The sequence below is a fragment of the Enterobacter soli ATCC BAA-2102 genome, assembly GCF_001654845.1.
GTDB lineage: Bacteria > Pseudomonadota > Gammaproteobacteria > Enterobacterales > Enterobacteriaceae > Enterobacter > Enterobacter soli.
This window is the reverse complement of record NZ_LXES01000040.1, coordinates 283,242-340,704: the sequence shown is the minus strand read 5'-3', so window position 1 is coordinate 340,704 and position 57,463 is coordinate 283,242. Positions and strand designations below refer to the sequence as shown.

Annotated in this window: 55 protein-coding genes (2 of these 55 only partly in view); 30 read left to right on the top strand and 25 right to left on the bottom strand. The window is 53.7% G+C overall.

Translation table 11 applies throughout. From position 1 onward, the window contains the following. Window positions 1-194: the 3' end of an osmoprotectant ABC transporter ATP-binding protein OsmV gene (gene osmV / locus M987_RS15560; RefSeq protein ID WP_014070054.1), read on the top strand. It extends 955 nt beyond the left edge of the window; only the last 194 of its 1,149 coding nucleotides appear in the window; the start codon falls outside the window, past its left edge; its stop codon occupies window positions 192-194. 102 nt (window positions 195-296) lie between these two features. After that, entirely contained in the window at window positions 297-1,607 is a 1,311-nt protein-coding gene (clcB, locus tag M987_RS15555) for a voltage-gated ClC-type chloride channel ClcB (protein WP_014070053.1), read from the top strand. On the opposite strand, the gene bioD is transcribed toward clcB, so the two are convergent. From bioD to M987_RS15540, 3 genes are all read right to left on the bottom strand, one after another. Then, the gene (gene bioD / locus M987_RS15550) at window positions 1,542-2,237 is read right to left on the bottom strand and encodes a dethiobiotin synthase (protein ID WP_014070052.1); all 696 of its coding nucleotides are present in this window, start codon (window positions 2,235-2,237) and stop codon (window positions 1,542-1,544) included. The genes clcB and bioD overlap by 66 nt on opposite strands. A 131-nt stretch (window positions 2,238-2,368) precedes the next feature. Then, window positions 2,369-3,589 (bottom strand): sugar metabolism global transcriptional regulator Mlc, encoded by a 1,221-nt coding sequence (mlc, locus tag M987_RS15545; protein WP_014070051.1) that lies wholly within the window; start codon window positions 3,587-3,589, stop codon window positions 2,369-2,371. Between the two features lie 120 nt (window positions 3,590-3,709). Further along, complete coding sequence (locus M987_RS15540) at window positions 3,710-4,615, bottom strand: LysR family transcriptional regulator (RefSeq protein WP_014070050.1); 906 nt, start codon at window positions 4,613-4,615, stop codon at window positions 3,710-3,712. A gap of 122 nt (window positions 4,616-4,737) precedes the next feature. Between M987_RS15540 and M987_RS15535 the strand changes: the two genes are divergently transcribed. From M987_RS15535 to M987_RS15500, 9 genes are all read left to right on the top strand, one after another. Continuing rightward, window positions 4,738-5,991 (top strand): MFS transporter, encoded by a 1,254-nt coding sequence (locus M987_RS15535; protein WP_014070049.1) that lies wholly within the window; start codon window positions 4,738-4,740, stop codon window positions 5,989-5,991. Between the two features lie 173 nt (window positions 5,992-6,164). After that, window positions 6,165-6,647 carry an Hcp family type VI secretion system effector gene (locus tag M987_RS15530; protein ID WP_014070048.1) on the top strand — a complete coding sequence of 161 codons (483 nt, stop codon included), beginning with the start codon at window positions 6,165-6,167 and terminating at the stop codon, window positions 6,645-6,647. A 13-nt stretch (window positions 6,648-6,660) separates the two neighbouring features. Next, complete coding sequence (locus M987_RS15525) at window positions 6,661-7,110, top strand: STM2901 family protein (protein WP_041162053.1); 450 nt, start codon at window positions 6,661-6,663, stop codon at window positions 7,108-7,110. Then, on the top strand, window positions 7,095-7,439 hold the full coding sequence (locus M987_RS15520) for a DUF1493 family protein (RefSeq protein WP_088201834.1): 345 nt from the start codon (window positions 7,095-7,097) through the stop codon (window positions 7,437-7,439). Before M987_RS15525 ends, M987_RS15520 begins: the two co-directional genes overlap by 16 nt. A gap of 101 nt (window positions 7,440-7,540) precedes the next feature. After that, window positions 7,541-9,028 (top strand): carboxypeptidase M32, encoded by a 1,488-nt coding sequence (locus tag M987_RS15515; protein ID WP_014070045.1) that lies wholly within the window; start codon window positions 7,541-7,543, stop codon window positions 9,026-9,028. A 161-nt stretch (window positions 9,029-9,189) separates the two neighbouring features. Next, a complete protein-coding gene (locus M987_RS15510; protein ID WP_014070044.1) occupies window positions 9,190-9,732 on the top strand; it encodes a thioredoxin fold domain-containing protein in 543 nt (180 codons plus the stop codon). 178 nt (window positions 9,733-9,910) lie between these two features. Continuing rightward, window positions 9,911-10,375, top strand: a complete 465-nt coding sequence (gene asr, locus M987_RS15505; protein ID WP_014070043.1) for an acid resistance repetitive basic protein Asr — start codon at window positions 9,911-9,913, stop codon at window positions 10,373-10,375. 91 nt (window positions 10,376-10,466) lie between these two features. Then, the gene (gene ydgU, locus M987_RS25365; protein WP_021241182.1) at window positions 10,467-10,550 is read left to right on the top strand and encodes a small membrane protein YdgU; all 84 of its coding nucleotides are present in this window, start codon (window positions 10,467-10,469) and stop codon (window positions 10,548-10,550) included. A gap of 102 nt (window positions 10,551-10,652) precedes the next feature. Next, window positions 10,653-11,474, top strand: a complete 822-nt coding sequence (locus M987_RS15500) for a trypsin-like serine peptidase (RefSeq protein ID WP_014070042.1) — start codon at window positions 10,653-10,655, stop codon at window positions 11,472-11,474. Window position 11,475: 1 nt separating this feature from the next. Here M987_RS15500 and M987_RS15495 read toward each other — a convergent pair whose 3' ends face one another. The 4 genes from M987_RS15495 to M987_RS25290 form a co-directional block, all read right to left on the bottom strand. After that, the gene (locus tag M987_RS15495) at window positions 11,476-13,638 is read right to left on the bottom strand and encodes a bifunctional diguanylate cyclase/phosphodiesterase (protein ID WP_014070041.1); all 2,163 of its coding nucleotides are present in this window, start codon (window positions 13,636-13,638) and stop codon (window positions 11,476-11,478) included. 82 nt (window positions 13,639-13,720) lie between these two features. Beyond that, window positions 13,721-14,050: a multidrug/spermidine efflux SMR transporter subunit MdtI gene (mdtI, locus tag M987_RS15490; RefSeq protein ID WP_014070040.1), complete on the bottom strand. Its 330-nt coding sequence runs from the start codon at window positions 14,048-14,050 to the stop codon at window positions 13,721-13,723. Then, the gene (gene mdtJ, locus M987_RS15485) at window positions 14,037-14,399 is read right to left on the bottom strand and encodes a multidrug/spermidine efflux SMR transporter subunit MdtJ (RefSeq protein WP_041162051.1); all 363 of its coding nucleotides are present in this window, start codon (window positions 14,397-14,399) and stop codon (window positions 14,037-14,039) included. Before mdtJ ends, mdtI begins: the two co-directional genes overlap by 14 nt. A 118-nt stretch (window positions 14,400-14,517) precedes the next feature. Next, on the bottom strand, window positions 14,518-14,688 hold the full coding sequence (locus M987_RS25290; RefSeq protein WP_014070038.1) for a protein YdgV: 171 nt from the start codon (window positions 14,686-14,688) through the stop codon (window positions 14,518-14,520). A 134-nt stretch (window positions 14,689-14,822) separates the two neighbouring features. Here M987_RS25290 and M987_RS15480 point away from each other — a divergent pair, with 134 nt between their 5' ends. After that, entirely contained in the window at window positions 14,823-15,857 is a 1,035-nt protein-coding gene (locus M987_RS15480) for an AI-2E family transporter (protein ID WP_014070037.1), read from the top strand. Between the two features lie 24 nt (window positions 15,858-15,881). On the opposite strand, the gene M987_RS15475 is transcribed toward M987_RS15480, so the two are convergent. The 8 genes from M987_RS15475 to M987_RS15440 form a co-directional block, all read right to left on the bottom strand. Continuing rightward, window positions 15,882-16,829, bottom strand: coding sequence for a zinc-dependent alcohol dehydrogenase family protein (locus M987_RS15475; RefSeq protein ID WP_014070036.1), 948 nt, complete (start codon window positions 16,827-16,829; stop codon window positions 15,882-15,884). Between the two features lie 125 nt (window positions 16,830-16,954). Beyond that, entirely contained in the window at window positions 16,955-18,217 is a 1,263-nt protein-coding gene (gene umuC / locus M987_RS15470) for a translesion error-prone DNA polymerase V subunit UmuC (RefSeq protein WP_014070035.1), read from the bottom strand. Then, on the bottom strand, window positions 18,201-18,686 hold the full coding sequence (gene umuD / locus M987_RS15465; protein WP_014070034.1) for a translesion error-prone DNA polymerase V autoproteolytic subunit: 486 nt from the start codon (window positions 18,684-18,686) through the stop codon (window positions 18,201-18,203). Before umuD ends, umuC begins: the two co-directional genes overlap by 17 nt. A gap of 134 nt (window positions 18,687-18,820) precedes the next feature. After that, window positions 18,821-20,344 (bottom strand): cyclic diguanylate phosphodiesterase, encoded by a 1,524-nt coding sequence (locus tag M987_RS15460; protein ID WP_014070033.1) that lies wholly within the window; start codon window positions 20,342-20,344, stop codon window positions 18,821-18,823. A 132-nt stretch (window positions 20,345-20,476) separates the two neighbouring features. Continuing rightward, the gene (locus M987_RS15455) at window positions 20,477-21,865 is read right to left on the bottom strand and encodes a M24 family metallopeptidase (RefSeq protein WP_014070032.1); all 1,389 of its coding nucleotides are present in this window, start codon (window positions 21,863-21,865) and stop codon (window positions 20,477-20,479) included. 42 nt (window positions 21,866-21,907) lie between these two features. Next, window positions 21,908-22,924, bottom strand: a complete 1,017-nt coding sequence (locus M987_RS15450; RefSeq protein ID WP_014070031.1) for an ROK family protein — start codon at window positions 22,922-22,924, stop codon at window positions 21,908-21,910. Further along, window positions 22,914-24,302 (bottom strand): MFS transporter, encoded by a 1,389-nt coding sequence (locus M987_RS15445; protein WP_014070030.1) that lies wholly within the window; start codon window positions 24,300-24,302, stop codon window positions 22,914-22,916. The genes M987_RS15450 and M987_RS15445 overlap by 11 nt, the downstream gene beginning before the upstream one ends. Before the next feature lie 72 nt (window positions 24,303-24,374). After that, on the bottom strand, window positions 24,375-25,919 hold the full coding sequence (locus M987_RS15440) for a DUF1593 domain-containing protein (RefSeq protein ID WP_014070029.1): 1,545 nt from the start codon (window positions 25,917-25,919) through the stop codon (window positions 24,375-24,377). Window positions 25,920-26,208: 289 nt separating this feature from the next. Here M987_RS15440 and M987_RS15435 point away from each other — a divergent pair, with 289 nt between their 5' ends. Next, window positions 26,209-26,424, top strand: a complete 216-nt coding sequence (locus M987_RS15435) for a hypothetical protein (RefSeq protein WP_014070028.1) — start codon at window positions 26,209-26,211, stop codon at window positions 26,422-26,424. Between the two features lie 58 nt (window positions 26,425-26,482). On the opposite strand, the gene M987_RS15430 is transcribed toward M987_RS15435, so the two are convergent. Continuing rightward, on the bottom strand, window positions 26,483-27,349 hold the full coding sequence (locus M987_RS15430; protein ID WP_014070027.1) for an aldo/keto reductase family oxidoreductase: 867 nt from the start codon (window positions 27,347-27,349) through the stop codon (window positions 26,483-26,485). A 142-nt stretch (window positions 27,350-27,491) separates the two neighbouring features. On the opposite strand from M987_RS15430, the gene tcp reads away from it, so the two are divergent. Then, entirely contained in the window at window positions 27,492-29,156 is a 1,665-nt protein-coding gene (tcp, locus tag M987_RS15425; RefSeq protein WP_014070026.1) for a methyl-accepting chemotaxis citrate transducer, read from the top strand. A gap of 27 nt (window positions 29,157-29,183) precedes the next feature. Here the strand turns inward: tcp and M987_RS15420 are convergent, their stop codons facing one another. Further along, on the bottom strand, window positions 29,184-30,083 hold the full coding sequence (locus M987_RS15420; RefSeq protein WP_014070025.1) for a LysR family transcriptional regulator: 900 nt from the start codon (window positions 30,081-30,083) through the stop codon (window positions 29,184-29,186). Between the two features lie 111 nt (window positions 30,084-30,194). Between M987_RS15420 and M987_RS15415 the strand changes: the two genes are divergently transcribed. Beyond that, window positions 30,195-30,815 (top strand): LysE family translocator, encoded by a 621-nt coding sequence (locus M987_RS15415; protein ID WP_014070024.1) that lies wholly within the window; start codon window positions 30,195-30,197, stop codon window positions 30,813-30,815. Here M987_RS15415 and smrA read toward each other — a convergent pair. Then, window positions 30,812-31,375, bottom strand: coding sequence for a DNA endonuclease SmrA (gene smrA, locus M987_RS15410; RefSeq protein ID WP_014070023.1), 564 nt, complete (start codon window positions 31,373-31,375; stop codon window positions 30,812-30,814). The two genes, M987_RS15415 and smrA, sit on opposite strands and share 4 nt — an antisense overlap. 351 nt (window positions 31,376-31,726) lie before the next feature. After that, window positions 31,727-32,638: a LysR family transcriptional regulator gene (locus M987_RS15405; RefSeq protein ID WP_014070022.1), complete on the bottom strand. Its 912-nt coding sequence runs from the start codon at window positions 32,636-32,638 to the stop codon at window positions 31,727-31,729. Window positions 32,639-32,813: 175 nt separating this feature from the next. Here M987_RS15405 and M987_RS15400 point away from each other — a divergent pair, with 175 nt between their 5' ends. The 5 genes from M987_RS15400 (at window position 32,814) to fnr (ending at window position 38,599) form a co-directional block, all read left to right on the top strand. Next, entirely contained in the window at window positions 32,814-34,124 is a 1,311-nt protein-coding gene (locus tag M987_RS15400) for a M20 family metallo-hydrolase (protein ID WP_014070021.1), read from the top strand. Beyond that, complete coding sequence (locus M987_RS15395) at window positions 34,124-35,569, top strand: M20 family metallopeptidase (RefSeq protein WP_014070020.1); 1,446 nt, start codon at window positions 34,124-34,126, stop codon at window positions 35,567-35,569. The genes M987_RS15400 and M987_RS15395 overlap by 1 nt, the downstream gene beginning before the upstream one ends. Before the next feature lie 41 nt (window positions 35,570-35,610). After that, complete coding sequence (abgT, locus tag M987_RS15390; protein WP_014070019.1) at window positions 35,611-37,137, top strand: p-aminobenzoyl-glutamate transporter; 1,527 nt, start codon at window positions 35,611-35,613, stop codon at window positions 37,135-37,137. Between the two features lie 10 nt (window positions 37,138-37,147). Beyond that, complete coding sequence (ogt, locus tag M987_RS15385; RefSeq protein ID WP_014070018.1) at window positions 37,148-37,663, top strand: methylated-DNA--[protein]-cysteine S-methyltransferase; 516 nt, start codon at window positions 37,148-37,150, stop codon at window positions 37,661-37,663. A 183-nt stretch (window positions 37,664-37,846) separates the two neighbouring features. After that, entirely contained in the window at window positions 37,847-38,599 is a 753-nt protein-coding gene (gene fnr, locus M987_RS15380; RefSeq protein ID WP_014070017.1) for a fumarate/nitrate reduction transcriptional regulator Fnr, read from the top strand. A 62-nt stretch (window positions 38,600-38,661) separates the two neighbouring features. On the opposite strand, the gene M987_RS15375 is transcribed toward fnr, so the two are convergent. Further along, on the bottom strand, window positions 38,662-39,843 hold the full coding sequence (locus M987_RS15375) for a C1 family peptidase (RefSeq protein WP_014070016.1): 1,182 nt from the start codon (window positions 39,841-39,843) through the stop codon (window positions 38,662-38,664). Window positions 39,844-40,092: 249 nt separating this feature from the next. On the opposite strand from M987_RS15375, the gene uspE reads away from it, so the two are divergent. Then, complete coding sequence (gene uspE / locus M987_RS15370; RefSeq protein ID WP_014070015.1) at window positions 40,093-41,043, top strand: universal stress protein UspE; 951 nt, start codon at window positions 40,093-40,095, stop codon at window positions 41,041-41,043. A 122-nt stretch (window positions 41,044-41,165) separates the two neighbouring features. Here uspE and pntB read toward each other — a convergent pair whose 3' ends face one another. After that, window positions 41,166-42,554 carry a Re/Si-specific NAD(P)(+) transhydrogenase subunit beta gene (pntB, locus tag M987_RS15365; RefSeq protein ID WP_014070013.1) on the bottom strand — a complete coding sequence of 463 codons (1,389 nt, stop codon included), beginning with the start codon at window positions 42,552-42,554 and terminating at the stop codon, window positions 41,166-41,168. Window positions 42,555-42,564: 10 nt separating this feature from the next. Beyond that, the gene (pntA, locus tag M987_RS15360) at window positions 42,565-44,094 is read right to left on the bottom strand and encodes a Re/Si-specific NAD(P)(+) transhydrogenase subunit alpha (RefSeq protein ID WP_014070012.1); all 1,530 of its coding nucleotides are present in this window, start codon (window positions 44,092-44,094) and stop codon (window positions 42,565-42,567) included. A gap of 534 nt (window positions 44,095-44,628) precedes the next feature. Here pntA and ydgH point away from each other — a divergent pair. From ydgH to folM, 3 genes are all read left to right on the top strand, one after another. After that, window positions 44,629-45,573 carry a DUF1471 family protein YdgH gene (ydgH, locus tag M987_RS15355; protein ID WP_014070011.1) on the top strand — a complete coding sequence of 315 codons (945 nt, stop codon included), beginning with the start codon at window positions 44,629-44,631 and terminating at the stop codon, window positions 45,571-45,573. Window positions 45,574-45,758: 185 nt separating this feature from the next. Continuing rightward, window positions 45,759-47,141 carry an amino acid permease gene (locus M987_RS15350; protein ID WP_014070010.1) on the top strand — a complete coding sequence of 461 codons (1,383 nt, stop codon included), beginning with the start codon at window positions 45,759-45,761 and terminating at the stop codon, window positions 47,139-47,141. Window positions 47,142-47,179: 38 nt separating this feature from the next. After that, window positions 47,180-47,902, top strand: a complete 723-nt coding sequence (folM, locus tag M987_RS15345) for a dihydromonapterin reductase (RefSeq protein WP_014070009.1) — start codon at window positions 47,180-47,182, stop codon at window positions 47,900-47,902. Here folM and M987_RS15340 read toward each other — a convergent pair. Beyond that, on the bottom strand, window positions 47,899-48,234 hold the full coding sequence (locus M987_RS15340; protein ID WP_014070008.1) for a GlpM family protein: 336 nt from the start codon (window positions 48,232-48,234) through the stop codon (window positions 47,899-47,901). The two genes, folM and M987_RS15340, sit on opposite strands and share 4 nt — an antisense overlap. A gap of 128 nt (window positions 48,235-48,362) precedes the next feature. Between M987_RS15340 and rstA the strand changes: the two genes are divergently transcribed. The 5 genes from rstA (at window position 48,363) to tus (ending at window position 52,921) form a co-directional block, all read left to right on the top strand. Beyond that, window positions 48,363-49,079, top strand: a complete 717-nt coding sequence (gene rstA, locus M987_RS15335; protein ID WP_041162223.1) for a two-component system response regulator RstA — start codon at window positions 48,363-48,365, stop codon at window positions 49,077-49,079. A 394-nt stretch (window positions 49,080-49,473) separates the two neighbouring features. Then, on the top strand, window positions 49,474-49,731 hold the full coding sequence (locus M987_RS15330; protein WP_014070006.1) for a YjhX family toxin: 258 nt from the start codon (window positions 49,474-49,476) through the stop codon (window positions 49,729-49,731). Between the two features lie 20 nt (window positions 49,732-49,751). Next, window positions 49,752-50,498, top strand: coding sequence for a methyltransferase domain-containing protein (locus tag M987_RS15325; RefSeq protein WP_041162222.1), 747 nt, complete (start codon window positions 49,752-49,754; stop codon window positions 50,496-50,498). Window positions 50,499-50,617: 119 nt separating this feature from the next. Continuing rightward, window positions 50,618-51,916, top strand: coding sequence for a two-component system sensor histidine kinase RstB (rstB, locus tag M987_RS15320; protein WP_014070004.1), 1,299 nt, complete (start codon window positions 50,618-50,620; stop codon window positions 51,914-51,916). A gap of 75 nt (window positions 51,917-51,991) precedes the next feature. Further along, on the top strand, window positions 51,992-52,921 hold the full coding sequence (gene tus, locus M987_RS15315) for a DNA replication terminus site-binding protein (protein ID WP_014070003.1): 930 nt from the start codon (window positions 51,992-51,994) through the stop codon (window positions 52,919-52,921). On the opposite strand, the gene fumC is transcribed toward tus, so the two are convergent. After that, complete coding sequence (gene fumC / locus M987_RS15310; RefSeq protein ID WP_014070002.1) at window positions 52,922-54,316, bottom strand: class II fumarate hydratase; 1,395 nt, start codon at window positions 54,314-54,316, stop codon at window positions 52,922-52,924. Between the two features lie 139 nt (window positions 54,317-54,455). After that, on the bottom strand, window positions 54,456-56,102 hold the full coding sequence (gene fumA / locus M987_RS15305; protein WP_014070001.1) for a class I fumarate hydratase FumA: 1,647 nt from the start codon (window positions 56,100-56,102) through the stop codon (window positions 54,456-54,458). Window positions 56,103-56,300: 198 nt separating this feature from the next. Between fumA and manA the strand changes: the two genes are divergently transcribed. Then, a protein-coding gene (gene manA / locus M987_RS15300) for a mannose-6-phosphate isomerase (protein WP_014070000.1) crosses the window boundary here: on the top strand, window positions 56,301-57,463 show its 5' portion. Its footprint extends 13 nt past the window's final position; 1,163 of the gene's 1,176 nt are visible here — the first part of the coding sequence; the start codon lies at window positions 56,301-56,303; its stop codon lies beyond the right edge, outside the window.

Below are 57,463 nucleotides of genomic sequence, written 5' to 3'. Positions count from 1 at the left end.
CGTTCCGCATGACCGGCAAAGCCGAAGATAACCTGCGCGTGGTGTTGTCCCGTCTGTACGAGAGCAACGCCAGCTGGATGCCGATCGTCGATGAAGATGGGCGCTATAACGGCGAAATTTCTCAGGATTACATTGCGGAATATCTGAGCTCAGGCCGCACACGTCGGGCGCTGAATATTTCTAGCGAGAGCTAATACCAGGCCGGGCAATGCCCGGCTTTTTTTCGCACGCATACCTTTTGCTAACCTCGCGATTTCCCATCACAATATTGTATCTATCCCGTTTACGCGTGCCCCATGCAACGTCTTCATACTTATCCCGACATTCGCGCCATGTTTCGCCGGCTCCTGATTGCCACCCTGACAGGCGTGCTGGCCGCGCTGGCCGTGGCCGTTTTTCGCCACGCGATGTTCCTGCTCGAATGGCTGTTTCTGGGTAATCAGAGCGGCAGCCTGGTGAATGCTGCGGGCGAACTTTCCCCCTGGCGACGGGCACTCACGCCGGCACTGGGTGGGCTGGCGGCAGGATTACTGCTCTGGGGATGGCAACGGCTGACCGCGCAACGTCCTCAGGCGCCTACCGATTACATGGAAGCCCTCGAAACGGGTGACGGGCAATTCGACTACGGCGCCAGCCTTGTTAAATCGCTGGCATCATTGCTGGTGGTATCCAGCGGCAGCGCCATCGGCCGTGAAGGCGCGATGATCCTGCTCGCGGCGCTTGCCGCATCGTTTTTTGCCCAACGCTTCACCCCGAAATCAGAATGGAAATTGTGGATTGCCTGCGGTGCCGCCGCCGGGATGGCCAGCGCCTACCACGCGCCACTGGCCGGAAGCCTGTTCATCGCCGAGATTTTGTTTGGCACGCTGATGCTGGCCTCGCTTGGCCCGGTGGTGATTGCGGCCGTGGTAGCGTTGCTCACCACACGCCTGCTCAGCCCGGGCGCCAGCACGCTCTATGAGGTGCATCTTAGCGACACGCTGACCGCCGTTGATTATGCGCTCATGCTGGGGATGGGGCTGCTGGCCGGTGTGTGTGGCCCGTTGCTGATGTGGCTGATGGACGCAAGCCACGCTCTTTTTCTGCGGCTCAAGCTCTCGCCGCCGTTCCAGCTTGCGCTTGGCGGCCTGATTGTCGGGTTGTTGTCGCTCCTGACACCAAAAGTCTGGGGCAATGGCTACAGCGTGGTACAGGCGTTTCTGCTCTCCCCGCCGTTGCTGACGGTGATTGCCGGGGTCTTTATCTGTAAATTGCTGGCGGTGCTGGCAAGCAGCGGTTCGGGCGCGCCGGGCGGGGTGTTCACCCCGACGCTGTTCGTCGGTATGGCGACAGGAATGCTGTTTGCGCAGATCTTCGCGCTGTGGTTCCCTGGTTCGGAAACCGCTATTTTGCTGGGGCTGGCGGGAATGGCAACGCTGCTGGCGGCCACCACACATGCGCCGATCATGTCGGCGCTGATGGTCTGTGAAATGACCGGGCAGTATTCGCTGTTGCCCGGTTTACTGGTTGCGTGTGTGATTGCCTCGGTGCTGTCGAGGACGTTACGCCACGACTCTATCTACGGACAACACGCTACCGAGCGCGGAGAGATTGATATACTGCGATAGCTCGCGCTGTTCGGCACGGGGCAGATAAGGCAGCTCGCCAACTAATGGCCCCGGCAGTTTTTTGCTCAGCACATCGATAATTTCAGCGTAATGCGCCAGCCCCGGGTTGATGCGGTTTGCCACCCACCCCACTAATGGCAGGCCGTCATTGGCAATCGCCTGCGCTGTCAACAACGCATGGTTGATGCACCCTTCCTGAATGCCCACCACCATAATGACCGGCAGTTGTTCCTGAACAACCCATTCTGACAGCGGACGCAAATCGTTCATCAGGCTGCGCCAGCCGCCCGTCCCCTCGACAACAACGTGGTCAACCTTTTCGCTCAGGTTTGCCAGGCCGTCTGACAACAGGGTGTAATTGATAAGGCCGCTGTGCGCCACGCTGCTTTCATCTTCGCTTAACGCGATAGGATTTACGGCGTGATACGGCAATTCCAGCGTTGAGACACTTTGCAGGACCAGCGCATCTTTATTACGCAGTCCTTCAGGCGTCTCTTTACTGCCTTTTGCGACCGGTTTGTACCCTGCAACACATTTACCGTTTGCCGCCAGGGCTTGCAGCAAAGCGCGGGACACAACGGTCTTTCCGACAGAGGTATCAGTACCCGTTACAAAGAAACGCTTAAGCATGACTCATCCCACCTCTTGGTGATGCTTCTAAAATATAAACCAGGTAAATAATTCAGTGGGGGGAAGTCTACGGGATGCATACGCTATCCGGCTTGAGATAGCGCAATTTTTCTTACATCTGTGGAAATGAGTTAGCCCTGGAGCAAGCGAATCAGTAACGAACCGTTGTACATGGCATCTTTTACCAGCGCCGCACCGGCCATGGTTCCCTGATTAGAGAACTGGGTGCTTTCAACCACGATATTCTTACTGTACGCCGGGAGCGACTGCTGACGAATGCAATCGGAGATAGCCGGGAAAAGGATTTCCGCCGCCTGGCTGAGCGGTGAGCCAATCAATATCTTTTGCGGATTAAACAAATTCACCATGATGGCGAGAATACGGCCGACGTTATTGCCGACACCGGTGATGATATCTTTTGCCAGCAGATCGCCCTGCCTCGCCGCCGCACACAGGGCATCCACCGTTAACGGCTGACCATGCAGCGTTGAACTCATCGACTGGCTCAGCCGCACCTGCGCCAGCTCCAGCACGCTTTCAACGCTGGCGATGGTTTCCAGGCACCCGTGGTTACCGCAGTAGCAGCGCTTACCATAAGGGTCGACCTGGGTATGGCCAATTTCCACCAGGCTGCTGCTTCCGGCATGAAGCAGGCGGCCGTCGGTGATAACCCCGGCGCCCACGTTATGATCGATAACCACCTGAATAACATCGCGTGCGCCGCGGGATGCACCAAACAGCGCCTCTGCCATCGTCCAGGCACTGATATCGTGCTGAATGTAGACCGGCACGCCGGTGTGGTTTTCCAGTACTTCGCCAAGCGGCATCTCTTTGACACCATCGTAAAACGGCATCCGGTGCACAATGCCGTTTTCCGTATCGATAATACCTGGCATGGTAATGGCAATCGCCGTCAGACGCTCAAGGCGCTGCTGATGGCGAATAAAGAACTGATCAATATGCGTGAGAATAGCGTCCAGGAGGGACTGATCGATATCGAGCGGCAACTCCAGACGGTCTTCAACCACCAGCTTGCTGCTCAGATCGCGCAGAGCGAGGAAAATTTCGCCGCGGCTGATTCGCAGCGACAGGTAGTGCCACGCCTCAGTTTCCACCACCAGCCCTACCGCAGGGCGGCCACGGCTGCCCGGCTCCTGAATTTCGGTCTCCTGAACCAGGTGTGCTTCCAGCATTTCACGAACAATTTTGGTAATACTGGCAGGTGCCAGTTGTGCCAGGCGCGAGAGATCGATACGCGAAACCGGACCAAGCTGATCAATCAGGCGATAAACCGCGCCAGCGTTGGTCTGCTTAATCTGATCAATATGCCCTGGCTGACTATCAGCAACCACCTCGTACTCCCTTATTTTCGAGCTTCGAAATAAACTGTGGGCTATGGTGAAGCACTTCAATGGTGCTCGTCAAATATTTACTTAGCCATGTGATTTACTGCACATTTTTACCCACTTTCCCTATACATTTCGCCCCCGTGACGCCGTCATCAGCTGCGTTTTGAAACGCTGTGCCGCATGACTGAGTTCCCGGTGTTTCGACCATACCAGCCACATCTCAGAAATGGCATCTTTTTCCTCAATGGCCACCCAGCGCATTTCACGCAACTGTACCCGCTTAAATGAGGCCGGAAGGATTGAAACGCCAAGCCCGGCGGCCACCAGGCCAATAATAGTCATTGCCTCGCCCACTTCTTGCGTCATTGTCGGGGTAAGACCGTAACGACGCATCAGCCCCAGGATGTCGTCATACAGCCCGGTGCCCACCTGCGGGTCGAAAAAGACGAACGGCTCTTTTGCCAGTTCCGCTAGCGAAACCGTGGGGCGTGAGGCCAGCGGGTGGTCATGCGGGATCATCGCCATCAACGGCTCGCGCAGGATAACCTGCCACTCAAGCGAGTCCGGCAACTGAGTATTTCGCATCAGGCCCAGATCGAGCGAGCCTTCATTTAGCGGGGCAATTTGTTCGCGGGTGTTGATTTCACGGGTCTGGAGATGGACATCCGGAAAATGACGGCGAAACGACGACAGCGTGGCCGATACCGCGCTGATAAACGGGGCCGATGAGGTAAAACCGATACGCAGTTCGCCGGCCTCCCCCAGGTAGAGCCGTTCTGCTCTGGCGGCAGCGTCATCGACCATGCTCAGGATTTGACGGCTGTCGACAAGAAACTGTTTCCCCGCCGCCGTCAGGCTCACGCTGCGGTTAGTCCGTGCCAGTAAACGTGCCCCCACCTGCTGCTCCAGGATCTGAATTTGCTGGCTTAACGGTGGCTGAGAGATGTTCAGACGGGCGGCAGCACGACCAAAATGCAGCTCTTCTGCCACGGCAATAAAGTAGCGCAGGTGACGCAGTTCGATATTCATATCTTTAAAGTATCATTTGAGATTATTAATATATTAGACAGAATATTTACATTTTCCTACCCTGAACATGTGGTCATACCCGTCACCAGCCAATCACGGGGATGTTTAAGCAAGGAAACTGTGTGAGTCGTACAACAACCATTGATATCGCGCCGGCAAGCGACATCGATGATTTACCCCCAGCATCACAGCCGGTTCAGTTCATTAAACGTGGTACTCCTCAATTTATGCGCGTCACGCTGGCGCTCTTCTCAGCAGGATTGGCAACCTTTGCTCTGCTGTATTGCGTTCAGCCTATTCTGCCGGTTTTGTCCCATGAATTTGGCGTATCCCCTGCCAGCAGCAGTATTTCACTCTCTATTTCTACCGGAATGCTGGCGATCGGTTTGTTGTTTACCGGGCCACTTTCAGATGCCATTGGCCGCAAGCAGGTCATGGTAACGGCATTAATGCTGGCCTCCGTCTGTACGCTGCTCTCAACTATGATGACAAGCTGGCACGGCATCCTGGTGATGCGCGCCCTGATTGGGTTATCGCTTAGCGGAGTCGCTGCGGTCGGGATGACTTACCTTAGCGAAGAGATCCACCCCAGTTTTGTCGCCTTCTCAATGGGGCTGTATATCAGCGGGAACTCGATCGGGGGAATGAGCGGACGCCTGCTGAGCGGGGTGTTCACGGACATCTTTAACTGGCGTATTGCGCTGGCGGTCATTGGCTGCTTTGCCCTGGCCTCTGCGCTGATGTTCTGGAAAATTCTGCCGGAATCACGCCATTTCCGCCCGACATCCCTGCGCCCGAAAACGCTGTTTATCAACTTCCGTCTGCACTGGCGCGATAAAGGGCTTCCGCGGCTGTTCCTGACCGGCTTCCTGTTGATGGGTTCGTTCGTGACCCTGTTCAACTACATTGGTTATCGGTTGATGCTCTCTCCGTGGCATCTTAGCCAGGCGGTGGTCGGCCTGCTCTCTGTTGCCTATCTCACCGGTACCTGGAGCTCACCGAAAGCCGGGGCGATGACCGCACGCTTTGGCCGTGGCCCGGTCATGCTGGTCTCAACAGGCGTGATGCTGCTCGGGCTGCTGATGACGCTGTTCTCTTCGCTGTGGCTGATTTTCGCCGGGATGTTGCTCTTCTCCGCAGGCTTTTTCGCCGCGCATTCGGTTGCCAGCAGCTGGATTGGTCCACGCGCTCGTCGCGCCAAAGGGCAGGCCTCTTCGCTGTACTTGTTCAGCTATTATCTGGGATCCAGTATCGCCGGGACGCTCGGTGGCGTATTCTGGCATAACTACGGCTGGAACGGCGTGGGCGGGTTTATTGCGCTAATGCTGTGTATGGCGTTGCTGGTGGGGAATAGCCTTCATCGGCGTTTGAAGTAATTTTCCTCAATGACCCCGTATAACCGATTATGCGGGGTTTATCTTTTCCAGATAAATTTTACTTAATTCAAAGTTAAGTATAATCAACGCATTATAGCCATTCCGTGCATATACCCTTCATATCCTCTTTCCTTAATCTTATCTTCTTTAATGGCATAAAGAAGGATTTTGAAATGGCTATTCCAGGCAATATGTGGCTGTACGATGATGGCGGTGCGCTTATCAAAGGCGGTTGTGATGTGCAGCATAGGGAATACAGCATTGAGTTCAAAGGGTTTCACCATAATCTTTCGACGCCAACCGATAACCTGACAGGTAAACCTACTGGTAAACGTATCCACTCTCCGATGATGATTGTAAAGGAGTTCGATTACGCATCTCCCTATCTCTATAAAGCCGTCGCCACTGGTCAGGCTCTACAAAAAGCCGAACTCAAGTTCTACAAGATTAATGACGCGGGTCAGGAAGCTGAATACTTCAATATTCTTCTGGAAGGCGTGCGGATAGTTTCGGTTTCACCCGCCATGGCCGCTCCCGGCGACAACAATAATAATCACCTCGAAACGGTTGAATTGCGTTACGAGAAAATTACTTGGAAGCATAACGACGGCAATATTATTTTCTCTGACGCATGGAATGAACGGGCGACGGCTTAACTGGGGTATTGGTATGGATACGACCGAAGAGATTAACGGAACCTACTTCTACAGAGGCCATTCAAACGTCACTCCGGGTGAGTTACTCGAGATCATTTTTCTGGAGGAATTCTGTATGGAATTAGGGATAGATGCCGTTTCAGGTGCGGCAATTTTGGGTGGGCAACCGTGGCTAGGTACTCGGGCAAAACCTGAAGGAGCGACCCTGGGGACAAGTGTTGTTTCAAAGTACGCTCGGATAATTTTACGCGACGCACGTCTCCCCTTCGGGATTAAAGTTACAACTCCAGTCGGGATCAGGATGCAGCCAACCAACAAACTTGCAGCAGTCATTGGCCGCTACATCCCCTGGCTGGGATGGGCCACACTTGCACTGACTCTTCGTCGAGTTTCAACACGAACGCAAGAAAAATACAATTTGATCGCACGACCAAAAGATCGCATACAGTGGACATCTTTCTAATGACCATCATAGATGACGTATTAGTAATGTTTCGCGAAGAAATTCCAGGCTATCTGGATAACGACTGGAAAGAAGTTCCTCTGGAACTAGATTCTGATTTATTTGGCTCTCCAGGTGATGACTTCGAGGATGCATTAAACCGGTATGAGAAAGAGTTTAATGTGGATTTGTCCGGTGTGAATTGGTCTCGTTATTTCCCCTGGCAGAATACACCTTTATTAAAGCGCTGGTTCAAGTTGAAGCGGGAAGAAGTAGAAGCAACGCGCATCCCGTTGACCGTAAGAATGTTTGCAGAGTCCGCAAAAGCAGGCAAATGGCTTTACGACTGAACTGACGAGGGGCTTCACGCCCCTCGTATCAAAAATGCATTAATCATCTAAAAATCACGTTAAACTCCCAGGACACATCCAACCGAACGAGAACAATAACTATGCAAAAAAATGTTGCTTATCAGGAACTCACCCGCACTTTCCAGCGTCTCTCCCGCTTCTCACATCTCTCCTCCATCGCCAGTTGGGATATGTTTACCATGATGCCGCCAGGCGGTAGCGCTGCCCGGGGTGAAGCCCTGGCTGAAATGAGCGTCTTGCAGCACCAGATCCTGACAGACAAGAAAGTGGGTGACTGGCTGGCCGCAGCGCAAAGCGAAGATTTGAATGACGTAGAACAGGCAAACCTGCGTGAAATGACGCGCCACTATCAGCAGGCGTCCCTGCTGCCTGAATCGCTGGTGGAAGCGAAGTCTCTGGCGGGCAGCAAATGTGAGCACGCCTGGCGTTCGCAACGTCCAGCAAATGACTGGCAGGGTTTTTCTGCAAACCTTAAGGACGTGGTCAGGCTGAGCCGGGAAGAAGCCCGCCTGCGTGCAGAGGAAAAAGGCTGCTCACCTTACGATGCCCTGCTGGATATTTTTGAGCCGGATATGACCAGCGCCCGCCTGGACGTGCTGTTTGCTGACATGAAATCCTGGCTGCCAGACCTGCTGGCGAAGGTGGTGGAAAAACAGTCCCAACAATCGTTTGTCCCGCCGCAAGGCCCCTTCGCGACCGCCGACCAACGTGAACTGGGTCTGGAAGCCATGAAAATGCTCGGCTTCGATTTTAACGCCGGTCGTCTGGACGTTAGCGCTCACCCGTTCTGCGGCGGCGTGCCAGAAGATGTACGTATCACCACTCGCTATGACGAAGACGAACTGCTGAGCGCGCTGTTTGGCGTGGTTCACGAAACCGGTCATGCCCGCTATGAGCAAAACCTGCCGCGTGCCTGGGCGGGCCAACCCATCGCGCAAGCTCGCTCCACGGCAATCCACGAATCCCAGAGTCTGTTCTTTGAAATGCAGCTTGGACGCAGTAACGCGTTTCTGAAACATCTGCTCCCTGCCGTACATGCCCGTTTTGGCAGCCAGGCCGCCTTTAGCGAAGAGAACTTTATTGCCTGGAACCAGCGCGTGAAACCTGGCTACATTCGTGTCGATGCCGATGAAGTGAGTTATCCGGCGCATGTTGTGCTGCGCTATGAGATTGAACGCGCACTGATTAATGGTGAGATTGAAGTTGATGATATCCCGGCCCTGTGGGATGAGAAAATGCAGGCCTGGCTTGGGTTGTCCACCAAAGACAACTACCGCAATGGCTGTATGCAGGACATCCACTGGACCGACGGTGGCTTTGGTTACTTCCCGTCTTACACCCTCGGGGCAATGTACGCCGCACAGCTCTTCCACGCCGCGAAAACCGCGCTGCCAGGGCTTCAGGCGTCTGTTGCAGACGGCGATTTTTCTGCCCTGTTTGACTGGCTGCGCCAGAATATCTGGCAGCATGGCAGCCGCTTTAGCACCTCGCAGTTAATTACCCAGGCGACCGGGGAAGATCTGAATATCCGTTATTTCCGTGAACACCTGACCGCGCGTTATCTGTAATGCATTCTGCCGGAGTTCACTCCGGCAATTTCCTATCCCTTTACGCACTAAGAATATGATTTTGTGCATATCCTGACGCTTGCGCTTAATGCCATAATTCTTTTTCTGGCTCAGAAATAAACCGTTATCAGGCCAGGCATAAAAAATAAATAAAGGGATGAATGATGAAAGGCAAAATGAAAACGATGGCCTTAGCCATGCTGTGTGCGACGAGTCTGAGTGCCTTCGCCGCCACGGATAACACGCCAAAAGAAGCGTACGACGATATTACACACTCTCTGGCTGACCTCCAGCCCATCACGTTTCAGGCTCCCGCCGAAAAGTACAAGCTGCTGGTGTTTATTGATAACCAGTGCATCTACTGTAGCAATGTGGTGAAAAACGTTAAGCAATATACGGATGCCGGTTTGACGATGTCGTTTGTGACCGTCGCCCCCGACTCTATTCGTGATTCTGTGATTGAAGATATGGGGCGCGTCTGGTGTTCCGCCGATAAGGTGAAAAGCCTGCAAAAAGCGATGACCGGTTTTTTACCCGATAACGACGCGACTCCGGCCTGTTCTGCGCTGGTCGAGCGGCAATCAGCGCTGGCCGCAAGACTGGGTATCCGCATCACGCCAATCATGGTGGTGATCGAACCTGAATCACGTTCAATTATAGGCAGCCAGCCACCTGCGGCCATTCTTGCCGCCCTGAAGAAATAAGCCTCGGGGTGTACGAACAGGCGCGCGCTGCCTTGTTCGTACACCTTGTACCTGCCGTTGTACATTACGTTACACGCCGATACCAATCACTCACGGAAACCTCGGGTTTACAGGGATATAGTTCTTTCAACGGCCCCGCAGTGGGGTTAAATGAAAAACCAAATTCGAGGGTATGAGAATGAATAAAGTATTAGCTCTGGTTGTTGCCGCTGCTATGGGTCTGTCTTCTGCTGCATTTGCTGCTGAAACTACTGCAACTCCTGCACCAGCTGCTGCTCCGGCTGCAACTACCACCGCAGCGCCAGCTAAAGCGGTTCACCACAAGAAACATCATAAAGCCGCTGTGAAAAAAGAAGCAGCAGCTCCAGCAACCGCAGCGCCAACTGAACAGAAAGCGCAGGCTGCTAAAAAACACCACAAAAAAGCCGCTAAACCAGCGGTAGAGCAGAAAGCTCAGGCTGCTAAAAAGCATCACAAAAAAGCCGCTAAACCAGCGGTAGAGCAGAAAGCTCAGGCTGCTAAAAAGCACCACAAAAAAGCCGCTAAACCGGCTGTAGAGCAGAAAGCTCAGGCTGCTAAAAAGCATCACAAAAAAGCAGTAAAACACGAAGCTGCTAAACCAGCTGCACAGCCAGCTGCGTAAGAGTACAAGCTTAACCGTGCCCTTCGGGGCACGTTGGTAAACCGGCGCTGAACCGGAAAGGTCCAGCGCCGTTTTTTTATCCGGAGGGCGTATGCTGCGACGCTATCGGTTTGAGCTCATTCTTATTCTGCTTATTTTATGCGCGCTCATCGCAAGCCACTTTTATCTTTCCTGAATGTAGCACGCTGATTTTACTCCCACTTTAACGCCGTCCCGTCTATAGTATTTTCATAGGGTTCACTTTTAATAATCATAATTACCCCCACCAGAGTGTGATATGCGTAAATCTGTAGTGTTGTTACTGGGAACGTTTACTCTTTTTTCTGGCTTTTCACATGCGGATGATGGTGGCGATGACACCATGAGCGCCAAAGATGTAAAGACGCTTTTTTTTGGTCATGACGATCGTACGCGTGTTGCCAACCCTACTCAGCCCCCGTGGGATGCTATTGGCCAGCTGGAAACCGCCAGCGGCAACTTATGTACTGCCACCTTAATTACCCCTCAGCTTGCATTGACCGCAGGCCACTGTCTGTTAACACCGCCAAACGGCAAACCGGATAAAGCCGTTGCGCTGCGCTTTGTGTCGCAAAAAGGAGTGTGGCGCTATGAGATCCACGGAATTGAAGGCCGGGTCGACCCGTCGCTGGGCAAGCGCCTGAAACCGGATGGTGATGGCTGGATTGTGCCACCAGCTGCGGCGTCCTGGGATTTTGGTCTGGTGGTGTTACGTTATCCGCCGTCTGGCATTACGCCCCTGCCGCTGTTTGACGGTGATAAAGCTGCACTGACTGCCGCGCTGAAGGCCGCCGACCGCAAAGTGACACAATCGGGTTACCCTGTTGATCACCTGGATTCGCTGTACACCCATTCAGACTGCATTGTCACGGGCTGGGCGCAAAACAGCGTCTTGTCGCATCAGTGCGATACCTTACCGGGCGATAGCGGTTCGCCGCTGATGCTGAAAACAGACAACGGCTGGCAGCTGATTGGCGTTCAAAGCTCTGCGCCTGCCGCTAAAGACAGATGGCGTGCCGATAACCGCGCGTTGTCCGTTACCGGTTTTCGCGACAGACTCGAAGCGCTGGCGCAGCAGTAAGTCAGCACTGTCTGACCTGACGTAATTCAATAATTGCCTCAATCGGCATCGGCTGGCTGAACCAGAATCCCTGCAACTGATCGCAGCCAGCCAGCCGTAAGAGTTTCATCTGTTTTTCGTTTTCCACACCTTCCGCCACCACCGCCATCCCCAGAGCGTTAGCGATTCGCACCGTACCACTCACCAGCGCGGCGGCCTGTTCGTCGTTATCCACCAGCCCGGCCAGCGATTTGTCTATTTTGATGGTGTCAAAATTGAAACGGCGCAGATAGCCGATACTTGAATACCCCGTGCCAAAATCATCCAGTGCAACCGCCGTACCCAGCGCTTTCAGGTTAACTATTGCTGAACGCGCACGCTCCGGGTTTTCCAGGACGTAGGTTTCCGTCACTTCAAGCTGGAGTCGGTTCGCCGGGAAATGGGTGATATCCAGCACGTTGGCAACCTTATCTTCAAACTCAGGATCGCGGAACTGCGCCGGAGAGATATTGACGGATAATTTTAAATCACCAAAAGGCTCCAGATCGCTACAGGCCCGGTGCAGGACAAACTGGCCGAGCTTATAAATCAGGCCACTGGTTTCAGCAATCGTAATAAAGGCATCCGGGCCAAGTTCCCCTTGCGGGCGGCGTGGCCAGCGCACCAGCGCTTCGACGCTGGTCATTTTCTGGCTCCGCGCATCAATAATCGGCTGATACCAGACATCAAATTCATCGCGTTCAAGCCCGCCACGGATCTGGTCTTCAAGTGCCAGCTGCCGTTCCCGCGCGCTGTTGAGCTCTGCATCGTAGTGGGTGACCCGCCCTTTTCCAGTCATTTTGGCGTGATACATGGCAATATCGGCCCGACGGAACAGCTCGGAGCTGGTGCACTCAATCAGGGTTCCACTGGCGATCCCGATGCTGGCGCTGATATGGATGGTGCGATCCCCCAGGCGAATCGGGGCATTCAGGAAGTCGAGCACCGCCCCGGCAAACGCTGACGCCTGCGCCTCTGAGCGATCGCCGCCAATGGTCATGGCAAACTCATCGCCTCCCATACGCGCCAGCATCCCGCCAGGCGGGACTCGTTCACGCAGGGTTTTTGCAATGGCGATGATGAGATCATCACCCACGCTGTGGCCATAGATATCGTTCACATCTTTAAAGCCATCAAGATCGATAAACACCACGCTTTTCACGTCAATATCACCGCGCAGGCTGACCTGCTCCAGCGCTTCTATCAACGCGCGTCGGTTGGGTAAGTGGCTCAGCCAGTCCGTTCGTGCCACCAGCCGGGCCTGACTTTCCCCCCGGGCAAGCTTATACAGCCCCACACTACTCACCAGAATAAACAGTAAAATCAGGGCGGCGGCCAGAATGACGATTTGCGTGATGTCTGACGAGGCCGCCCTCGCCGCCTGCGCCCCCGGCAACCTCGCCTGCCAGTTGAGATAGCCCAAAAGCTCCCCGGCCGAACTGTTAAGCGGCATACTCATATCGTTGATTTTATTGGGCGTATAGTTGAGGCGGTCTATCTGAAACGTTGCCCCCAGATCGGACAAAATCTGGGGATTAAGATGACGGGTAATGACCAGATAACGCCGCATATCACCACTGACCTGGAGCGGCCCTACCATCGGGCGCACAAGCCCGATACCGATAAACGCCACGCCGTTGCGGGTACGGGTGATCCCGGCGTAAATATTCTTGTCTGAGGGTAATGCGCTGCGGTGCTCATCAATCAGCGCTTTCAGGCCTGAGCCAAAAAATGAGAGATCCTTTTCCGTAAAAGGCTGGCTCCGAAATGACCCCCACAGCACATTGAAATGTTCATCCAGTACAAATGTGCCGTCGTAGAGATTATTGATTTTAAACCCCGCGCCCCAGGTGCTATACAGCCATTCGGTATCCAGCTTAGGGCTATAAAGCTCACGCACGGCATCGTCCCAGACGGCATTATCGATCACCAGCGATGAGACACGATTAACGGAGGTCTGGATCGCCCCCTGAACCGAAAGCACGGTGCGGTGTTCATCAATTTCATTGGTTTTGGTGCTGATAAGATGAAGAGACAGGTAAAGCAACGCGACGACAGACACGATTAAGCCGATCCCCGCCATGAATATCATGACGAACAGCGTTTTTGCGGTGGGGATATTGCGCCAGCTTAAGGTGAGATGCATCAGCCATCCTCTTCAAAGTCATGCTTTTATAAGAGTAATACAGGCAGCGGATTTCGCTGCCTGTAAACGCTGGCTGTATTCGTCAGGCGAGTTTGATCATCACCATGCCTGCCAGCAATAGTGCCAACCCTATCCAGCCTTTGTTATTTAAACGCTGGCCGAAAAGGATCCAGCCGGCAGCAAGCGTTGCGGCGATACCAAACCCGCCCCACAACGCATAGGCCACAGACAAATCGATGCCTTTTACCGCCTGCGACAGCGCACTGAACGCGCCCAGTACGGCGGCAATGGACATCAGGCCGTAAAACTTACGGCGAAAACCATCGGAAAACTTCAGAAAGACGTTAGCCACAATTTCCAGCACAATGGCGAACGCCAGCCAGGCCGCGTGGATCCATTCAAACTGCTGCATGGGCCTTCTCCTTCTGCTGTTTTGTCGGTTTACGTGTACCCGATTTAATCAGCACAATCCCGGCAACCAGGGTCGTCAGTCCGGCAATTTTCATGGTTGATAATGCTTCGTCAAATAACATGACGCTGAACAGCGTAATCAACAAAATACCGACACCTTCCCACAATGCATAGGCCACACCCAGCGCGATTTTCTTTACCGCAAAGGACAGAAAAATATAGGAAAGTGTAATCATCACCAGCATTAAAATAAATCCGGTGTTACCATCACTGACACTTGCCCATTTCATAGACAAGGTACCGGTAATTTCAGCGACGATAGCCAGAGCTAATAAAATCCAGTAAAACATGTTCTTCTCCTGCTTGAGAATATAATCCATCGTGGCTCGCCTCAGACGGCAAACCAAAAAAATATGAAATTAAATCAGACAGCTAAGCGCATAGCGCCAGCTCAGGCAGAAGACGTGACTATAGTGCGGTGCGCCAGTGTTGCTCACCAGACAGAAGGCAGAGGGAGGTAGAAAATACAGCGGTGTTTTTTGAAATGTACGTCCTGAACAAATTGTCCATAAAATTACAATTATCCGCGATCTTGCTTCTCGTCTTTGCGGATGAAAATTGTCCTCGGTAGTTGAACACGCCTGATTTGTACCATAAGCCAGGAATTTACTCAAAGTCTTTTCATTTCTTTACCCACCCTGTTTGACCTTGGTTAGTTTATTGAATCGGCATTCGCATCTATTATAAATAAAAGAATTATTTCAGGAATTTCCATGGCTAAACCCATCATTACCCTGAACGGGCTTAAAATTGTCATCATGCTGGGCATGTTGGTGATCATTCTGACGGGCGTCCGTTTTGCGGCGGACATCATTGTGCCCTTTATTCTCGCGCTTTTTATTGCCGTAATCCTCAACCCGCTGGTTCAGCGCATGGTCCGGCTCCGCATCCCCCGCGTGCTGGCCATTACGCTTCTGATTGGCATCATCATTGTCGCCATGGTGCTGCTGGTGGCGTATCTCGGAACCTCCCTGAACGAGCTGGCACGTACGCTGCCTAAATACCGTTCATCACTGGTGATCCCGCTGCTGCAAATTGAGCCCTGGCTGCAACGTGCAGGTATTGAGGTGTCGGTTGAGGAACTACTGAAGTATATCGATCCCAATGCGGCCATGACCCTTGTCACCAGCCTGCTGGCGCAGCTTTCGAATGCCATGACGTCTATTTTCCTGCTGTTTTTGACGGTGGTTTTTATGCTGTTTGAAGTGCCGCAACTGCCAGCAAAACTGCAACAGATAATGATCCGTCCGGTGGAAGGCATGGGGGCTATCCAACGCGCGCTGGACAGCGTTTCGCACTATCTGGTGCTGAAAACAGCCATTAGTCTGATCACGGGGCTGGTTGTCTGGGGGATGCTCGTCGCGCTGGATGTCCGTTTTGCGTTTGTATGGGGGCTGCTGGCCTTTGCGCTTAACTATATTCCCAATATCGGCTCTGTACTGGCGGCTATTCCGCCCATCCTTCAGGTGCTGGTCTTCAGCGGGCTTTATGATGCGCTCATTTTACTGGCGGCCTATCTGGTGATTAACCTGGTCTTCGGCAACATACTGGAACCCCGAATGATGGGGCGCGGACTTGGGCTTTCCACCCTGGTGGTATTTTTGTCCCTGATTTTCTGGGGCTGGCTGCTCGGTCCGGTCGGTATGTTGCTTTCCGTACCGCTGACCATCATCGTGAAAATTGGTCTGGAGCAAACGGCGGGTGGGCAAAGCATCGCCATATTGCTCAGCGACATGAGCAATAAGTAAGCGTGGCCCCTGCCTGTCAGGGGCTTACAGGTTCATATCCAGCAGCGGTTTACTGACTCTTCCGGCCTGGCGGTAGCGCTGTAGCGCCGCCTGCCATTGCGTCAGAGGATAAACCGTGACATCGCTGTACTGACTTGCACACAGCATCGGCCAGATGTGCCGGAATTCCGCCTGCCACGCCTCCACACTCAGCGCATCAAGGTGATTGCGAATATGGAACCACTCCACGCGTGGAAGCGCCCGGCGCTGCCGGAACGTTTGCCCGCTGAGTAGGCCATAACAGACAAATATCCCCTCTTCGGGCATCAGGCTCAGAAGCGTTTCTGCCAGGCTGCCGCCCGTGGCATCGTACACCACGTCCGCACGCGCGGCGACGGCGGTCACCATCGCCGTATTACCTTGTTCTATCGGGATAATGCCCATCGCAGCTAGCCGTTCGCCATGAACAGGCGAGCGGTGAATACCGTATACCTCTTCCGCTCCGACACTGCGCGCCCACTGCCCAAGCAAAATGGCGCAATCCGAACCTGCTGCCGTTAGCAGCACCCGTTTCCCCTGCGGTGGATAGAGATTCAACATCATCCTGGCGGCCAGCGGGTTAATGTATGCCCGCGCGGCAAGGTGCGAGTGAACCTCGTCCGGTACCGGGATTGCATATTCCGCCGGGCAATCAACATACTGTTGCCAGGTACCTTGCCCCCGCAGCGGTAGCACGCGCTTGCCCAGAAGATGCGCGAACGCGGCAGGCGCTTCAGTCACTTCGCCAACCCCTTCATAACCCGCCACCGCCGGTAATGGCGTGCGGTGACGATAAGCACCGGTAATGGGGATAAGGTCGGAGGCATTGACCGGAGAATAGCGCATACGCACCCGAAGTTCGCCTGGCTTCAGTGCACCAGGCGCAGTGAGTTCAGGTTGCAGTACGGACGCAGGTTCGCCAAAACGGCGATACCAGAGAGCGAGGTTATTCATTGCGATCCCGGCCAATAGAGTCAGGCGGCAAAGCTTAGCGCTTCTGCTCTGGCAGATCACGAAAACATTCCTGAACAGCCCTCATTTCCTTATATGAGCTCTGCATTTTTTGTCATATTCAGTGACTACCGTACCACCGGCAAATCCGCATACTTTGTCGTATAAGACGGGGAGAGCATCTCACGTTTCATCGACCAGGCTTTCTCGCTCCCCTGCCCGGCAAACCAGACTTTCCCTTTCCCGGAATGGTTAAGCCTGTCTATCGCCTCCATCAACGCCATGCTATTGGCTCGCGGGCGGTTGTCATCGAACAAATTAAGCTGTGCGACCCCGCTACTGAAAAAGTCGGCCAGCATCACCCCTGCTTTCATATAGCGATATCCATCAAGCCATATCCGCTCTAACGCTTGCGTGGCGGCGCGGATGATATCGCGTGAGTCGTTGCTCGGCGTCATCAGGGTGACAGAAGCCTGATTGCCGTAATACACCTCATTATCCGCATGAGGACTGGTCCGCAGAAATACGCTGATGAAGCGACAATACTGGCGCTCGCCACGCAGTTTTTCCGCTGCGCGTTCGGCGTAAGCGCAAATCGCCTGATGCATCTCTACGTATTGCGTAATGCGGTGCCCAAAAGAGCGGCTACAGATGATTTGCTGCTTCGTGGGGGTAAATTCCTCCAGGCTAAGGCAACGCTCGCCGCGAAGTTCACGAACCGTGCGCTCCAGAACCACATTGAAATGCTTTCTTATTACCCACGAAGAGCTGTCGGCCAGCTCAAGCGCCGTGGTAATGCCCATCGCATTTAGCTTTTTGGTGATCCGCCGCCCAACCCCCCATACCTCTTCCACCGGCACTGCGCCCAGCAGCTTGCGCTGACGATCGTGGTCTGACAAATCAACAACGCCGCCCGTGCTGCGCCATTTCTTCGCCGCATAGTTCGCAAGCTTTGCCAGCGTTTTCGTCTGCGCAATCCCCACGCCCACCGTCAGCCCGGTATTTTTCAGTACCTGGTTGCGCATCTGATGCCCGAAAATATCCAGTGGCATACAGCTGTCGATGCCCGAGACATTCACGAACGCCTCATCAATGGAATAGATCTCTATCGCCGGGGAAAGATCGGTTAACGTCTGCATCACGCGGCTGCTGAGATCGGCATACAGCGCGTAATTCGAGCTAAACACGTAGACCCGCGACGGATAGCGTTTCTCTTTAAATTTAAAGTACGGCTCGCCCATTTTGATCCCCAGTTGCTTTGCCTCGCGTGAAAGCGAAATAATGCAGCCATCGTTATTGGACACCACCACAATGGGCTTTCCCTGAAGGTCGGGACGAAAAACCGTCTCACAGGACGCGTAAAAGCTGTTGACGTCAACAAGTGCGAACATGGTTATGCATTTCCGGATCACCCACGCGATGGCTTTTTACCCCGCCCGACTGTTTATGTGTTTTCAGCGTATGCGTCACCACGCCGAAGATTTGCAGCTCCTCTTCGGAGTGAAACGTAATAGGCTGATAGCGGGTATTGTGGGGAAGCAATCTTAAGACCGGCCGGGTTTGTAGCTCTTTTACCGTAAACTCTCCGTCCACCGCCGCCACGACAATGTCGCCATGTCCCGCCGTTAACGAACGATCGACCACCAGCAGATCGCCATCGCCGATCCCGGCCCCGATCATGGAATCCCCGCTGACTTTCACAAAATACGTTGCGCTGGGGTGTTTTACCGCCAGCTTATTCAGGTCGATACGGTCTTCAACGTAATCCTGTGCAGGGCTTGGGAAACCACAGGCAACGCGCTCCAGAAACAGCGGTAATTCCATGTCCTGCCGGGGATAATACGAAAAGAGAGTGCTCATAATTACCTTTCCTGCCATATACTGTATATAAATACAGTATTACGGGTTATGGGTAAGGATCAAGGCACTTTCCGGGAGATCGCGCAAACACGTTGATGTTTGGAGGGATTTAATTCTGCACCTCACCCGGCCGGTTACTCCACCATGACTTTCACGTTAGGTTTGGATAACAAGATTTTTATCAGCCCGGTGAACGGAACAGGCTTAAAGAAGTAGTACCCCTGCTGGAAGACAATATTATTCCGGTTGAGGTAATCAAGCTGCGCTTTGGTTTCCACGCCTTCGGCGACAATACTTATCGAGAGCTTACGCGCCAGATCCAGCACGCAATCCAGGATCCGGGTGGATTCCTCATGCTCATTGACCCGGCTGACAAAGCTATGGTCAATCTTGATGTAATCGATATGCAGATCGTGCAGATAAGAGAGCCCTGAATACCCGGTTCCGAAGTCATCCAGCGCGATGGCAAAACCATTTTCGTGCAGCGCATTCAGGGTATGGACCAGGCGTTCGTCAATATCCAGCGGTTCACGCTCTGTGACTTCAACCACCAGGTTTAAATCTTTGCGCTCAAAGCGGCTTTTGTAGTCCAGGCACTCATCCACAAAGGTGGGCATGGCAATATGGGATGCGCTGAAGTTAATCCCCACATGAAAACCTTCCGGCAGCTTGCTGGAAATGGCGTTCATCTGCATGACCACCTGTGCCATCAGGCTGCGCGTCAGCGGCACTATCAGGCCGGATTTTTCAGCAAGCGGGATAAACGAGGCCGGGGAAATATAGCCCGCTTTCGGGTGTTTCCATCTCGCCAGTACCTCCACGCCCCGCAGGGTGCCCTCACGGCCATTAACAACGGGCTGATAAAACGGGATGATCTCCCCCTTTGCGATGGCGCGCTGTAGCGATTCTTCAGGCGGCGTACTTTTATTCAGATACTTATACAGGGCGTAAGCGCCAAGACAGGCGATCAGCAGTAAAAAAAGCAGGATGCCCGCCCCCTGGCTTACCAGCCTCTGCACGCTGAATAACGGAGGATAGTTGTACTCGATACTGTAGGGGTAATTTTTGGCGTCAAGCCGCCCGACATGCTTACCTTTATCGTTTACCGGTGTAGCATCACCAGACAGGCCAAGCACGGTGTCGCCGACCCTTAACCGGTAACTGATGCCTTTTATCGAAATACCCAGGGCGTCGCGGATATGGCGATCGCTGACCGTGATCCCAATACGGCTGCCATCAGATACCGTCTGGTACAGCAGTACGGGCAAACCATTTACCGCCTCTTTTGCTGGCAGCAGCATCAACGGCGAATCAGGTAATATCATCACGTTAACCAGCAGCACACGGTTATCCGGCAGGGATGAACACACAATTTGCCCATGCGTGAGAATAAAAATAGTCCTGAGATGAGGTTGTAGCGCCGCCTCGGTGCCCAGCCGGTATTGCCCTTCCTCATCACAGCCTGCCGCGGCGACATTCATCGCTATCCGGGTGGAACGCTGCGCTTCACCCAGGATCGTATTCATATTCTTTACGACAAACTTCGCCCCCGTCATGCTGTCGGCCCGTGCGGAATACCAGAGTTGGGTATTCAGAATAAAAATACCCATGATAAACAGGGCCAGAGCGGCAGCAACAGGGACAAGAATATGGCGCATTAACGTCTCCTGGGCACAAGTGAGTACGATGACGCTGACGGCATTTACGGCGCTTAATGGTGTAAGTACAAAGAGCATGGTCGACAAAAGAAAAAATAACCATGCTCCCTCAATCAGTTCTCCAAAAATTGTTTAGCAGGTGAACGCTTTATCCTTCGCCAGGAAGAAAGGCCGTAAATAAGCAACGGCACTGGAAAGCGGGATCACATCCGCGCTCAGTTCAATCTTAATCACGTCCTTAAGATAACGCTTACGGGTTTCAATTCTTGCCCATAGCTCAGGGTAAGCGCGTTTGATCTCGTCCTGGAGCGCGAAATCCGCCAGCGCAACGCTCTCCTCGGCGCTGGTGCCGGTATAACCCGGTACTGACGGAATAATATCAATCTGCAAAATCATTCCGCTTTTCAGGGTTTGCATCGAATGTTTATAAATGGGCGATGACATCCACTCTTCATCGGCGCTGAGATGCCCGGGATTCAGGTGCCAGCCATATTTTTCTTTTGGCAGGACGGACTCCATCAGGGAATACATCTCCCCGCCTTCCATGCCAATTCTGATATTTTCAAGCCAGGTCACTACGCCCGCAAAATACGGTTTTGCCACGCGTTCAAGATAATCTTTCTGTGTATCGGGCAACTCACTTTCGCTGGCAATCACAAAACCGGTACGGCTGGATAATCCACCTTTAAACCCGGTGGTCATGGACAGCGGCTGGCCTCTTTGCAGCGGTTTATGCGTGGGATAAAGATTGGCTTTTTCAAAACGCTGGCCCGATGCGGCAATGGTCACCACCGTATTGTACTGCCCTTCCGCCGTCAGATACGCCCCTAACGCTGCCTCACTCATTCCCGGCTCCACCGCGTTCATGGCATTCAGGATGCAGTTCGACGCCAGATTCGCACCATATTCATAATGGGCGATTTCATTGGCATTGTTGGTTGTCCGCGCGCCGTTGTCTCCGTCAATAAACAGATGCGCGGCATTTTCAGACACCGCCCCGGCAGAGAGACTGTTTTTAATGGCATCGACAATAAACCAGGGTAAATCGAAAAGCTGTTTATTATCCACCTGGCCAGACGTAAACATTTTCCAGCCCACAACCCCCACGCGGTGCATATCGCCCAGGCCCGACTCGGCGAATAACACCTCGAGCGGTTTTTCGTTATCCATTGGCTGATTCGGTAATGAGAAATACGGGCTGTGTTTAAGCGTGACCGGAATACGGGAATGGGCGGCCATTTTCAGGTTTTCATTACCGAGAATAACGGTTGCGGCGCCATCTTTCGCCAGCACCAGCAGCCCCTCTTCAAAGCGGGGAATAAATCCTGTCAGGTATTCAAAGTTACTGCCGTGCTCTTTGTCGGCATAAATAATGAGGGCGTCGTACCCCTCAGCGGCCATTCGTGCCAGAAGCTTATCTTTACGCTCCTGCATAGTGGCATCGGTCAGGGGAACGGGCGCGACGCCCGAAAATTGGTGTGGAGCAACCGTCGTCTGAAGCTGAAGCGCACTAAAATCCATGTGTTTGACCTCACATTCTGATGGGGAACCCTCGCGTCATCATCAGGCCAGCAGCTCGGTAATACAGTCCGAACTGAGTTGTACCAGCCCTTTCACGCCATAGTGATATCCCGTTTTATCATGCCGGATACGGATCTCGCGAATATGCTGGTCAGGGGTGTTATCAAGCATATCCTGTACCCGCGGTAATACCTCGTCGCCGTAATCCTCAAACAGCTCACCGGTAGCAATCGCCAGTTTGATGTTATGGATCGGCGCAGTACAACAGATAGCAAAATAGAGCGCCCGGGCCGTCGTTTGTACGGTTTCGGCTTTATTCTCTTCTTTCACATTAAAGGCTTGTTCAATGCCACCTTCATAAGGCAGATGGACAATTTCAGGGTAAAAACCGTTTTCGCCAAGTCCCGGCTCGCCGTTGGTGCAGTAACCATACCCCAGGCTGCCAAAACCGGGCATAAATGCCACATAGGACAGCCCCGGCGAACGCTTCGCCAGCAGATAGTTGGTGCAATGGGCAATATTGTAAATCCGGGTGGTGATACCGACATGTTCCTGAATACGCGCCATCAGGTTAACGTTAGTGTCGGTAAATAACGGGCAATAACGCACCACGCCGGTGAAATGTTCAATACCGCCCTGCAATGCCACGCTGACGACGTTAATGCGGGATTGCGCAATCCCCGCCGCCTCGCAAAGCGCCTTAATGCCTTGCGCAATCAGCATGACCAGCTCGTCTGGTGTCATGGACTCCGGCAGCGAAAATTGATGGCTGGCCAGCGCATCACGCTGGGTATTGTAGTCATTCAGCGTGCCCTGAAAACTGCCCTTACGCAGCATGATATTCACGCTGAAGGCACAACCGCCCTTCACGGCCAGCAACTGCTGTGGGCGGCCAAAGGTAATATCTTTAATTTCCCGCTCCTCTATCAGCCCTTCCTGCAAAAGCTGCGAGGTCAGTTTGGTGATATAGGCTTTGGTCACACCCACCCGGCGGGTCATTTCCGCGCGAGACTCATGCTCGCTGTGCAAAATATTGAGGATCTGCTTTTTATAGTCCATGTCGTTTCGCCTCCGCCCGACCGGTTTCGTCCTGTGCGCGCATCATAACATCTCTCGTTTTCTGTTCATCCAGCCGGTAAAACCGCAGGATACCTGCCGTCAGGAACAGGCAACAGGCTGGTAACCAGATATACAGCACTCTGAATGCCGGAAGCTGTTCCGGCATTGCCGCCGTCGCATTGTCCGGCTGATAGCCAAACCAGGCCAGAATGTAGCCCATCAGCGCCCCGCCCACGGCCATGCCCGCTTTGGTGGAAAACAGCATCCCACCGCCAATCATGCCGTTAATGCGCACACCGAAACGATAAAAACCGTAGTCAGCAACATCGGCGACGCTTGCCCACAGGATCACCGCAATCAGCTCGGCCATCAGGGTGGCAGAGACAAAGAGCCACAGATGCGGCCAGACGGCGCTGGCTGGTGTAAAGCCCATCGCCAGCGTGATGACCGCGCTGGCAAGCTGGCTGTATACCAGCAGCGGGATGCGTTTTATGCGCCCGTGCCGCAGCAGATACCCGGTCACCAGCGGGGCGACAATACCGGCCACCGAGGCGGCCGTCAGCATCAGGCTTAAAAAGGTGGCGGGCATCTGGAGCACATACTTCACAAAATAGGCGGCCGCACCAAACTTTAGCGTATTCATCACCATAACAACGGCCTGAGCAGCAAACAGAATCAGGGCCTGGTCATTTTGCAGCAGGTGGCGAAACTGCTCACGTACCCCGATCGTCGGCACGCTTTGCGGGGGAACGCGCTCCTGGGTATTGAAATAACAAATCAGCACCAGCAGCGTGGACAGCACGCCAATGCCGCACATCACCGCCCGGTATCCCAGGATGTCGTTATCAAACAGCGCAATAAGTACCGGAACGAACAGCGAACAGAGCAGATAAGCCAGTTTGGCAAGCGGGAAGCGGATCGCGTTGATTTGAATGCGTTCGTCGCTATCCACTGACATCGCCCCGAGGAGCGACACATATGGCACCACCACCAGACTGAAACTGAGCACCAGCGCCATGTACGTCACATAGGCGTAAACGATACGCCCTGTCGCGCTCAGTTCCGGTGAGAAAAAGACGGCGGCACAGCTCAGACCATAAGGAAGGGCAAACCAGAGTAGCCAGGGGCGATAACGCCCGCGCGGGGAACGGGTTCGGTCGGCCAGCAGGCCAATCAGGGGGTCGCCAATGGCATCGATAAAACGCGCCAGCAGAAACAGGCTGCCCATTGCCACCGGGCTAAGCCGAAACACATCGGTGTAGTAAATGGACAGGAACATCATCGTCATGCCCATAAAGATATTCGCTGAGGTATCTCCCAGCCCGTAGCAGAACTTCTCTCGCAGAGTGATGGCGGGTGCAAGAGCGGTTTTCATCATGGGTTCACCGACAATATTAACGATAACGCGAAATCGGGTGCCCACCGGCACCCGACATCACTAATACCCGAATTAATTGACGGAAACAATAATACGACGATAAGAGGTTAACGACGGTTTGCCGTTATCCGTGACGGCCAGGATCAGGTGTTCCGTTCCGGTACGCAGGGCTTTCACTTGCACGCTCTGTTTGCCATTTTCACCCAGGGTCAGCACCGCTGGCGCATTGAGATTGTCTTCCCCGCGACGCCCCTGAACGTCTTTGACCGCCACCGGCTGCGAGCTTGCTGAACCTGCTTCCGGATACAGGAACCAGTTATAGCTGAGCTTATCGCCGTCAGGATCTTTGCCGCCTGCGGCATCGACCGTCAGCGTGTCTCCGGCTTTCGCCTTAAGATAAACCACCTGCTGTCCCGCCTGACCGTTCACCACGACTTCCGGGTTGTGATTGGCATGAGCGTAGTCTTTGATGCCCCACTCCATACGGGCAGCAAAATCATGCTGGAAAGCTTCGCGCCAGCGCCAGATGGTCGCCTGATTCGAGGTGTATTGTTTCCCGTCTTTGCCGATCACCGTATCGGCGGCATTCGGGTTGCCCGGATAGAAGTCACCGCCGCTGCTCCAGATAGGGTGCGTTTCATGCTGCGGCTGGCGCACAATGTAACGCCCTCCCCAGCCGCCCCAGCCCGGGTTTCGTTCGCTGTTTAAACCATTACGGATAAGGCCGAGGAACGACGGCGTATCCCCTTCCATAATGAACATGTACTTCAGGTAGCCTTTACCCATTGGCCCTTTGCCGCGGATATTTTCATCCAGCCAGTGCTGGGACACGGTCGTAAAATCGGCACCTGGCGCATTACGGTAATACTGGTCGCCGCTGATACCAGTCCAGGTCGCACGCGCGTAATCTTCGCCATTCTGGCTGGACGGATCGACGATCCAGGTCATTTCCGGGTAATGTTCACGGATCCAGAACCCGGCATCATCCTGATCGGAAATGGAATACGCCACCAGGTTGCGGGTCAGCGACTGAACAACATCAGCAGGATGTTTTTTAGCGAGATCCTGGAGTGCCTGCGCAAGTGTATTCGCCCCGCCCCACAGGGTAATAAACAGCGGGTGATCTGCATCGGTACTTTTCTCAATGGCTTTCACCAGCAGATCGGAACCGGCGGTGTTTTTACCTTCACCGGTTGCCGCCATACCGTAGCTGGCGAGGCCCGGTGCCACCACAGACTGAAGCTGAGATACCGTCGGGAACCCGGCCGCATGTTTCAGCAGGTTCGGTTGCACTTCACCATAGTGACCCACAACAAGGTCAATCATATCGGTGTGCACTTTTTCGCGCTGCCAGGTGGAGGTGGTCGCCACCAGCCCCTCAACGTTCATCTCATTTGAGTACAGTAAAAAACGCGTCAGGGACATCTGATCGTCGGGTTCATTACCGATGTCAGTCAGGACAAAGACGCGCGGTTTTTCCTGATAAGGCAGCACTTTACCGGCCGCTTGCGCGATCGCCGTTTCTGCCCCAATGGCCAGCGGAGCGGCAAATGCCATGACCCCTGCCATTGCCAGCAATACCCCTTTCGCGACCTTATTGATTTGTTGGTTCACCATGTTGTTCTCACTTTTTTGCTATAGACCGAATGCCTTCAACATAGTTAACACAGGAAACAAAGTAAAAAAGAAAAGATCGATTCTGTGATGACAGCGGAATTTTTAGCGCCACCAGAGCCGGCGCTAAAAAGCCACTTCACAAGCACTTAACGATCACTTTTTGGTGACTTAAATCAAAAGAAATAAAATATTGAAGGTAACTAAAGAATCACTGTGTATTGACTTAAAAAATACTCTGGAGCATATTTCATAGCACGAATTAACAAAAAAATTTTGGAGGACGTTTTCTATGCCATCCCGTGATTATCCGGACAAACGCACTGCTCGCGGTTTAGCAAAGGATGCTGCTCTGAAGATGTTAAGTGCCAGAGTAGAAACAGACTTAATGGAGTATGTCAGGATCACGGCGTATGAAACGCGCAAGAGCAAGCAGGAGATTGTGGCAGAAGCGTTAGCACTTCACCGGAAAAATCGCCGGGCAGAAGCCACCTCCGAACAGGCGTAAAAGTGTAAGACATGTTGCAATAAAAAAAGCCCGAAAGTTGCTTCGGGCCTTTTCGCGCTTACGCCACCAGCGCATTCAGCGTGTTGATTGCCTCAGCCGGCAGCACCAGATCCGCCGCAGCCAGGTTTTGCTGCAAATGCGCCACGGAAGAGGTCCCCGGGATCAGCAGAATATTCGGTGAACGTTGCAGCAACCAGGCCAGCGCCACCTGCATCGCCGTTGCCCCCAGCGAATCCGCAACCGCCTGAAGACCGGAAGATTGCAGTGGCGTAAAACCGCCCAGCGGGAAGAATGGCACCCAGGCAATCCCCTGCCGGGCAAGCGCATCCACCAGAGCATCATCCCCGCGATTCACAATGTTGTACATGTTCTGCACGCAGACCACCGACACCATTTTCTGCGCTTCGGCGACCTGAGCGGCGGTCACATTGCTCAACCCGATATGGCGAACCAGCCCCTGCTGTTGCAGTTCCGCGAGCGTGGTCAGCGGTTCGGTAATCGAGCCTTCAGCCGGACCGTGAGCGCTGAACATGATCCGCAGGTTCACCACGTCCAGTACATCCAGTTTGAGGTTACGCAGGTTATCATGCACCGCCTGCGTCAGCTCCTGGGCCGAAAATGCCGGGAGCCAGGCGGCGTCATCACCCCGCCGCGCCCCAATTTTAGTCACAATCGTAAGGTTATCCCGGTACGGATGAAGCGCCTCACGGATAAGCTGGTTAGTGATATGCGGGCCGTAAAAGTCACTGGTATCAATATGATCCACACCTGCTTCCACGGCTTCGCGCAGCACCGCCAGCGCGGCGTTTTTGTCCTTCGGCGGGCCGAATACGCCAGGCCCGGCAAGCTGCATCGCACCATAGCCGAGTCGTTTAACCGTACGCGTCCCGAGCGTGTACGTCCCGCTTTTCTCAATACTGCTCATGTCTACCTTCCTCATAAAAATGATCCGGATTTACAACAGGTTCCAGAATGGAACAATTAGTTAAGCAATAGTTAAATTAAAGTTTAGTTTCGTTGCGTCGATAGTATTTGGGCAACCCCTGCACCTATAACGGACGACCGCTATGCTGAAAAATCTGCACGTGATTACCGGTATTCTCTTTGCTCTCACCATATTCTGTCTGCTGCAAGTTGTCACGGGAGGCTTGTTCTACTCTGCCGTCAGCAACGATCGCCATAACTTCCAGAACTCGGGGATGCTCAATGCCCAGCAGGAAAGCCTGAGCGACAGCGTGAATACGTTGGTGAAAACCCGCGTAACCGTCACCCGTGTGGCGATCCGCTACCTGAAAAACCAGCGCGATCCCGCGTCCCTCGCCGCCATTAACAAACTTCTGGGTACGGCCAGTACGTCATTAGGCAACGCAGAAACCTATTACAGCGCCTGGCAGAAAATGCCGCAGGTTAGCGGACAAAACGCCGCGTTAACCGAAGAGATGCAGAAAGCCTGGAGCCAGATGCATGAAGTGATGCGCCTGTCGATTGAATATCTGCGTGACGATAACTATCAGGCTTATGGCGACCTGGATGCCCAACAGGCACAGGACAATATGGAAGCGGTCTATAACCGCTGGCGTGCTGAAAACAACACCTTGCTCAAAGCCGCTGCTGAAGAGAACCAGAGCAGCTTTACCCATATGCAGTGGACACTGGCGGCTATTTTCCTCGCCGTGGTTGCCGTGCTGGTGATTATCTGGCAGGGCCTGCAACACCTGCTGTTAAAACCGCTGAAGATCATTATGAACCATATTCGCACCATCGCAGGTGGCGATCTGACGCATAACATCACCCTGGGTAGCCGTAACGAAATGGGCCAGCTGGCGGTGGGTCTGCACGAAATGCAGCAGTCGCTGGTCAGCACGGTCAGCGCCGTACGCGGCAGTACCGACTCGATTTACACTGGCGCAGGTGAAATTGCCGCCGGGAGCAATGACCTGTCTGCCCGTACCGAGCAGCAGGCGGCCTCGCTGGAAGAAACCGCCGCCAGCATGGAAGAGTTAACCGCAACGGTGAAACAGAACTCCGATAACGCGCGTCAGGCCACGTTACTGGCGAAAAACGCCTCCGAAACTGCCGCGCGCGGTGGTCAGGTGGTGGATAACGTGGTGCGCACCATGACCGAGATTTCTGACAGTTCACAGCAAATTGCCCACATTACTGGCGTTATCGACAGCATTGCCTTCCAGACCAATATTCTGGCGCTCAACGCGGCGGTTGAAGCGGCACGTGCTGGCGAACAAGGACGTGGTTTTGCCGTAGTCGCCGGAGAAGTGCGCACCCTGGCCAGCCGCAGTGCGCAGGCGGCAAAAGAGATCAAAGGGCTTATCGAAAACTCCGTCAGCAGGGTCAACACCGGCTCTGAGCAGGTCAGCGAAGCTGGCGAAACCATGCGCGAGATCGTCGCCGCCGTCACCCGTGTGACCGACATTATGGGCGAAATTTCATCGGCTTCTGATGAACAAAGCCGGGGTATTGAGCAGGTCAGCCTCGCGGTTTCGCAGATGGACAGCGTGACGCAGCAAAACGCCGCCCTGGTACAGGAATCTGCAACCGCAGCCGCAGCGCTGGAAGATCAGTCCGAGCAGTTGCGCCAGGCCGTTGCCGCATTCCGTCTGAATGCCAAAGACCAGGCCGCGGCACCACGCCCGAAGAATGTGAAAACACCGCAGCTGTTACGCCCGGCAACCGCCACGGCAAGCGTGGCAGACGGCAACTGGGAAACCTTTTAAGGTATACGCGGGCGATGAGATCGCCCGCTATTTTACGTAGGCGCTAATATCCGGGACCTGTGCCAGCAGGAACGCGCACAGCGTCGCTATCCCCTGCTGTTTTGGGCTGTTTTCCGGCCAGACCAGATAATAGCCATCACCGGTGTTAATCGCCTGGCTAAATGGCATCACCAGTAACCCGTTTTCCAGCGCCGGAAGGCTTAGCGTTACATCCCCTACCGAAACGCCATGTCCACCAACGGCCGCCTGATTTCCCTGATCCAGGGTATCGAAAACCTTTCCTTTGCTGATATCCGGCATGGCCTCAGGCGAACACACTTTAAGCCAGCGCCGCCAGTCCCGGCGATCCGGTGACGGATGGATCAGCTCACAGGTCTGGAGACTGTCTCTGGCCTTATCCACCAGCCCTGGCGCGCAAACCGGGGCAAGCCATTCGTCAAACAGCAGCTGTGAACATGTCTGCTCCCCAAACTGGCCGTTGCCAAGCAAAATTGCGCAGTCGAACGGCTCCTGATGAAAATCGACTTTATCAACATCCATCCAGACGCTAGAAACACTCACCTCCGGTGTTGAGTATTTCTCAACAAATACCTTCATGGTATTCAGCAGCCAGTTCAGCGTCAGGGTTGAAGGCGCTTTTAAGCGCAGCGCGTGTCGGGTAGCCCGAAATGCGTCGCAGGCGCTCTCCAGAGTGGCGAACCCCTGCCTCAGCTGGCTGGCTAATGCGCGCCCGGCATCGGTCAGCTCTACAGCCGGTCCTTTGCGCACGAATAGCTGACACTGAAAACTCTCCTCCAGCGTGCGGATATGTCTGCTGACGGCGCCAGGCGTGACGTGCAGCGTTTGCGCGGCCCGGGTGAACGAACCATACAGGGCGGCGACATCAAATGCCCGTAGCGCATACAAAGGGGGAAGTGGTGATGGCATCGCATTGCTCATTGTGAGTTTAACTCACATTAAAGCGCAGGATTTTCCGTTTTTCAATGCAGCGAATTTTACCGACACTACCTGCCACTCTTCACAAAAGGAACCCCCTTCATGGCGATGTCGCTACTGGGTACATATCTGCTGGCGGTGGTGCTGTTGCTTATCACCCCCGGCCCTGTTATTGCGTTAGTCACCCACACCGCGGTACGGGACGGCTACAGACGTGCCTTTATTACGCTTGCCGGAACCAATCTGGCGTCTCTGGTTTTACTGACGATGGCGGTGATGATACTGGCGGGCATCGTGGATATTCACCCGTTAAGTCTGGCAGGGGTGGGTTTTATCGGCGCGCTGTTTATTGGCTGGATGGGGATTGGGATGCTGACACACCTGCAGCCCACAACGGCAACATCGGCGCGGCAAGGCGGCTTTCTTACCGGTTTTTTAACCGCTATCGCCAACCCAAAAGATATTCTCTTTTTTGTCGCTTTCTTCCCGCAGTTCGTGCCGGTTACGCGCAATTTTGCCCAGAGCATTACCCTGTTGACGCTCATCTGGATTGCGCTGGATCTCCTGATCCTCACCTTGTGGATCATTGCCGTCAGGCGCTACGTGTCGCTTCGCTACGAGCGCGCCATCCGGCTGGCAACCGCGCTGTTTATGCTTGTCGTCGCCATCTATGGCGCCGTGTGGAATGGCAATGCGATATGGGCAGCTTTCAGCGAGGGCTAGCGGCTGCGTTTGGCGTGTCGCTCCCGGTTGTCCAGTCTGGCTTCATCTGATTTTCGCAGCGCCACATAACAGGCGCCACTGCCGCCGTGGTGCGGCAGTGCAACGCAGAATGCCTGCACGGAATCGAACTCAGTCAGCCAGCGCGCCAGATAACTGCGCACCACATTCGGGTGCGACTGCTCTTCACGCCCTTTACCGTGGACAATCACCAGGTTGCGCAGCCCGTCACGTTCGGCCTGACGGATAAACGAAAACAGCATCTGACGGCACTGTTCAACAGGCTGGCGTAACAAATTGATGCTGGCCTGACGGGAATATTTACCGGAGCGGAGCTTATCAATCACCCCCTGCTGGACCCCTTCCCGCTGAAACGCCAAAGGTTCCGCAAGCGGGAGCAGCTCCAGAAACCCCAGCGTTAAGAAGTTATCGAGCTGTTCAGTATTCAGCGTCTGCCGGGTGCGGGTATTGCGGCTCGGCTGCCAGTGAATATCCGCACAACGCTTGAGTGACTGGACATCCTCCATGGCGTCAAGAAAAAGTGATTTGTCGTCAGGGTTCATGGCAATCCTCCGGCTACATCTGAGCCTGTACTATACCCGCGCCTGACAAGCGTCTCAACGACCTCTGCCTGGAAACTGCTCCGTGGAAATAAGATATATTTACCCGATGAATAAAATAATAGTGCAGCTAAAAAGTTAAATTTAACTTAACTAAAATTTAGCCACAATTAAATACCTGTATTTAAGTTAAATTTTTGTGAACTTGAGCAGCCTGAATACTACCATTTTGAAAAAAGTCTGTTATAACTTAATAAACCTGCCCCACGGATAAAACATGCGGGATTCGCGAAAGGAAACACTGCTGTGTGTACTATAGGGTCTGTTGATGTCGGCAGTCCCTGTTTTTTTATTTCATTCTGAAATTAATGCCCGGGCTTCTCGTCTGAATTGTGTAATTAACGATTCAGTCAATGGTGTCTGTCGGGAATCACGGCGCTGAATTAAATAATAAGCGGCTTTAGGTAATGATTCGACAACAGGCAGCATCACCAGACGGTGCGCCAGCAGCGGGTCACAGCCAAGTTCTTGTGGCAAAATGCTGATAAAATCACTCTGTGCAACCAGGCTAATACAGGACGAGAACGTTTCGCAGACAATACCAATACGCGGTATTTGCGAGCGGTGATGAAACACATCTTCCAGTTGCTTATAATAACTTCCCCGCGGCGTTGGCATCGTCCAGTTATAATGCAAAAGTTCGTTAATTGATTTTACCCCTATCGCCGGATGCCCTTCCCGGCAAAATATCGCAAAAGGTTTTTCAAATAATTTTTCAAACGTAAACTCATGGTCATACGGTCCCTGACAATAGGTATTAATGGTGAAGTCCAGTTCCCCCTGGCGTAATTCATTTATCATCGATACCAGTTGCCCTTCCATAATACGGACCTTCACCAGCGGGTGCTGCGCGTGAAAACGGGTAATCACCGCAGGCATCAGCGTACGTGAAATACTGGCGCCCATACCGATATTGATCTGCCCCGCCAGTTGCCCCTGCCGCTGACGAATGTCGTCCTGCGCCGCACGCAGCTCTTCCAGGATCAAATTAGCATGTTGATAGAAGCTCTCACCGCATTCGGTCAGCGCCACGCCTTTGCTGCGCCGGACAAAAAGTTGCGCGGCAATGCCCTCTTCCAGCTCCTTGATCGATTTGGTCAATGCCGGTTGTGAGAGGTTAAGCGCCCTGCTGGCACCGCGAATGCTGCCCTGGCGTGCCACTTCCACGAAGGCCCGAATCTGATGAAATTTAACCTGAAATGACATAGCCCGACCGATAACCGTTGTTTATCAGAGTAAAGAAATTGTCATCTACTTTAATGGAAATGGATGTGCGAGGGTAATTCCTGAACGGTTAAAACTGTGAAAAAACGGTTAGTGATAAGTAAAAACTATCACAGCGTGAAGCAGTTCACATATTTTAATGATGACAGGAAGAGATATGGACTCACTGGCACACGACATTCAGACATTAACCCCGCAACTGACCGCATGGCGTCGCGATTTCCACCACTTTGCTGAATCTGGCTGGGTGGAGTTTCGTACCGCAGCCAAAGTGGCGGAAATCTTAGACCGCCTGGGTTATGAGCTGGCGATGGGGCGTGATGTGGTTGACGCCGAAAGCCGCATGGGCCTGCCGGACGCACAGACGCTGGCAAAAGAATTTGCCCGTGCGCGCGAGCAAGGTGCGCCCGAGAAATGGCTCGCCGCCTTCGAAGGTGGATTCACCGGCATTGTCGCCACGCTGCGTACAGGGCGTCCGGGGCCGACACTCGCCTTTCGCGTGGATATGGATGCGCTGGATCTCAGCGAAGCGCTCGACGAAAGCCATCGCCCGTTCCGCGAGGGCTTTGCCTCCTGCAATCCGGGGATGATGCACGCCTGCGGCCATGACGGGCACACCACTATTGGCCTGGGGCTGGCTCAGGTGCTGAAACAACACGAAGCCCAGCTCAACGGCACCATCAGACTTATCTTCCAGCCTGCGGAAGAAGGCACGCGCGGGGCTCGCGCAATGGTGGCAGCAGGCGCGCTGGACGGTGTGGATTACTTTACCGCGGTCCATATTGGCACCGGTGTTCCTGCCGGGACGGTTATTTGCGGTAGCGATAACTTTATGGCAACCACCAAGTTTGACGTGCGCTTTACCGGCGTGGCGGCCCATGCGGGCGGAAAACCGGAGGAAGGCCGTAACGCACTGCTCGCCGCCGCTCAGGCCGCCCTTGCCCTGCACAGCATCGCCCCTCACAGCGAAGGCGCCTCACGCGTCAACGTGGGCGTCATGCAGGCCGGTAGCGGGCGTAACGTCGTTCCGGCCAGTGCCTTGCTGAAGGTGGAAACTCGTGGCGAAAGCGAGGCTATCAACCAGTACGTGTTCGAACGCGCGCAATCCGCGATCGCAGGTGCGGCGGCGCTGTATGGTGTGAGCGCAGAAACGCACCTCATGGGAGCGGCAACGTCCAGCACGCCATCTCCTGCGTGGGTGAATTACCTGCGCGAACAGGCGGGTCAGGTCACCGGCGTGCTTCATGCCATTGATAAGGTCAAAGCCCCGGCAGGATCTGAAGATGCCACCCTGATGATGGCCCGCGTGCAGCAGAACGGCGGCCTGGCTTCCTACATGGTGTTTGGCACCGATTTGAGCGCCGGGCATCACAACGAAAAATTCGACTTCGACGAGCGGATAATGAATGTGGCCGTCGAAACACTGGCGCGAACGGCGCTTAACTTCCCGTGGGCGCGAGGTGTGTGATGCAGGAAAACTACGCGTTTATCGCAGATGCCATCGACACGCGATGTCAGACATTCACCGATATTGCCGACGAAATCTGGGATCATCCCGAAACACGTTTTGAAGAGTTCTGGTCAGCCGAACGGCTCGCCTGCGCGCTGGAAGCCGAAGGTTTTAGCCTGACGCGCGAAGCCGGTGGTATTCCCAATGCATTTATTGCCAGCTTCGGCAGCGGCAAGCCGGTTATCGCGCTGCTGGGCGAATACGATGCTCTGGCGGGGCTGAGCCAGCAGGCGCACTGTGCCAGCGCGCAGTCGGCAACACCGGGCGAGAACGGCCACGGTTGCGGCCATAACCTGCTGGGTACGGCCGCAGTCGCAGGAGCCGTCGCTGTGAAAAGCTGGCTAGAGCAGCACGGCGGCAGCGGGACGGTGCGCTTTTACGGCTGCCCGGGTGAGGAAGGCGGTTCAGGCAAAACCTTTATGGTGCGTGAAGGGTTGTTCGATGACGTCGATGCGGCTGTCACCTGGCACCCGGAAGCCTTTGCCGGGATGTTTAACGTCAGCACGCTCGCCAATATTCAGGCCGCATGGCGTTTTCACGGCGTGGCGGCTCATGCCGCTAACTCCCCGCATCTGGGGCGTAGCGCGCTCGATGCCGTGACGCTGATGACCACCGGCACCAATTTCCTTAATGAACACATCATCGAGAAAGCGCGCGTACATTACGCCATCACCGATACCGGCGGTATTTCGCCAAACGTGGTGCAGGCGCAGGCCGAAGTGTTGTACCTGATCCGTGCCCCGGAAATGGCCGACGCGCAACAGATCTACGAGCGCATCGAAAAAATCGCCCAGGGTGCGGCCATGATGACGGAAACCACCGTTGAATGCCGTTTCGATAAAGCCTGCTCCAGCTACCTGCCAAACCGCACGCTCGAAGCAGCGATGTATCAGGCATTACAACATTACGGCACGCCAGCCTGGACAGAAAAAGAGCGCCAGTTCGCCAGTGAGATCCGCGCCACGCTGACCTCTAACGATCTGCAAAATAGCCTGAAAAATATCGCTGCGACCGGTGGTGAGGCGGGTAAAGCCTTTGCCCGGCGTCATCAGGAAACTCTGCTGGTCGATGAAGTCGCGCCGTATGCCATCACCGATAACGTGCTGGCAGGCTCGACGGACGTGGGCGATGTCAGCTGGAAAATGCCGGTCGCGCAGTGCTTTAGCCCCTGCTTTACCGTCGGTACGCCGCTGCACACCTGGCAACTGGTGGCTCAGGGACGCACCTCGATTGCCCATAAAGGGATGCTGCTGGCCGGAAAAGTCATGGGCGCAACCGCCCTGAATCTGCTTCTGGATGCTGCGCTGCTTCAAAAATGCCGTGACGAGTTTGAACAAAAAATAACAGAAAGACCGTACGAGTGTCCGATCCCTGCGGGCGTGACACCGTCACCTTTAAAATAAAAACACATAACACAACAACACAACAGTCCCGAGGAACGCCCATGAGTATGTCATCCATACCTTCGCATTCCCCAACCGGTAAGCTCTATGGCTGGGTTGAAAGGGTCGGCAATAAAGTGCCGCATCCTTTCCTGCTTTTTATCTATTTGATTGTGATTTTGATGGTGGCAACTGCCGCGTTGTCTGCCTTTGATGTGAGCGTGCGTAGCCCTGCTGATGGCAGCATGGTGGCGGTAAAAAACCTGCTGAGCGTCGAGGGGTTGCACTGGTTTTTACCCAACGTGATTAAAAACTTCAGCGGATTTGCACCGCTGGGGGCGATCCTGGCGCTGGTACTGGGTGCAGGTCTTGCCGAGCGCGTGGGGCTACTGCCCGCGCTGATGGTGAAAATGGCCTCCAACGTGAGCGCGCGTTACGCCAGCTATATGGTGCTGTTTATCGCCTTTTTCAGCCACATTTCGTCTGACGCCGCGCTGGTGATCATGCCGCCGATGGGGGCGCTGATTTTCCTGGCCGTGGGGCGTCATCCGGTGGCCGGACTGCTGGCGGCGATTGCTGGCGTGGGCTGCGGATTTACCGCCAATCTGCTGATTGTAACCACCGACGTGCTGCTTTCGGGGATCAGTACCGAAGCAGCGAAAACCATTGATACCGCAATGCACGTCAGCGTGATCGACAACTGGTACTTTATGGCCAGCTCAGTGATTGTGCTGACGATTGTCGGCGGGCTTATCACCGATAAGCTCATCGAGCCGCGTTTAGGGAAATGGGAAGGCCGCAGCGACGAAAAGCTCGAGACGCTCAGCAAAGAGCAGCAGTTCGGCCTGCGGGTGGCCGGGATTGTCTCGCTGGCGTTTATCGCCGTTGTGGCGCTGATGGTGATCCCGGAAAACGGCGTACTGCGCGATCCGGTCAAACACACCGTCCTGCCCTCGCCGTTTATTCAGGGCATTGTGCCGCTGATTATTCTGTTCTTCTTTATAGTGTCGATCGCCTATGGCATCGCTACCGGTAAAATCCGCAACCAGGCTGACCTGCCACAGCTGATGATTGAGCCGATGAAAGAGATGGCCGGTTTTATCGTGATGGTGTTCCCGCTGGCGCAGTTCGTGGCCATGTTCAACTGGAGCAACATGGGCAAATTCATGGCCGTGGGGTTGACGGATGCCCTTGAAGCGGCGGGGTTAAGTGGTATTCCGGCGTTTGTCGGTCTGGCCATTCTGTCGTCGCTGCTGTGTATGTTTATCGCCAGCGGCTCGGCAATCTGGTCGATTCTGGCACCCATCTTTGTGCCGATGTTTATGATGCTGGGGTTCCATCCGGCGTTTGCACAAATTCTGTTTCGCGTCGCCGATTCCTCCGTCATCCCGCTGGCCCCGGTGTCGCCGTTTGTCCCGCTGTTTTTAGGTTTCCTGCAACGCTATAAACCGGAAGCAAAACTGGGTACCTACTATTCGCTGGTCTTGCCCTATCCGCTTATCTTTTTAGGGGTATGGTTGGTGATGCTGGTGGCGTGGTATCTTGTCGGCCTGCCAATTGGACCGGGAATTTACCCAAGGCTGCACTAAAGGAGAGAGGATGCTGAGGTTACTCGAAGATAAAATTGCGACCCCGCTTGGGCCACTGTGGATCATTACCGACGAGGCGTTCAATCTGCGCGCCGTAGAGTGGGAAGAGCACAGCAACCGGATGGAGGAATTGCTTGAGATTCATTACCGCTCACAGGGCTATGAGCGCATCAGCGCCACCAACCCGGGCGGATTGAGTGATAAACTTGCAGCGTATTTCGAGGGCGATCTCAGCATTATTGACACTCTGCCTACCGCGACGGCGGGAACACCTTTTCAGCGTGAAGTCTGGCAGGCACTGCGCCAGATCCCCTGCGGGCATGTGATGCATTATGGTCAGCTCGCAGAGCAGTTAGGTCGTGCAGGCGCGGCGCGTGCGGTTGGGGCGGCTAATGGCTCCAACCCCGTCAGTATTGTCGTGCCCTGCCACCGCGTGATTGGACGCAACGGCACCATGACGGGCTATGCCGGTGGCGTGCAGCGCAAGGAGTGGTTGCTGCGCCATGAAGGCTATCTTTTACTGTAGTATCCAGGCTTTTAGTGCTTAATTTTCTTCCGGTTAGGTTAAAAATCCATAATCAAGCTGTGGAATTTCAAGAAGATGCCCGCACGATGTCGACTCTTGTCCTTATTGATGGTTTGCCAGGCTTACGTACTCTCCAAAAAGATGTTAAAATTGACCAATATCAATTAAGGCTTGAGCAAACCTATGATCCCGGAAAAGCGAATTATACGACGCATTCAGTCTGGCGGTTGTGCTATCCATTGCCAGGATTGCAGCATCAGCCAGCTCTGTATCCCGTTTACCCTGAATGAGCATGAACTTGATCAGCTTGATAATATTATCGAGCGCAAAAAGCCTATTCAGAAAGGGCAGACGCTGTTTAAAGCGGGAGACGAACTGAAATCGCTCTATGCTATCCGTTCTGGCACCATCAAGAGCTACACCATCACCGAACAAGGCGATGAGCAGATCACCGGCTTCCATCTGGCAGGCGACCTGGTCGGCTTTGACGCTATCGGTACCGGGCATCACCCGAGCTTTGCTCAGGCGCTCGAAACCTCAATGGTTTGCGAAATCCCATTTGAAACGCTGGATGACCTGTCAGGGAAAATGCCTAACCTGCGTCAGCAGATGATGCGTCTGATGAGCGGCGAGATTAAAGGCGATCAGGACATGATCCTGCTGCTTTCCAAAAAGAATGCAGAAGAGCGCCTGGCGGCATTTATCTATAACCTCTCCCGCCGTTTCGCGGAGCGCGGTTTCTCTCCACGTGAATTCCGTCTGACCATGACCCGTGGCGATATCGGTAACTACCTGGGCCTGACCGTTGAAACCATCAGTCGTCTGCTGGGTCGTTTCCAGAAAAGCGGAATGCTGGCGGTTAAAGGTAAGTACATCACCATAGAAAACGGTGAAGCGCTGGCGGTACTCGCCGGGCATTCCCGCAACGTAGCCTAGTTTCCCCCGCATAACTGCCACCCGATCGTGTCTCATTTTGAGTCCTCAATTGGGTGGCATTATTATTTGTTCTTCGGCAGGTCAGTAAACCAGGTCAGCGTCGCGGTCTGATACCGCGTGCTGTCTAGCAACGGCTTTGCCTCAAGCCAGCCATCATTATTTTCTCTCTGCCACGCGTCACCCCAGCTATTAACTACTTTCAACACATCCAGACAGTGATTGTTTTTATCGCATAGGGTTTTAAATCCGCTGATCACAACGGCATGGGCATTATTACAGGATTTACCTCTCATTTTTTTATCCATGCAAATACCGCTCAGAGCGATGGGCCTGCCGTCGTTAAGCACTGATTTAATGATAATCATTGCGTCAGCATAATTTCCTGAGAGAGGCGTTTTCTGTTTTGTCTGCCCCTCCTTTTTGTCCTCAACAGAATCAGGGTAAATTGACATTTTTACCTTGCCCATACTTTCAAATAGCACACTTGCAGACAGGCGATAGCACGCTTTCGGTACAACCAGTCCCCCTAAAAAACGATGGTAGGTTGATTCAGCCATCAGTTGAACCTGTTTTCGTTTATCGTCCGGTAACTGGGGGAATATGGCTTTAAGCTGAAGAAAGTCGGTCTGATGTGCCTTCAGGAAAGATTCAATGCAATCGGGGCAATCCAGGTCAACCTGACTGGCCTTTGGGTTGAGCGACACGTATATTTTACGAACGTCCTGCCACATCTCGTATTCCCGCATCGTTGCGGCATCGTCGGTAAAATTTGGCATCACCTTTTCTTTCGCGGCGCAGGATAAGCTTCCCCCCATACCAGTATCCAGGGCAACCACCTGCATGATCGTTGCCGAATTGCCACCTTCGTCTGGCATTATTTTATTTTTCTGGCCAGTGACTGCTTTTTGGTCAGCATTATCGTCATCGTGATAATCCATAAACTTCACGAGAGAAAACGGGGAAAATATCTGGTCTGGCTTATATTGCGTGCAATCTTCATGCAGTGCGCGGCAATTTTCAGCGGTGAGCATCACAGCCGAGACATAGGCATAACAAATGCCAATCGCCCCCTGCCCCGGTATTTTTGGCAAATTCGTAATCTCAACCCTGTCATACTCGGTCACAAATTGTGGCGGTGGCGACACGAACATCTTTAATGAAATTTCAGGGGCTGCGGCTCCGGCAGAACCCAATGCCAACAACCACACCATAATGATACATTTCATTTTATTCACTTTGTTCATTATTCAGGGTTCTTTACGAGTCGCGGCATGATCAGAACATAGCACATACACGAGCTGTCAGAGGTCATACGCCAGTTGGGGCCCGAATGCTTTAAAACGAGGAAACGCTTTTAAATCAGTATGCAACCTGATTACACGATATTTTTTCGTGATTTATTGATCTGGTAAAAGCTACCCCCCTGTTTCATTCAAGATATATAGGTTACTCTTTTAATTACAGACTGTGGTGACAGTAGTAAGGAGACCTGTATGGCAAAGTATCAAAACATGCTGGTGGCCATCGATCCTAATCAGGACGATCAACCGGCGTTACGACGTGCTGTGTATTTACATCAACGGATTGGTGGCAAAATCAAAGCGTTTTTGCCGATCTATGACTTCTCATATGAGATGACCACCCTTCTGTCGCCTGACGAGCGTACCGCTATGCGTCAGGGAGTGATCAGCCAACGAACCGCGTGGATCCGCGAACAGGCGAAATATTACCTGGAAGCGGGCGTTCCTATCGATATCAAAGTGGTCTGGCATAACCGGCCTTTCGAAGCCATTATCCAGGAAATTGTCAGCGGCGATCACGATCTGCTGCTGAAAATGGCGCACCAGCACGACAAACTGGAATCGGTGATCTTCACCCCAACCGACTGGCACTTACTGCGTAAATGCCCTTGCCCGGTGTGGATGGTGAAAGACCAGCCCTGGCCAGAGGGCGGTAAAGCGGTTGTGGCGGTGAACCTTGCCAGCGAAGAGGATTACCATAATTCGCTCAATGAAAAACTGGTAAAAGAAACCCTTGAGCTTGCCGATCAGGTTAACCATACCGAAGTTCATCTGGTGGGGGCTTATCCGGTCACACCCATCAACATCGCCATCGAATTACCTGAATTTGACCCAAGCGTTTACAACGATGCCATTCGTGGGCAGCACCTGCTGGCGATGAAAGCGCTGCGCCAGAAATTCGGCATCGATGAGAAAATGACTCACGTTGAAAAAGGTTTACCGGAAGAAGTCATTCCTGACCTGTCTGAACATCTTCAGGCCGGGATTGTGGTTCTGGGTACAATTGGTCGTACAGGTATTTCCGCTGCGTTCCTGGGGAATACCGCCGAACAGGTGATCGACCACCTGCGCTGCGACCTGCTGGTCATCAAACCGGATCAGTATCAAACACCGGTCGAGCTGGATGACCCGGAAGACGATTAAGCAGTAAAATGAAAAAAACCGTCGGGAAACCGGCGGTTTTTTTTTGCCGGGTGGCGGCTTCGCCTTACCCAGCCTACGGGTTTGGTAGGCCCGGTAAGCTTGCGTTACCGGGCTTTACCCTGTCAGAGCGCTTTCAGAATCGCATCCACGCTGGCTTTGGCGTCGCCAAACAGCATGTGGGTGTTCTCTTTGAAGAACAGCGGATTCTGAACGCCAGCGTAACCGGTGTTCATTGAGCGTTTGAAGACAATCACGTTCTGCGCCTTCCACACTTCCAGAACCGGCATCCCGGCAATTGGGCTACCCGGATCATCCTGCGCCGCCGGGTTGACGGTGTCGTTGGCGCCAATGACCAGTACCGTGTCGGTATCGGAGAAATCATCATTGATTTCATCCATTTCGAGCACGATGTCGTAAGGCACTTTCGCTTCCGCCAGCAGCACGTTCATGTGGCCTGGCAGACGACCGGCAACCGGATGAATACCAAAGCGAACCTTAATACCGCGCGCACGCAGCTTCTCGGTGATTTCCGCCACCGGATACTGGGCCTGTGCCACCGCCATGCCGTAGCCAGGGGTGATAATGACCGTGTGCGAGTTTTTCAGCATGTCTGCGGTATCTTCCGCAGAAATTTCACGATGCTCACCCACTTCTTCATCAGCACCGGAAGAAGAACCATCGGTCCCGAAACCGCCGGCAATTACGCTGAAGAAGGAACGGTTCATCGCCTTACACATGATGTAAGACAGGATCGCACCGGAAGAACCGACCAGCGCACCCGTTACGATCAGCAAATCGTTGCTCAGCATAAAGCCTGCTGCTGCCGCTGCCCAACCGGAGTAGGAGTTCAGCATTGACACCACGACTGGCATATCTGCACCACCGATGGACGCCACCAGATGCCAGCCAAACGCCAGAGCAATGATGGTCATCACCAGCAGCGCCAGCACCTGCATCCCTACGCTTTCGGTGCGTACGAAGACAACCAGCAACACAAATGAGACCACCAGCGCAGCCAGGTTCAGCTTATGGCGGTTAGGCAGCATCAGCGGTTTAGAGGAGATCTTACCGCGCAGCTTACCAAACGCCACAATAGAGCCAGTGAAGGTTACCGCACCAATGAAGATGCCGAGGAACACTTCGGTCAGGTGGATATTGACCAGAATCGGCTCCATGCCAGGTTCGTGATACAGGTAGCTGTTGAAGCCCACCAGCACCGCAGCCAGGCCGACAAAGCTGTGCAGGATCGCAACCAGCTCTGGCATTTCGGTCATTTCAACACGTTTTGCCAGACGAATACCGATAGCACCACCGATAATCATCGCCACCAGGATCCACGCAACGTTGCCGGTGTCCGGCCCGAAGATGGTGGCAATCAGCGCAATCGCCATCCCGGCGATACCAAAGTTATTACCCTGCTGAGACGTTTCGTGTTTAGAAAGCCCCGCCAGACTGAAAATAAACAGGATCGCAGCAACAATGTATGCGGCTGTTACTAATCCTCCAGACATATGCTACCCCTTAGCCTTTACGAAACATTTTCAGCATTCGCTGAGTCACGGTGAAACCACCGAAAATATTAATGCTGGCGATCAGCACCGCAACAAAGCTCAGGAAGCTAACCCAGCCGCCGTGACCAATTTGCAGCAACGCCCCGACCACGATAATCCCGGAGATGGCGTTAGTGACCGACATCAGCGGCGTATGCAGCGCGTGCGATACGTTCCACACCACGTAGTAACCCACCACGCATGAGAGCGCAAAGACGGTGAAGTGTCCGAGGAACTCTTTCGGTGCGACATCAGCCAGCCAGCCAAAGAGAATAATCACCAGCGCCATGATGGCGTATTTACGCCACGGCGAGGCCGGTTTTGCCGGTTCTTTTGGCGCAGGGGCCGCTTTCGGTGCCGCCTGAGGCTGTGCCGATACCTGAATTGGCGGCGCAGGCCAGGTGACTTCACCTTCACGGACTACGGTAACGCCACGGACAACCACATCCTCAAAATCAACGGTGATATTGCCGTCTTTCTCTTTGCAGAGCAGTTTCAGCAGGTTAACGAGGTTGGTGCCGTACAGCTGAGAAGACTGGGTTGGCAGGCGACCCGGCAGGTCGGTATAACCGATCACTTTCACGCCGTTGGCCGTCGTGGTGACCTGGTTTGGCACGGTATATTCGCAGTTACCGCCGTTTTGCGCCGCCAGATCAACAATCACACTGCCCGACTTCATGGAATCAACCATTTCACGGGTGATCAGCTTCGGTGCTGGTTTACCAGGGATCAGCGCCGTGGTCACGATAATGTCGACATCTTTCGCCTGAGCGGCGAAGAGTTCCATTTCGGCTTTAATGAAGGCTTCTGACATCACCTTCGCATAACCATCACCACTGCCCGCTTCTTCCTTGAAATCCAGCTCAAGGAATTCGGCGCCCATACTTTGCACCTGCTCTTTTACTTCCGGGCGGGTATCAAATGCACGCACAATCGCGCCGAGGCTGTTTGCTGCACCAATGGCAGCCAGACCGGCAACACCCGCACCGATAACCATCACTTTCGCCGGAGGAACCTTGCCCGCAGCGGTGATTTGTCCGGTAAAGAAGCGACCAAACTCGTGAGCCGCCTCAACGATGGCGCGGTAGCCCGCAATGTTCGCCATTGAGCTCAATGCATCCAGAGACTGCGCACGCGAAATACGCGGCACGGAATCCATCGCCATTACGGTCACACCGCGCGCCGCCAGCTTTTCCATCAGTTCCGGGTTTTGTGCCGGCCAGATAAAGCTCACCACCGTCGTGCCCGGATTAAGCAGAGGGATTTCGCTCTCTTCCGGCGCATTCACTTTCAGAATGATCGGCGACTGCCAGACGTCTGCACCTTCTACTATTTCTGCGCCAGCCTGAATAAAGGCCTCGTCATCGAAACTCGCCAGCTTGCCCGCGCCGCTTTCAACCGCGACGGTAAAACCCAGTTTAAGCAGTTGCTCCACCGTTTTCGGTGTAGCCGCTACGCGGGTTTCATTGGCTAACCGTTCTTTTGGTACCCCAATACGCATAGTTTTCCCTTCCATCGGTTTTTGATGATGGTTTGTCGATAAATACCCGTGATTTGTATCAACTTTAGCCAGTTGTTAGCGTCGACACATGATTAACCCCGGAAAATAAAACAGTAACAAACTTTCTATAACCTACTGAAAATAGCGCCTGTGATCCACCGCCTGAAAACACTATTTCTTACTTTATTTGTGAAAAATAAGTGATCCGCATCGCTGACAGAGATATTTACCTTAAATTCACCGCCAGAACCGATAAATAGCGTAAGCGAAGCGACAAAAAGATGATATATCGCCATAAGAGAACAACTTATTAACATTAAATTAACTTGTAAAAGTCATATGCTTTATCAGTTTTGCTTGTCAAACGCGTGTTTTTTCAACATATCACTAAATGTTATCGAAAAGGGTCCTGCACTTCGCACGGGCTGTGAAAAATGCCGCAGACAGCGACGGGTTTTAAATGCCATAATCGAGGCCGTTTCAAATTAACAACAATACCAGTATATGGTTTGCGCAAGGCGAAGGATTATTTTTATGAAGCTTAAGAACACACTCCTGGCGTCCGCACTTCTTTCTGCGACCGCCCTGTCCGCGAATGCCGCGACAGAGTTAACGCCGGAGCAAGCGGCAGCGTTAAAACCTTTTGACCATACGGTCATTGTGGGTCGTTACAACTCAATTGGCGATGCCGTCGCCGCCGCAACAAAAGCCGCCGACAAAAACGGTGCGGCTTCCTTTTATGTTGTTGACCAGTCTGATTACGGTAACAGCGGCAACCAGCGCGTAACTATCGCGCTGTATAAAGACGATGCGCCAAAAGCTGACGCACCGAAAAACCGCGTCATTAACGGCATTGTCGAACTGCCAAAAGATCAGGCAATCGAACTGGAACCGTACGACACCGTTACCGTGCAGGGTTTCTATCGCAGCCAGCCTGAAGTAAACGACGCCATCACCAAAGCCGCTAAAGCAAAAGACGCTTACGCGTTCTACATTGTTCGTCAGGTTGATGCCAACCAGGGCGGCAACCAGCGCATCACCGCGTTCATCTATAAGCAAGATGCGAAAAAACGCGTTCTGCAAAGCCCGGATGCAATTCCAGCCAACTCTGACGCTGGCCGTGCTGCCATCGCGAAAGGCGGTGAAGAAGCGAAGAAAGTTGAGATCCCAGGCGTTGCAACGTCCGCAGCACCAAGTGCTGAAGTGGGTCGTTTCTTTGAAACGCAATCCACCAAGGGTGGTCGCTACTCTGTAACGCTGCCAGACGGCACTAAAATTGAAGAGCTGAACAACGCCACTGCTGCGCAGATGGTTCCGTTCGACAGCATCAAGTTTAGCGGTAACTACGGCAACATGACGGAAATCTCTTATCAGGTAGCGAAGCGTGCTGCTAAGAAAGGGGCGAAGTTCTACCACATCACCCGCCAGTGGCAGGAACGTGGTAACAACATCACCATCAGCGCTGACCTTTACAAGTAAGCAAGCCGTTGAACAAGGGCGGCGTAATGCCGCCTTTTTTGTTACTTTTTTTCGAATTTCCGCCCCACGTCATTGCATGACTTCGTGACACTCCGTAAAATCCCGCGCCTTAGTGTGATCCACCATTTTTATGCGCCTGTGCGAAATAATTATTCTGGATTTGGAACTTTCATAACAGGAAGCCAATGGAAAAGAAACTTGGCCTGAGTGCTTTGACTGCACTCGTTTTAAGCTCAATGCTGGGTGCGGGTGTATTCAGTTTGCCGCAAAATATGGCGGCCGTAGCAAGCCCTGCGGCGTTACTCATTGGCTGGGGCATCACCGGGGCCGGAATTTTGCTGCTGGCCTTTGCCATGCTGCTGTTAACCCGCATTCGCCCGGACCTCGACGGCGGGATTTTCACCTATGCGCGGGAAGGTTTCGGCGAACTGATTGGCTTCTGTTCAGCGTGGGGCTACTGGCTGTGCGCGGTTATCGCCAACGTCTCTTATCTGGTGATTGTCTTCTCTGCCCTGAGCTTCTTTACCGACACGCCAGAGTTGCGTTTATTCGGTGACGGCAATACCTGGCAATCGATTGTGGGTGCATCGGTACTGCTGTGGTTTGTGCACTGGCTGGTGCTGCGTGGTGTGCAAACCGCAGCAAGCATCAACCTGGTGGCAACACTCGCCAAACTGGTGCCGCTCGGCCTGTTTATCGTGCTGGCCTTTATCGCGTTCCGCCTGGATGTGTTTAAACTCGATTTCACCGGTATCGCGCTGGGCGTCCCGGTCTGGGAACAGGTGAAAAACACCATGCTGATCACCCTGTGGGTGTTCATTGGTGTTGAAGGCGCGGTGGTGGTTTCTGCCCGTGCACGCAATAAGCGCGACGTTGGCCGTGCCACGCTGCTCGCGGTTCTCGCCGCGCTGGGCGTGTATCTGCTGGTGACGTTACTTTCGCTCGGCGTCGTCGCGCGTCCTGAGCTGGCCGAAATGCGTAACCCGTCAATGGCCGGGCTGATGGTGAAAATGCTCGGTTCCTGGGGCGACGTGGTGATTGCGGCGGGTCTGATTGTGTCCGTGTGCGGTGCCTACCTGAGCTGGACTATCATGGCCGCCGAAGTGCCGTTCCTGGCCGCCACGCATAAAGCGTTCCCGCGTCTGTTTGCGCGCCAGAATAACAACAATGCGCCGTCGGCGTCGCTGTGGCTCACCAACATCAGCGTACAGGTCTGTCTGGTGCTGATCTGGCTCACAGGTTCTGACTATAACACCCTGCTGACCATCGCCTCTGAAATGATTCTGGTACCCTATTTCCTGGTCGGTGCGTATTTGTTAAAAATCTCTACCCGCCCGGCACACTATGCCGTGGGCGTAGGTGCCTGTATTTACGGACTATGGTTATTGTATGCTTCGGGGCCTATGCACCTGCTACTATCTGTGGTGTTATATGCGCCGGGTCTGCTGGTGTTTATCTACGCCCGCCGCACGCATCAGCTGGATAATGCGCTTAAGCGCCGTGAAATGGCGTTAATTGGATTACTACTGGTTGCTGCCGTACCAGCAACGTGGATGTTAATGGGATAGCATCGTCTTTCCCATTGTTGAACTGAAAGGAGACTACGATGGGAAATACACAGCAACGCCCTATTCTGATTACTGGTGGAGGCCGCCGTATCGGCCTCGCCATCGCCCATCATTTTCTCAACCTTCACCAGCCGGTGATCGTCAGCTATCGCAACGAATATCCTTCCATTGAAGGGCTACGCAAAGCCGGTGCCGTCTGTATTCAGGCCGATTTCTCAACCGACGAAGGCATTCTCGCTTTTGCTGAGAAAGTGAAATCCACCACCAGCGGGCTGCGGGCGCTTATCCATAACGCCAGCGCATGGCTTGCGGAAAAACCTGGCACGTCACTGAGCGATACGCTCTCTGGCATGTTGCAAATTCACGTTAACGCCCCTTATCTGCTTAACCACGCGCTGCTGGATCTGCTGCGCGGGCATGGGCACGCCGCGGCCGATATTATCCACTTCACCGATTACGTGGTGGAGCGCGGCAGCGACAAGCATATCGCCTACGCGGCCAGTAAAGCGGCGCTGGACAACATGACGCGCTCCTTTGCCCGCAAGCTGGCGCCAGAGGTTAAGGTTAATGCCATAGCCCCGGCGATGATTTTATTTAATGAAAGCGATGACGCGGAGTACCGTCAGCAGGCGCTGAATAAGTCGCTGATGAAAATCGCCCCCGGCGAGAAAGAGGTGATCGATCTTATCGATTATCTGCTGACCAGCTGCTACGTGACCGGCAGAACCTTCGCGGTGGATGGCGGCCGTCCGCTGCGTTAGTGGAAACGGCTCCAGAAGAAGATAAGCACCCAGGCGCTGAGGCTCCAGCAGACAACGGCTCCGCCCAGCGCCAGCGGTAAACGCAGAAACCCGGTGAAATACCACAGCGACAGCAGATAAAGAAAATACGGAATTATCGACCACATGCCGAAGACGATGGTGGTTCTCAGGGCTTCAGTGCCCCGCTCAGAGGCAACGATATAGTGTGCGATAAGCGCAAACGTCGGGAAAAGCGGAATCAGCCCGGCGATGTAATAGTTCTTCGTTTTCGCCAGAATACCAATCAGTAGCACCACCAGCGCACCCAACGCCGCTTTAATCACCAGCCCCATGTTTTTTCCTATAACAATCAAATAACAATGTGAACCAGAATAACGGAACTGACGTTAATTTTGAAAGATTAATGGAAGGTTAAGGTTGCGCGGTGTATGTTGGCTTTTTTCGCGATAACAGACGCTGTATGAATAAGATTGTTTATGTAGAAGATGAACCCGAAGTTGGGCAGTTGATCGCCGCTTATCTGGGTAAACATGATATGGACGTCATCGTCGAACCTCGTGGCGATCGTGCTGAAGAGGTTGTGATCCGCGAAAATCCCGATCTGGTGCTGCTGGATATCATGCTGCCGGGCAAAGATGGGATGACGGTGTGTCGCGACCTGCGCGCGCAGTGGGATGGCCCGATTGTGCTTCTCACCTCTCTGGACAGCGATATGAACCATATTTTGTCGCTGGAAATGGGGGCTAACGACTACATTCTGAAGACAACGCCTCCGGCGGTGCTCCTCGCGCGTTTACGGCTCCACCTTCGCCAGCGTGCAAGCGTTGAACGCGAAGCGCCGGCACCGTCACTGACGCCGCATAAAGCCATGCGCTTCGGTACGCTATCCATTGACCCGATTAACCGCCAGGTCCTGTTATCCGGTGAGCTGATTGCCCTCTCAACGGCAGATTTTGACCTGCTGTGGGAGCTGGCAACCCACGCGGGGCAGATCATGGACCGGGATGCTCTGCTGAAAAACCTGCGCGGTGTCAGCTACGATGGCATGGATCGCAGCGTGGATGTGGCCATTTCGCGCCTGCGCAAGAAACTGCTGGATAACGCCACTGAGCCATACCGTATCAAAACCGTGCGTAACAAGGGCTACCTTTTCGCCCCACACGCCTGGGAAACCTGATGACGTCGCCATCAAAATTACCACTACAGTAAGTGATGGTTGCATAAGCGTGTAGCTAGACAACAGCAGACATTTGGGGCCAGTTCAGCGCCCCTTTTAACCTCCCCATCATGTATTTCTCCCCCTATTTTCACCCCAGGACTTGCTACCGGTTTAATCGGATATCGATCACATTTACACCGCCCAAATATATCCATGCCATCTATAGGTGATATCATCCGTCGCGTTAAACACTGCAAATCTACCGAGGCTTTGATGCTGGAGAATGTAATCATCTGATAATCAGCTTTCCGACCCATTATGGCCGGACTGGTTATCAATGCGCCGAAAATGAATGTGAACACGTCTTCGTGTTCGCACATTAAGCTCATGATGATTATAAAGGTTTTCCAGTATGAATTTATCCCGTCAGGAACAGCGTACCCTGCACGTTCTCGCAAAAGGTGGGCACATCGTCCACGTCCGTAATTCTTCAGGCCGTATTACCGCAGTCGAATGCTATAGCCGTGAAGGCTTACTGCTTACCGACTGCTCTCTCGCCGTATTTAAAAAACTCAAAACGAAGAAACTCATTAAGTCCGTGAAGGGTCAGCCCTATCGAATTAATGCTTCCGGACTGTGCAACGTACGAGCCCAGGTCGACAACCGTTAGGAGAAGCGATGAAAGACTTAATAGATATCCCACGTATCTTTACCATTAGCGAAAGAGAACATCGTATCCATAACCCTTTTACACCTGAAAAGTACGCAACACTGGGACATGTTTTACGCATGAAATCAGGGACACGAATTCTCGATCTTGGCAGTGGCTCTGGTGAAATGCTTTGCACCTGGGCAAGAGACCATGGTGTTACCGGAACTGGCATAGACATGAGCCCGTTGTTTACCTCTCAGGCGATAACACGCGCCGAAGAACTCGGTGTAGCTAACCACGTACAATTCATTCATAACGATGCAGCGGGTTTTGTCTCGGAAGAAAAGTGCGATATAGCAGCTTGTGTAGGGGCGACATGGATCGCCGGCGGCGTGCCTGGAACAATAGCCCTGTTACAACAAAGCCTGAAACCTGAAGGGATGATACTTATTGGAGAACCCTTCTGGCGTGAGGTGCCGAAGACTGAAGCGGATGCGCAAGCATGCGGTGTAACATCTGTCACTGATTTTCTCACGCTTTCTGATCTGGTCGCCTCATTTGGGGAACTCGGTTATGACGTGGTAGAAATGGTGCTGGCCGACCAGGAAGGCTGGGACAGATATGAGGCCGCTAAGTGGATGACGATGCGGAGGTGGCTGGATGAAAATCCAGATGATGATTTTGCGTGCGACGTTCGTAATGAGCTAACGTTGTCGCCAACACGTCATGTCACCTGGACCCGTGAGTACTTTGGTTGGGGTGTTTTCGCATTGATGTCACGATAAAATGAGTCAGCCGGTATAGTTTCTCAACTATACCGGCACTGTGGGCGGATATATATCCCCCACAGTGGCCATGAAGGCAAAACCAGGTAGTTAACGTATTGATTTTTCGGTGAGACTTAATGAAAAAGCTGTTTGTGCAGTTTTATCTTCTGCTGTTTGTCTGCTTCCTGGTAATGACCATGCTGGTCGGACTGGTCTATAAATTCACCGCCGAACGTGCGGGCAGACAGTCGCTGGATGATTTGATGAAAAGCTCGCTCTATCTGATGCGCAGCGAATTACGCGAAATCCCGCCACACGACTGGGCGAAAACCTTAAAAGAGCTGGATCTGAATCTGTCCTTTGATCTGCGTATCGAGCCGATGAAGGATTTTGACTTAGAGCCACCGGCCATGCAGCGACTGCGCGACGGGGATATTGTCGCACTCGACGAAAAATACACCTTTATCCAGCGTATTCCTCGCAGCCATTATGTGCTGGCAGTGGGGCCGGTGCCCTATCTCTATTATCTGCATCAGATGCGGTTGCTGGATATGGCGCTGCTGGCGTTTATCGCCATTTCTCTGGCTTTCCCGGTCTTTATCTGGATGCGCCCACACTGGCAGGATATGCTGAAACTCGAATCCGCGGCGCAACGCTTTGGTGAAGGGCATCTGACCGAGCGCATCCATTTTGACAGCGGTTCCAGCTTTGATCGTCTGGGCATCGCGTTCAACCAGATGGCCGATAACATCAATGCGTTGATAGCCAGTAAGAAACAGCTGATCGACGGCATTGCCCACGAATTACGTACTCCGCTGGTGCGCCTGCGCTATCGGCTGGAAATGAGCGAAAATCTTACCGAGGCGGAGTCTCAGGCGCTTAACCGCGATATTGGCCAACTCGAAGCGCTGATTGAAGAGTTGCTGACCTACGCACGTCTCGACCGCCCGCAAAACGAACTGAATCTCAGCACCCCCGACCTTCCCGTCTGGCTGCAAACCCATATTGATGACGTGCAGAGCGTTAACCCGCAACGCGCACTGCTGACGACCATTACGCCCGGTGATTACGGCGCGCTGGATATGCGCCTGATGGAGCGTGTTCTCGATAACCTGATGAATAACGCCATGCGTTACAGTGAAAGTACGCTGCGCATCCGTTTAGATTTACAGGGCAGTCAGGCCAGTTTATCCGTTGAAGACGATGGGCCAGGTATTGCCCCGGATGAACGAGAAAAAGTCTTTGAGCCGTTTGTGCGCCTTGATCCAAGCCGCGACCGTGCAACAGGCGGCTGTGGGCTGGGGCTGGCCATTGTCTATTCTATCGCACAGGCGATGGGCGGTACGGTTCACTGTGGCGAGAGCGAACTGGGCGGTGCGCAGTTCTGCTTTAGCTGGCCTGTCTATCACAACATCACCCTTCCCGTTCCTGCCTGACATTAACCGCACGCTGGCCTGACCCGGCGTGCTGTGCTATATCATTAAGTATGTTGTAACTAACAAAGGGTAATCATGGCGACCTACGACCTTATCGAACGGCTAAACACTACATTTCGGGAAATGGAGCACGAGTTACTCACTCTGACCGAGCGTTTGCAGACCTGCCGCTTACTGGCGGCGCGCGTGTTTACCCTGCCGGAGGTTGGCAAAGGGGCTGAACACGACCCGCTCGACACCATCGAGGTGAAACAGCACATCGGTAAAGCCGCGCTGGAGCTCACCCTCCTTCACTATCGTCGCCTGTTTATCCAGCAGCAGTCAGAAAACCGCAGCAGCAAGGCTGCCGTCCGTTTGCCTGGGGTTATCTGCCTGCAAACCGATACCGCCACACGGGAAGCGCTGGAAACCCAGATTGCGCATATCAATGCCCTGAAAGCGGCGTTTGAGAAGATAGTCACTGAAGAGTCGGGGTTAGCCCCTGCCGCCCGTTTTGAATGGGTCCACCGCCAGTTGCCTGGGCTGATTACCCTGAATGCCTACCGGACCCTGACGGTACTACGCCAGCCTGCCACGCTGCGGTTTGGCTGGGCGAACAAGCACATCATCAAAAACTTCACCCGCGATGAGATCCTCGCCCAGCTTGAAAAGAGCCTGAAAGCCCCGCGCACGGTGGCTCCGTGGTCACGGGAGCAGTGGATTGAACGCCTGGAGCAGGAATATCACAGCATTGCGTCTTTACCGGCGGACACGCGCCTTAAGATAAAGCGCCCGGTAAAAGTGCAGCCTATCGCTCGCGTCTGGTATTCGGGACAACAAAAACAGGTGCAATACGCCTGCCCGACGCCGCTGATTGCACTTTATGATGCCGATCAGGGCGCGGTGGTACCGGATATTGGTGAACTGCTGAATTACGATGCCGAAAATGTTCAGCATCGTTATAAGCCTCAGGCGCAGCCGCTACAGCTGATCATTCCACGGCTGCACCTGTATGTGGCGGAGTGATTATTTCAGGCTGCCGACCATATCCTGCGGACGAACCCAGGTGTCGAACTCGGCTTCTGTCAGATAGCCGAGCGCCAGCGCCGAAGCCTTGAGCGTCAGCCCCTCTTTATGGGCTTTTTTAGCAATTTCAGCCGCTTTGTCGTAACCGATATGGGTATTGAGCGCGGTGACCAGCATCAACGACTCGTTCAGCAGCTGGCTGATACGATCGTGATTTGGCTCGATCCCCACCGCACAGTGCTCATTGAAACTTTCCATACCGTCTGCCAGCAGGCGAACCGATTGCAGCACGTTGTGGATGACCATCGGGCGGAAGACGTTCAGTTCAAAGTTACCGGATGCGCCCCCCATATTCACGGCCACATCGTTACCCAGCACCTGACAGCAGAGCATGGTCATGGCTTCGCACTGGGTCGGGTTCACTTTTCCTGGCATGATCGAGCTGCCCGGCTCATTCTCCGGGATGCTGATTTCGCCAATACCGCAACGCGGGCCAGAAGCAAGCCAGCGCACGTCGTTGGCAATTTTCATTAACGAGGCCGCCAGCCCTTTCAGTGCACCGTGGGTATGCACCAGTGCATCGCAGGTAGCGAGTGCCTCAAACTTGTTTGGCGCGGTGACAAACGGCTGTCCGGTGATATCCGCCAGCTCTTTGGCCACGCGTACCGCATACTCAGGATGCGTATTTAACCCGGTGCCAACCGCCGTGCCACCCAGCGCCAGCTCCGCCAGGTGCGGCAGGCTGTTATCAATGTGCTTAAGATTATGTTCGAGCATAGCAACCCAGCCGGAAATCTCCTGGCCGAGAGTCAACGGCGTGGCATCCTGAAGGTGTGTACGGCCAATTTTGACGATCGTACTGAACGCCTGCGATTTTTCGTTGAGGGTCTTTTTCAGTACATTCAGCTGCGGGATAAGTTGTTCTCGGATGGCGATCACCGCCGCCACGTGCATTGCCGTCGGGAAGACATCGTTAGAGCTTTGACTCTTGTTCACGTCATCGTTCGGGTGAACCTTGCGCTCCATGCCGCGCACGCCGCCCAGCAGTTCGCTTGCGCGGTTTGCCAGCACTTCGTTCATGTTCATGTTGCTTTGCGTGCCGGAGCCGGTCTGCCAGATGGCAAGAGGGAATTCTTCGGGGTGTTTACCTGCCAGCACCTCATCAGCCGCGTTGATGATGGCCGAGGCTTTTTCTGCCGCCAGCAGCCCTAAGTCCTGATTCACTTTGGCGGCAGCGCGTTTGGTCAGTGCCAGCGCCTGAATCAGCGAAACGGGCATTTTCTCTGTTGAGATGCGGAAATGCTCCAGCGAACGCTGGGTTTGTGCGCCCCATAGCTTATCGGCCGGGACGTCGATCGCGCCCATAGAATCTGTTTCGCGACGATGCGTTGTCATTACTTTCTCCTTGATAACAAAGATGGGATTACTCACATGCTTAAGAGATAAGTATTGATGGCTTCTGAATGACTGTATGGCGCTTTGTGCGCTCTTTAATGTGCCGGGTGGCGCTAACGCCACCCGGAATGTCACAGAACTACTTTACACAGGCCGAACACTGGGAAGACTGGATCTGTTTGAAGAAGTCATTGCCTTTATCATCCACCAGAATGAATGCCGGGAAATCTTCCACTTCAATTTTCCAGATAGCTTCCATACCCAGTTCCGGGTACTCCACGCACTCCAGGCTCTTGATGCTGCCCTGCGCCAGTACCGCTGCCGGGCCACCGATGCTGCCCAGGTAGAAGCCGCCGTGTTTATGGCAGGCATCCGTCACCTGCTGGCTACGGTTACCTTTCGCCAGCATGATCATGCTGCCGCCGTTGGCCTGCAACTGGTGAACGTAGGAATCCATTCGACCTGCGGTGGTTGGACCTAACGATCCGGAAGCATAACCTTCAGGCGTTTTGGCCGGGCCTGCGTAGTAAATCGGGTGATCTTTAACGTACTGCGGCAGACCTTCGCCATTGTCCAGGCGCTCTTTCAGTTTCGCATGGGCGATGTCACGTCCAACAATAATGGTGCCGTTCAGTGACAGACGGGTCGAAACCGGATACTGCGAAAGCTGCGCCAGGATCTCACTCATCGGGCGGTTCAGGTCAACGTGTACCGCTTCACCCTCGCCCGCTTTACGCAGTTCTTCCGGGATATATTTACCCGGGTTGTTTTCCAGTTTTTCGATCCAGACACCGTCGCGGTTGATCTTCGCTTTAATGTTGCGATCCGCAGAACAAGAAACCCCCATCCCTACCGGACAGGATGCACCGTGGCGCGGCAGGCGGATCACGCGGATATCGTGGGCGAAGTATTTGCCGCCAAACTGCGCGCCCAGCCCCAGGTTTTGCGCTTCCTGCAACAGTTCCTGCTCAAGCTGCACATCACGGAACGCCTGGCCGTGTTCGTTACCTTCCGTCGGCAGGCCGTCGTAGTATTTGGTCGAGGCGAGCTTAACGGTTTTCAGCGTGCTTTCAGCAGACGTCCCGCCAATCACAAATGCAATGTGATACGGCGGACATGCCGCAGTACCCAGCGTACGCATCTTCTCCACCAGGTAATTTTTCAGCTTGCCCGGCGAGAGCAGCGCTTTCGTTTCCTGATAGAGGTAGGTTTTGTTGGCAGAACCGCCACCTTTGGCGATGCACAGGAATTTGTACTCGTCGCCATCCACGCTGTAGAGATCGATCTGCGCAGGCAGGTTAGTGCCGGTATTGACCTCTTTGTACATATCCAGCGCCGCGTTTTGCGAATAACGCAGGTTGTCTTCGATATAGGTGTTATACACGCCGTGCGCCAGCGCCGCTTCGTCACCACCGCCGGTCCAGACACGCTGGCCTTTTTTACCGGTGATAATGGCCGTGCCGGTGTCCTGGCAGGTCGGCAGAATGCCTTTGGCGGCGATATCGGAGTTACGCAGGAATTGCAGTGCCACGTACTTGTCGTTTTCGCTGGCCTGTGGGTCGCTCAGGATATCGGCAACCTGCTGCTGATGTGCTGGACGGAGCATAAAGGAGGCATCATGAAACGCGTGTTGCGCCAGTAAGGTCAGCGCCTGCGGATCCACTTTAAGGATCTCCTGCCCTTCGAATTCAGAGACAGAAACATGATCGCGGGTTAACAGGTAATATTCGGTCTGATCCTTACTGAGGGGAAAAGGATCTTGATAATGAAAGGGTTTGTTCGACATTGTTCTCTCACTTACTGCTTCGGTCTGATTATTTGGGCAGGCGTTCCGCTGCCCGCTTAAAAGCGAGTTAGCCTATCCTACACAATTTTTTAACAAAAACTGAGACTAGTACGACTTTTTACATCCGAAGGTTACTTCCACACGGTTTATTGCTTTAATACCCGGAGTTAATTCCACCTTTTGAATCAGGGCTTGATAATGCAAAAACTCATCAACTCAGTGCAAAACTACGCCTGGGGAAGTAAAACTGCGTTAACGGATCTCTACGGTATCGCGAACCCCAACAACCTGCCGATGGCAGAGCTGTGGATGGGCGCTCACCCGAAGAGCAGCTCAAAAATTGAAGACGCCAGCGGTCAGACACGTTCCCTGCGTGACGTGATAGACGCCGATAAAGCGGCGTTGCTGGGCAGCAAGGTTGCCAGCCGTTTTGGCGAGCTGCCGTTCCTGTTTAAAGTGCTGTGTGCCGACCAGCCGCTTTCCATTCAGGTTCACCCGAACAAGAAAGCCTCTGAAATTGGCTTTGCGAAAGAGAACGCCGCGGGTATTCCACTGGATGCCGCAGAGCGTAACTACAAAGATCCTAACCACAAGCCTGAGCTGGTTTTTGCATTGACTCCGTTCCTGGCAATGAACGCATTCCGCGAATTCTCAGAGATTATTTCTCTGCTGCAACCTGTCGCAGGGGCGAATAAAGCCATCGCCCACTTCCTGCAAAATCCGGACGCTGAAGGGTTGAGCCAGCTGTTTGCCAGCCTGCTTAGCATGCAGGGCGAAGAAAAAGCGCACGCGATCGCGGTACTGAAAGCCACGCTGAATAGCCAGCAGGGCGAGCCGTGGGACACCATTCGCGTGATCGCAGAGTTTTACCCGGATGACAGCGGTCTGTTCTCCCCGCTGCTGCTGAACGTAGTGAAGCTTAATCCAGGCGAAGCGATGTTCCTGTTTGCTGAAACCCCACACGCCTACCTGCAAGGTGTGGCACTGGAAGTGATGGCAAACTCCGATAACGTGCTGCGCGCTGGCCTGACGCCGAAGTACATCGATATCCCGGAACTGGTTGCTAACGTGAAGTTTGTCGCTAAACCTGCGGCAGAGCTGCTGACGCAGCCGGTGAAAAAAGGTGCGGAGCTGGACTTCCCGATCCCGGTGGACGATTTTGCGTTCTCTCTGCATGACCTGAGCCAGGCAGAAACCGCCATTGCCCAGGAGAGCGCGGCGATTCTGTTCTGCGTAGAAGGTGAAGCCGTTCTGCATAAAGACGCGCAGCGCCTGGTGCTGAAACCAGGGGAGTCTGCCTTTATTGCCGCCAATGAATCACCGATTAGCGTAAGCGGCACCGGCCGACTGGCGCGTGTTTT

What these genes read in the sequence shown, in the direction of transcription:
- clcB (WP_014070053.1), top strand. Translation starts at nt 297, where the DNA reads ATGCAACGTCTTCATACTTATCCCGACATTCGCGCCATGTTTCGCCGG.
- bioD (WP_014070052.1), bottom strand. Translation starts at nt 2,237, where the DNA reads ATGCTTAAGCGTTTCTTTGTAACGGGTACTGATACCTCTGTCGGAAAG.
- M987_RS15540 (WP_014070050.1), bottom strand. Translation starts at nt 4,615, where the DNA reads ATGAATATCGAACTGCGTCACCTGCGCTACTTTATTGCCGTGGCAGAA.
- M987_RS15530 (WP_014070048.1), top strand. Translation starts at nt 6,165, where the DNA reads ATGGCTATTCCAGGCAATATGTGGCTGTACGATGATGGCGGTGCGCTT.
- M987_RS15525 (WP_041162053.1), top strand. Translation starts at nt 6,661, where the DNA reads ATGGATACGACCGAAGAGATTAACGGAACCTACTTCTACAGAGGCCAT.
- M987_RS15515 (WP_014070045.1), top strand. Translation starts at nt 7,541, where the DNA reads ATGCAAAAAAATGTTGCTTATCAGGAACTCACCCGCACTTTCCAGCGT.
- M987_RS15510 (WP_014070044.1), top strand. Translation starts at nt 9,190, where the DNA reads ATGATGAAAGGCAAAATGAAAACGATGGCCTTAGCCATGCTGTGTGCG.
- asr (WP_014070043.1), top strand. Translation starts at nt 9,911, where the DNA reads ATGAATAAAGTATTAGCTCTGGTTGTTGCCGCTGCTATGGGTCTGTCT.
- ydgU (WP_021241182.1), top strand. Translation starts at nt 10,467, where the DNA reads ATGCTGCGACGCTATCGGTTTGAGCTCATTCTTATTCTGCTTATTTTA.
- M987_RS15500 (WP_014070042.1), top strand. Translation starts at nt 10,653, where the DNA reads ATGCGTAAATCTGTAGTGTTGTTACTGGGAACGTTTACTCTTTTTTCT.
- M987_RS15495 (WP_014070041.1), bottom strand. Translation starts at nt 13,638, where the DNA reads ATGCATCTCACCTTAAGCTGGCGCAATATCCCCACCGCAAAAACGCTG.
- mdtI (WP_014070040.1), bottom strand. Translation starts at nt 14,050, where the DNA reads ATGCAGCAGTTTGAATGGATCCACGCGGCCTGGCTGGCGTTCGCCATT.
- mdtJ (WP_041162051.1), bottom strand. Translation starts at nt 14,399, where the DNA reads ATGTTTTACTGGATTTTATTAGCTCTGGCTATCGTCGCTGAAATTACC.
- M987_RS15480 (WP_014070037.1), top strand. Translation starts at nt 14,823, where the DNA reads ATGGCTAAACCCATCATTACCCTGAACGGGCTTAAAATTGTCATCATG.
- M987_RS15475 (WP_014070036.1), bottom strand. Translation starts at nt 16,829, where the DNA reads ATGAATAACCTCGCTCTCTGGTATCGCCGTTTTGGCGAACCTGCGTCC.
- umuC (WP_014070035.1), bottom strand. Translation starts at nt 18,217, where the DNA reads ATGTTCGCACTTGTTGACGTCAACAGCTTTTACGCGTCCTGTGAGACG.
- umuD (WP_014070034.1), bottom strand. Translation starts at nt 18,686, where the DNA reads ATGAGCACTCTCTTTTCGTATTATCCCCGGCAGGACATGGAATTACCG.
- M987_RS15460 (WP_014070033.1), bottom strand. Translation starts at nt 20,344, where the DNA reads ATGCGCCATATTCTTGTCCCTGTTGCTGCCGCTCTGGCCCTGTTTATC.
- M987_RS15455 (WP_014070032.1), bottom strand. Translation starts at nt 21,865, where the DNA reads ATGGATTTTAGTGCGCTTCAGCTTCAGACGACGGTTGCTCCACACCAA.
- M987_RS15450 (WP_014070031.1), bottom strand. Translation starts at nt 22,924, where the DNA reads ATGGACTATAAAAAGCAGATCCTCAATATTTTGCACAGCGAGCATGAG.
- M987_RS15445 (WP_014070030.1), bottom strand. Translation starts at nt 24,302, where the DNA reads ATGATGAAAACCGCTCTTGCACCCGCCATCACTCTGCGAGAGAAGTTC.
- M987_RS15440 (WP_014070029.1), bottom strand. Translation starts at nt 25,919, where the DNA reads ATGGTGAACCAACAAATCAATAAGGTCGCGAAAGGGGTATTGCTGGCA.
- M987_RS15435 (WP_014070028.1), top strand. Translation starts at nt 26,209, where the DNA reads ATGCCATCCCGTGATTATCCGGACAAACGCACTGCTCGCGGTTTAGCA.
- M987_RS15430 (WP_014070027.1), bottom strand. Translation starts at nt 27,349, where the DNA reads ATGAGCAGTATTGAGAAAAGCGGGACGTACACGCTCGGGACGCGTACG.
- tcp (WP_014070026.1), top strand. Translation starts at nt 27,492, where the DNA reads ATGCTGAAAAATCTGCACGTGATTACCGGTATTCTCTTTGCTCTCACC.
- M987_RS15420 (WP_014070025.1), bottom strand. Translation starts at nt 30,083, where the DNA reads ATGCCATCACCACTTCCCCCTTTGTATGCGCTACGGGCATTTGATGTC.
- M987_RS15415 (WP_014070024.1), top strand. Translation starts at nt 30,195, where the DNA reads ATGGCGATGTCGCTACTGGGTACATATCTGCTGGCGGTGGTGCTGTTG.
- smrA (WP_014070023.1), bottom strand. Translation starts at nt 31,375, where the DNA reads ATGAACCCTGACGACAAATCACTTTTTCTTGACGCCATGGAGGATGTC.
- M987_RS15405 (WP_014070022.1), bottom strand. Translation starts at nt 32,638, where the DNA reads ATGTCATTTCAGGTTAAATTTCATCAGATTCGGGCCTTCGTGGAAGTG.
- M987_RS15400 (WP_014070021.1), top strand. Translation starts at nt 32,814, where the DNA reads ATGGACTCACTGGCACACGACATTCAGACATTAACCCCGCAACTGACC.
- M987_RS15395 (WP_014070020.1), top strand. Translation starts at nt 34,124, where the DNA reads ATGCAGGAAAACTACGCGTTTATCGCAGATGCCATCGACACGCGATGT.
- abgT (WP_014070019.1), top strand. Translation starts at nt 35,611, where the DNA reads ATGAGTATGTCATCCATACCTTCGCATTCCCCAACCGGTAAGCTCTAT.
- ogt (WP_014070018.1), top strand. Translation starts at nt 37,148, where the DNA reads ATGCTGAGGTTACTCGAAGATAAAATTGCGACCCCGCTTGGGCCACTG.
- fnr (WP_014070017.1), top strand. Translation starts at nt 37,847, where the DNA reads ATGATCCCGGAAAAGCGAATTATACGACGCATTCAGTCTGGCGGTTGT.
- M987_RS15375 (WP_014070016.1), bottom strand. Translation starts at nt 39,843, where the DNA reads ATGAACAAAGTGAATAAAATGAAATGTATCATTATGGTGTGGTTGTTG.
- uspE (WP_014070015.1), top strand. Translation starts at nt 40,093, where the DNA reads ATGGCAAAGTATCAAAACATGCTGGTGGCCATCGATCCTAATCAGGAC.
- pntB (WP_014070013.1), bottom strand. Translation starts at nt 42,554, where the DNA reads ATGTCTGGAGGATTAGTAACAGCCGCATACATTGTTGCTGCGATCCTG.
- pntA (WP_014070012.1), bottom strand. Translation starts at nt 44,094, where the DNA reads ATGCGTATTGGGGTACCAAAAGAACGGTTAGCCAATGAAACCCGCGTA.
- ydgH (WP_014070011.1), top strand. Translation starts at nt 44,629, where the DNA reads ATGAAGCTTAAGAACACACTCCTGGCGTCCGCACTTCTTTCTGCGACC.
- M987_RS15350 (WP_014070010.1), top strand. Translation starts at nt 45,759, where the DNA reads ATGGAAAAGAAACTTGGCCTGAGTGCTTTGACTGCACTCGTTTTAAGC.
- folM (WP_014070009.1), top strand. Translation starts at nt 47,180, where the DNA reads ATGGGAAATACACAGCAACGCCCTATTCTGATTACTGGTGGAGGCCGC.
- M987_RS15340 (WP_014070008.1), bottom strand. Translation starts at nt 48,234, where the DNA reads ATGGGGCTGGTGATTAAAGCGGCGTTGGGTGCGCTGGTGGTGCTACTG.
- rstA (WP_041162223.1), top strand. Translation starts at nt 48,363, where the DNA reads ATGAATAAGATTGTTTATGTAGAAGATGAACCCGAAGTTGGGCAGTTG.
- M987_RS15330 (WP_014070006.1), top strand. Translation starts at nt 49,474, where the DNA reads ATGAATTTATCCCGTCAGGAACAGCGTACCCTGCACGTTCTCGCAAAA.
- rstB (WP_014070004.1), top strand. Translation starts at nt 50,618, where the DNA reads ATGAAAAAGCTGTTTGTGCAGTTTTATCTTCTGCTGTTTGTCTGCTTC.
- tus (WP_014070003.1), top strand. Translation starts at nt 51,992, where the DNA reads ATGGCGACCTACGACCTTATCGAACGGCTAAACACTACATTTCGGGAA.
- fumC (WP_014070002.1), bottom strand. Translation starts at nt 54,316, where the DNA reads ATGACAACGCATCGTCGCGAAACAGATTCTATGGGCGCGATCGACGTC.
- fumA (WP_014070001.1), bottom strand. Translation starts at nt 56,102, where the DNA reads ATGTCGAACAAACCCTTTCATTATCAAGATCCTTTTCCCCTCAGTAAG.